Source organism: Asticcacaulis sp. P2_C5, assembly GCF_056404555.1.
Map to the genome: position 1 here is coordinate 461,373 of NZ_JBFUDU010000001.1, position 57,671 is coordinate 519,043.

The 57,671-nt window shown below is 62.1% G+C and carries 42 protein-coding genes (2 of these 42 cut by a window edge); 20 read left to right on the forward strand and 22 right to left on the reverse strand.

Annotated elements, in window-relative coordinates; all coding sequences use genetic code 11:
* Window positions 1-2,090 carry the 5' portion of an exonuclease domain-containing protein gene (locus AC1DXO_RS01880; protein ID WP_476976385.1) on the reverse strand. Its footprint begins 43 nt before the window's first position, so 2,090 of the gene's 2,133 nt are visible here — the first part of the coding sequence; its start codon is at window positions 2,088-2,090; its stop codon lies off the left edge, out of view.
* Between the two features lie 342 nt (window positions 2,091-2,432).
* Between AC1DXO_RS01880 and AC1DXO_RS01885 the strand changes: the two genes are divergently transcribed.
* A complete protein-coding gene (locus AC1DXO_RS01885) occupies window positions 2,433-2,993 on the forward strand; it encodes a hypothetical protein (protein WP_476976386.1) in 561 nt (186 codons plus the stop codon).
* Window positions 2,994-2,999: 6 nt separating this feature from the next.
* Here AC1DXO_RS01885 and AC1DXO_RS01890 read toward each other — a convergent pair whose 3' ends face one another.
* The 3 genes from AC1DXO_RS01890 to AC1DXO_RS01900 all read right to left on the reverse strand — a co-directional run bounded on the left by AC1DXO_RS01890 (window position 3,000) and on the right by AC1DXO_RS01900 (window position 9,027).
* A complete protein-coding gene (locus AC1DXO_RS01890; protein WP_476976387.1) occupies window positions 3,000-4,379 on the reverse strand; it encodes an efflux transporter outer membrane subunit in 1,380 nt (459 codons plus the stop codon).
* The gene (locus AC1DXO_RS01895) at window positions 4,379-7,624 is read right to left on the reverse strand and encodes an efflux RND transporter permease subunit (RefSeq protein WP_476976388.1); all 3,246 of its coding nucleotides are present in this window, start codon (window positions 7,622-7,624) and stop codon (window positions 4,379-4,381) included. The genes AC1DXO_RS01890 and AC1DXO_RS01895 overlap by 1 nt, the downstream gene beginning before the upstream one ends.
* 215 nt (window positions 7,625-7,839) lie before the next feature.
* Window positions 7,840-9,027 (reverse strand): efflux RND transporter periplasmic adaptor subunit, encoded by a 1,188-nt coding sequence (locus AC1DXO_RS01900; protein WP_476976389.1) that lies wholly within the window; start codon window positions 9,025-9,027, stop codon window positions 7,840-7,842.
* A 299-nt stretch (window positions 9,028-9,326) separates the two neighbouring features.
* On the opposite strand from AC1DXO_RS01900, the gene AC1DXO_RS01905 reads away from it, so the two are divergent.
* The 10 genes from AC1DXO_RS01905 to AC1DXO_RS01950 all read left to right on the forward strand — a co-directional run bounded on the left by AC1DXO_RS01905 (window position 9,327) and on the right by AC1DXO_RS01950 (window position 17,014).
* Complete coding sequence (locus AC1DXO_RS01905) at window positions 9,327-10,040, forward strand: TetR/AcrR family transcriptional regulator (RefSeq protein ID WP_476976390.1); 714 nt, start codon at window positions 9,327-9,329, stop codon at window positions 10,038-10,040.
* Between the two features lie 63 nt (window positions 10,041-10,103).
* A complete protein-coding gene (locus AC1DXO_RS01910) occupies window positions 10,104-10,379 on the forward strand; it encodes a type II toxin-antitoxin system ParD family antitoxin (RefSeq protein ID WP_476976391.1) in 276 nt (91 codons plus the stop codon).
* Window positions 10,380-10,688, forward strand: coding sequence for a type II toxin-antitoxin system RelE/ParE family toxin (locus AC1DXO_RS01915; protein WP_476976392.1), 309 nt, complete (start codon window positions 10,380-10,382; stop codon window positions 10,686-10,688). It begins immediately after the preceding gene.
* A gap of 152 nt (window positions 10,689-10,840) precedes the next feature.
* Window positions 10,841-11,671, forward strand: coding sequence for a helix-turn-helix transcriptional regulator (locus AC1DXO_RS01920; protein ID WP_476976393.1), 831 nt, complete (start codon window positions 10,841-10,843; stop codon window positions 11,669-11,671).
* Between the two features lie 82 nt (window positions 11,672-11,753).
* Entirely contained in the window at window positions 11,754-11,909 is a 156-nt protein-coding gene (locus AC1DXO_RS01925; RefSeq protein ID WP_476976394.1) for a hypothetical protein, read from the forward strand.
* 3 nt (window positions 11,910-11,912) lie between these two features.
* A complete protein-coding gene (locus tag AC1DXO_RS01930; protein ID WP_476976395.1) occupies window positions 11,913-12,782 on the forward strand; it encodes an alpha/beta fold hydrolase in 870 nt (289 codons plus the stop codon).
* Window positions 12,783-12,803: 21 nt separating this feature from the next.
* Entirely contained in the window at window positions 12,804-13,307 is a 504-nt protein-coding gene (locus AC1DXO_RS01935; protein WP_476976396.1) for a methylated-DNA--[protein]-cysteine S-methyltransferase, read from the forward strand.
* Window positions 13,308-13,387: 80 nt separating this feature from the next.
* Window positions 13,388-14,425, forward strand: coding sequence for a bifunctional nicotinamide-nucleotide adenylyltransferase/Nudix hydroxylase (locus tag AC1DXO_RS01940; RefSeq protein WP_476976397.1), 1,038 nt, complete (start codon window positions 13,388-13,390; stop codon window positions 14,423-14,425).
* Window positions 14,426-14,487: 62 nt separating this feature from the next.
* Window positions 14,488-15,888, forward strand: coding sequence for a nicotinate phosphoribosyltransferase (locus AC1DXO_RS01945; protein WP_476976398.1), 1,401 nt, complete (start codon window positions 14,488-14,490; stop codon window positions 15,886-15,888).
* Between the two features lie 73 nt (window positions 15,889-15,961).
* Window positions 15,962-17,014, forward strand: coding sequence for a LacI family DNA-binding transcriptional regulator (locus AC1DXO_RS01950; protein WP_476976399.1), 1,053 nt, complete (start codon window positions 15,962-15,964; stop codon window positions 17,012-17,014).
* Between the two features lie 485 nt (window positions 17,015-17,499).
* Here AC1DXO_RS01950 and AC1DXO_RS01955 read toward each other — a convergent pair whose 3' ends face one another.
* Complete coding sequence (locus AC1DXO_RS01955) at window positions 17,500-19,677, reverse strand: beta-galactosidase (RefSeq protein ID WP_476976400.1); 2,178 nt, start codon at window positions 19,675-19,677, stop codon at window positions 17,500-17,502.
* A gap of 150 nt (window positions 19,678-19,827) precedes the next feature.
* Here AC1DXO_RS01955 and AC1DXO_RS01960 point away from each other — a divergent pair, with 150 nt between their 5' ends.
* Window positions 19,828-21,171, forward strand: coding sequence for a ThuA domain-containing protein (locus AC1DXO_RS01960; protein WP_476976401.1), 1,344 nt, complete (start codon window positions 19,828-19,830; stop codon window positions 21,169-21,171).
* A 432-nt stretch (window positions 21,172-21,603) separates the two neighbouring features.
* Here AC1DXO_RS01960 and AC1DXO_RS01965 read toward each other — a convergent pair whose 3' ends face one another.
* Window positions 21,604-23,532: an NPCBM/NEW2 domain-containing protein gene (locus tag AC1DXO_RS01965; protein ID WP_476976402.1), complete on the reverse strand. Its 1,929-nt coding sequence runs from the start codon at window positions 23,530-23,532 to the stop codon at window positions 21,604-21,606.
* Window positions 23,533-23,683: 151 nt separating this feature from the next.
* Window positions 23,684-24,991 carry an SEL1-like repeat protein gene (locus AC1DXO_RS01970; protein ID WP_476976403.1) on the reverse strand — a complete coding sequence of 436 codons (1,308 nt, stop codon included), beginning with the start codon at window positions 24,989-24,991 and terminating at the stop codon, window positions 23,684-23,686.
* 345 nt (window positions 24,992-25,336) lie between these two features.
* Here AC1DXO_RS01970 and AC1DXO_RS01975 point away from each other — a divergent pair, with 345 nt between their 5' ends.
* The 6 genes from AC1DXO_RS01975 (at window position 25,337) to AC1DXO_RS02000 (ending at window position 33,181) form a co-directional block, all read left to right on the forward strand.
* Window positions 25,337-28,267, forward strand: coding sequence for a TonB-dependent receptor (locus AC1DXO_RS01975; protein WP_476976404.1), 2,931 nt, complete (start codon window positions 25,337-25,339; stop codon window positions 28,265-28,267).
* Window positions 28,268-28,620: 353 nt separating this feature from the next.
* Window positions 28,621-30,141, forward strand: coding sequence for a tryptophan halogenase family protein (locus AC1DXO_RS01980; protein ID WP_476976405.1), 1,521 nt, complete (start codon window positions 28,621-28,623; stop codon window positions 30,139-30,141).
* Window positions 30,142-30,172: 31 nt separating this feature from the next.
* Window positions 30,173-31,684 carry a glycoside hydrolase family 30 protein gene (locus AC1DXO_RS01985; protein WP_476976406.1) on the forward strand — a complete coding sequence of 504 codons (1,512 nt, stop codon included), beginning with the start codon at window positions 30,173-30,175 and terminating at the stop codon, window positions 31,682-31,684.
* 248 nt (window positions 31,685-31,932) lie between these two features.
* Window positions 31,933-32,292, forward strand: a complete 360-nt coding sequence (locus AC1DXO_RS01990; protein WP_476976407.1) for an ArsR/SmtB family transcription factor — start codon at window positions 31,933-31,935, stop codon at window positions 32,290-32,292.
* Window positions 32,289-32,753, forward strand: a complete 465-nt coding sequence (locus AC1DXO_RS01995; RefSeq protein WP_476976408.1) for an SRPBCC family protein — start codon at window positions 32,289-32,291, stop codon at window positions 32,751-32,753. Before AC1DXO_RS01990 ends, AC1DXO_RS01995 begins: the two co-directional genes overlap by 4 nt.
* Window positions 32,754-32,764: 11 nt before the next feature.
* Window positions 32,765-33,181: a GFA family protein gene (locus tag AC1DXO_RS02000; RefSeq protein WP_476976409.1), complete on the forward strand. Its 417-nt coding sequence runs from the start codon at window positions 32,765-32,767 to the stop codon at window positions 33,179-33,181.
* A 110-nt stretch (window positions 33,182-33,291) separates the two neighbouring features.
* On the opposite strand, the gene AC1DXO_RS02005 is transcribed toward AC1DXO_RS02000, so the two are convergent.
* From AC1DXO_RS02005 to AC1DXO_RS02015, 3 genes are all read right to left on the reverse strand, one after another.
* Window positions 33,292-35,514 carry a beta-glucosidase gene (locus tag AC1DXO_RS02005; protein ID WP_476976410.1) on the reverse strand — a complete coding sequence of 741 codons (2,223 nt, stop codon included), beginning with the start codon at window positions 35,512-35,514 and terminating at the stop codon, window positions 33,292-33,294.
* A 219-nt stretch (window positions 35,515-35,733) separates the two neighbouring features.
* A complete protein-coding gene (locus AC1DXO_RS02010; RefSeq protein WP_476976411.1) occupies window positions 35,734-36,729 on the reverse strand; it encodes a hypothetical protein in 996 nt (331 codons plus the stop codon).
* A gap of 197 nt (window positions 36,730-36,926) precedes the next feature.
* Window positions 36,927-39,938, reverse strand: a complete 3,012-nt coding sequence (locus AC1DXO_RS02015; RefSeq protein WP_476976412.1) for a TonB-dependent receptor — start codon at window positions 39,936-39,938, stop codon at window positions 36,927-36,929.
* Window positions 39,939-40,208: 270 nt separating this feature from the next.
* Between AC1DXO_RS02015 and AC1DXO_RS02020 the strand changes: the two genes are divergently transcribed.
* Complete coding sequence (locus AC1DXO_RS02020; RefSeq protein WP_476976413.1) at window positions 40,209-41,309, forward strand: GDSL-type esterase/lipase family protein; 1,101 nt, start codon at window positions 40,209-40,211, stop codon at window positions 41,307-41,309.
* A gap of 178 nt (window positions 41,310-41,487) precedes the next feature.
* Window positions 41,488-42,036 (forward strand): response regulator, encoded by a 549-nt coding sequence (locus tag AC1DXO_RS02025; RefSeq protein WP_476976414.1) that lies wholly within the window; start codon window positions 41,488-41,490, stop codon window positions 42,034-42,036.
* A 40-nt stretch (window positions 42,037-42,076) separates the two neighbouring features.
* On the opposite strand, the gene AC1DXO_RS02030 is transcribed toward AC1DXO_RS02025, so the two are convergent.
* The 12 genes from AC1DXO_RS02030 to AC1DXO_RS02085 all read right to left on the reverse strand — a co-directional run.
* Complete coding sequence (locus tag AC1DXO_RS02030) at window positions 42,077-43,003, reverse strand: substrate-binding domain-containing protein (protein WP_476976415.1); 927 nt, start codon at window positions 43,001-43,003, stop codon at window positions 42,077-42,079.
* A gap of 116 nt (window positions 43,004-43,119) precedes the next feature.
* On the reverse strand, window positions 43,120-45,336 hold the full coding sequence (locus tag AC1DXO_RS02035) for a hypothetical protein (RefSeq protein ID WP_476976416.1): 2,217 nt from the start codon (window positions 45,334-45,336) through the stop codon (window positions 43,120-43,122).
* Window positions 45,333-48,011: a hypothetical protein gene (locus AC1DXO_RS02040; RefSeq protein ID WP_476976417.1), complete on the reverse strand. Its 2,679-nt coding sequence runs from the start codon at window positions 48,009-48,011 to the stop codon at window positions 45,333-45,335. Before AC1DXO_RS02040 ends, AC1DXO_RS02035 begins: the two co-directional genes overlap by 4 nt.
* Before the next feature lie 4 nt (window positions 48,012-48,015).
* Window positions 48,016-48,648, reverse strand: coding sequence for a hypothetical protein (locus AC1DXO_RS02045; RefSeq protein ID WP_476976418.1), 633 nt, complete (start codon window positions 48,646-48,648; stop codon window positions 48,016-48,018).
* Entirely contained in the window at window positions 48,648-50,318 is a 1,671-nt protein-coding gene (locus AC1DXO_RS02050) for a hypothetical protein (protein WP_476976419.1), read from the reverse strand. Before AC1DXO_RS02050 ends, AC1DXO_RS02045 begins: the two co-directional genes overlap by 1 nt.
* On the reverse strand, window positions 50,311-51,765 hold the full coding sequence (locus tag AC1DXO_RS02055) for a hypothetical protein (RefSeq protein WP_476976420.1): 1,455 nt from the start codon (window positions 51,763-51,765) through the stop codon (window positions 50,311-50,313). Before AC1DXO_RS02055 ends, AC1DXO_RS02050 begins: the two co-directional genes overlap by 8 nt.
* Before the next feature lie 26 nt (window positions 51,766-51,791).
* Window positions 51,792-52,247 (reverse strand): hypothetical protein, encoded by a 456-nt coding sequence (locus AC1DXO_RS02060; RefSeq protein ID WP_476976421.1) that lies wholly within the window; start codon window positions 52,245-52,247, stop codon window positions 51,792-51,794.
* A 25-nt stretch (window positions 52,248-52,272) separates the two neighbouring features.
* Entirely contained in the window at window positions 52,273-54,309 is a 2,037-nt protein-coding gene (locus AC1DXO_RS02065; protein ID WP_476976422.1) for a hypothetical protein, read from the reverse strand.
* 677 nt (window positions 54,310-54,986) lie between these two features.
* The gene (locus tag AC1DXO_RS02070) at window positions 54,987-56,045 is read right to left on the reverse strand and encodes a serine hydrolase domain-containing protein (protein ID WP_476976423.1); all 1,059 of its coding nucleotides are present in this window, start codon (window positions 56,043-56,045) and stop codon (window positions 54,987-54,989) included.
* A gap of 1 nt (window position 56,046) precedes the next feature.
* Window positions 56,047-56,895 (reverse strand): carcinine hydrolase/isopenicillin-N N-acyltransferase family protein, encoded by an 849-nt coding sequence (locus AC1DXO_RS02075; RefSeq protein WP_476976424.1) that lies wholly within the window; start codon window positions 56,893-56,895, stop codon window positions 56,047-56,049.
* A 44-nt stretch (window positions 56,896-56,939) separates the two neighbouring features.
* Window positions 56,940-57,629 (reverse strand): hypothetical protein, encoded by a 690-nt coding sequence (locus AC1DXO_RS02080; protein ID WP_476976425.1) that lies wholly within the window; start codon window positions 57,627-57,629, stop codon window positions 56,940-56,942.
* Window positions 57,626-57,671, reverse strand: partial view of an ABC transporter ATP-binding protein gene (locus AC1DXO_RS02085; protein WP_476976426.1) — the end only. It continues 866 nt past the right edge of the window; only the last 46 of its 912 coding nucleotides appear in the window; its start codon lies off the right edge, out of view; its stop codon occupies window positions 57,626-57,628. Before AC1DXO_RS02085 ends, AC1DXO_RS02080 begins: the two co-directional genes overlap by 4 nt.

Sequence of the window (57,671 nt, forward strand, 5' to 3'; positions counted from 1 at the left end):
GCCGCCGCCCGGGCGTCGTCGAGCGCGCGGTGATGGTTCTCCAGCCGGATGCCGTATTCACGCGACAACGGCCCCAGCCCATAAGACCCATGTCCCGGGTAGTATTTGCGCATGCTGGCGCAGGTACACAGCTTCGGCGCATGAAAACGGCGCTCCAGCCGGCGGAATTCGCCGGCGATGAAGCTGTGATCGAAATTGACATTGTGCGCCACGAAGACCGCACCGCTCAGAAATTGGGCCAGATCGTCGGCAATCTCGGCAAAACGCGGTGCATCGGCGACCATGGCGTTGGTGATGCCGGTCAATGAAGTAATCATGGCCGGGATGCGCCGTTCCGGATTGATCAGGCTGTGCCATTCAGCGATCGTCTTGCCGCCCCTGACCTTGACGGCGCCGATCTCGGTGACCCGGTCATTGACGGCGCGGCCGCCGGTGGTTTCGACATCGACCACGACATAGGTCTGATCGGGATCGACGCGGTAGGCGACGCGCAGCACGCCGGCGTCGAAGCCCGCCTCCTGCAGCAGTTTCAGGCGCGCCAGCTGGTGACGGCGGATCTGGTCACCCTCGGCCTTGATTTCGATAAATTTGATCTCGCTGCCGCGCGTCAGCAGCAGATCCGGAAAGCCGTCGCGCAGGGCATAGAAGTCGCGCGTCATCTCGCTCAAGATCCGGTGCAGGGCCTGGGCAGGCGCGGCCGCGACGAACTGCGTCATGCGCGTGCGCAGGCCGGCATCCCAATAGAACAGCCCGTTGCCGACACCTTCGTGACGGCGGAAGGTCCGCAGCACCAGATCCATCGTCCAGCCGTCGGCCACGCCGTGCAGCTTGCGCGCAATCGCCTCGGCAAACTTCGCATGGAAGGTCCGATCCTTCAGGGCCTGCGGCACGGCATCGAAACCGCATGACAGGGCGCCCGGCCCTTCGAACAGCTCATCCCAGAAGACGAGCCCGAACAAGGCCGGCCACAGGCCGTTTTCGCAGTGGTGACAGGCCCAGCCTTCGGCCTCGAAATGATGCATGGCCGCGGCTTCGGGAAAGCCGCGGTACAGTTCGTCGACCACGATTTCGCTGCCGCCGCGCAACAGGTCGGTAAACAGGCTGGTCCGGCGCTTGTTGAACTTGCGCGCCAGGAAGTCCTGGGCAAACAGGCATTCCTCGTCGTGGTCGGGCGCGTCCAGCATGGCCTCGAGGCGCGCCTTCACCTCGTCATGGCGACCAGCGGCATAGAGGATGCGCACGCTACGTTCGTGGCTGTCGAAGGCGGTCGAGCGTTCGTACAGGTCGAGCGCCCGCTCCATTTCGCCACGCTTCTCGAACGCCTGGCCCAACTGGAACAGCAGGTCGTTGCGCAGGCCTTGGCTGAAATCGCTCGTGGCTTCGGGCAGGTCGCCCAGCTCCGCCGCTATGGCGTCCGCCCCAGCGCCATGGCGTAGGCGGCGTAAGGCTTGGCTGTACAGGAAGCCCGCGCGCGCTTCGCCAATACTGTCGAACCGCGCCTGGTAGGCTTCGCGCGTCCGGACCGCGACGACACCCAGGTCGCGCAGGGTAAAACTCAGCAGATTGTCGTTGAGGCGGCCAAAATAGAGATAGAGCAGGAATCCCAGGGTTTCCTTGTGGCACGGCACGACCAAAGCCGACAGGTTGAAGACGGCGTCCAGTTCGTCGGCTTCGAGGGTCTCGACGAGCCAGGCCACCAGTTCCGGCTTCGGCGCCGCCGCCTTGAAACCTTCGACCCCGCCGGCCCGGGCTCTGGCGACCAAATCGCTCTTGCTCAGTTCGTTAAGGCAGCCAGCGTAGTCACTGGCCGCGGCCTGGCGGATAAAGCCAGCCGCCTGCAGAGCAGCCAGGCCGCTCTCGACGCCGCCGATCTCGCTATAGCTCAGGTCGGCAGGGGAAAAGGCCTGTTTCTTGCGATTGCACATGCGCACATACAGGCACTGCGCATCGTCATCGAAGGCGGAAAATTGCTGCAGGAACCGCGTCTCCGCCTCGCCAAGCACGTCACCGTACAGGCGTGCGACAAAGCCTGTCATTTCGACGAAATGATCGCGGTAATAGGTCGGGGGCAGGACAAGCGTACGGGACATGGCGGCAAATGTTCTACCTTCGTTCCAGTATAAACGCAAGGTGCGATGCAGGCTGGAAAATCGGCCCTTCAGGTAAAAACAGCGACATGCCATGACCGCCAGTCACCGCGACACCGTGAAATCCTTCGGCCGCTGACCCGACAGTTTTGCGCGCGATGATCGGCGTACAACCGCATGGATTATGAGTCGCTTACCTTTATCGACAAAAGTCATACCGTGTTCGGATGGCCGGGGCGTCAAGGGCCACTGAATCCTTATGTTGCGTGGCGCATGATGGAGATCACTGAAGTGTGGCCGCAAATCCGGGACGGGTTGTTGCCGTTATGTCATCGAGTGCCTGCCATGTCCTATATGACCTCCGATCTGACCTTCCCGCACTATACCGCGCCTTTTCTTCGCGATCCCATCCGTCGTCCCAATGCGCTGGTGATCAGCCTGATCGCCGGGCTCCTCACCGTCGGTCCGGGTATCGGCTTTATTGTCCATCAGATCGGGCAGTTGCCCAGGGTCGATCCGAATGAAACCCCGCACCTAGTCGCGACCTATGACGCGCCACAGGGGCCGGTCACCAAACTCGAAGTGATGAGCACCGATGACAACGCGCCCATTATCAACGCGGCCTATGCCTATGCGCCGACGGTCACAGCACAGCAACTGAGCGCCGAAATCGGCTCCGATGATGCATGGGACCTGATCGCGACCCTGGAAGAGCATCCCAATGCCGACACGGTCAACCCGTCCGCAGCAGACGCGGTTGCGACCGCTCAGACAGTGTCAGGTCCTGGTCAGGTCATTGAGGTCGCGACGGCTGAACAGCAACCGTCGCCGGACGAAGTCTTTCCGGCCTATTCGCCGGAAGGCCGCCTTGTCGCGGTTCCCGACGAGGAGCTGCAAACGCCCTGATGTGGATCAGCCCTGCCAGGTCCCGCCCAGGGCGCGGATAAGCCCGATCGTTGACTGATACTGCGCAGCACGGACACGCAGGGCCTGGCGGCGGATGGCCAGCAATTGCCGCTGGGCGTCGAGAACCTCCAACTGAGACGATGAACCATTGATATAGCGCGACTGCGACATGGCCAGGGCTCGGGTTGCGGCCTGGACGCCATCGTCCTGCGCGACCTGTTGTTGTTGCAGGAAGGCAATATCCGACAGCTGGTCCTCGACATCGGCCAGCGCCGTCAGGACGCTTTGCTGATATCCGGCAAAGGCGGCGTCAAGACCACCCTCGGCATAGTCCGTGGCAGCCCGCCGCTTGCCGCCGTCGAAAATCGCCTGGGCGAGGATGCCAGTCAGCGACCAGGATTGCGAGCCGCTATTAAACAGAGTGTCGAGATCACCCGAAGCATAGCCGCCCGACGCGGTCAGGCTGATATGGGGCAGCCACGCCGCCTTGGCGATCCCCACCCGGCGCTGCGCGGCGTAAAGCGAGGCTTGCGCAGCATTGACGTCAGGCCTGCGTTCCAGCACATCGGACGGTATACCGGCGGGAATGGCCGGTACCGCTCCGGCCCAGGGCTGGGCCGACCAGGCAGCCGCGGTAACGTCGAAACCGCTGGCCGGCTCACCCAGCAGGACGGCCAGGGCATGGACCAGTTGTGCACGCTGCTGGTCCAGGGCGATGCCCTCGGCCTGGGTCGAGGCGACAGCGGTCTGCAGGCGCGCGACATCCAGTTCGGCGACATCGCCTTCGCGGAAGCGCTTTTGCGTCACGTCGAGGCTGCCGCGATAGGCGTCCAGCGTATCGGCGACGATGGCGCGGTCTTCATCGATGGCGCGCAAGGCAAAATAGCTCTGGGCGACGCGCGACTGGATCAGAAGTTGCGTATCGCGCAACAGGGCGGCGCTGCCCTGGGCATCGAAATCCGCCGCCTGAGCCGCTTTCGACAGGCGGCCGAACAGGTCGACCTCATAGGACAGGTCGGCGCCCAGGGCATGACCGGTCGATGGCTTGCCCTGGCCGGGCGTGGCGCCGTGGCTGGCCTGATAAGCGATACCAGCCTGGGGCCACAGATCGGCCTTTGATGAGCCCAGCAGGGCGCGCGCCTGTTCGAGATGGGCGGCAGCCAGGCGGATGTCGTTGTTCTTCTCGGTCGCCCGCGCCATCAGATTGTTGAGCGTATCGTCATTGAAGACCAGCCACCAGGCGCCAGCCGCCGGCATCGGCTGGGCCGACGGTGTCGCCGTGGATCCGGCAAAGGCCGTTGGCGCCTGAAAGGACGCCTGTTGCAGGGGCGGTGTGGCGCAGCCGGTCAGCAGGGCGGCCATAAGGCTTATGGAGATAAGGCGCATCAGAAGGCCTCCGGCTTGAGTTGTGCGGGCTGCGCGTCAGACGGGTCGGATAGTTGCGGCGCGCTGTCGTCGTGGTCGTCGTCGGCACCGAGTGTTGACGGATGTGACTTCAGCGGCCGGTTACCCGACAGGGCGCGCAGCAGGATGTAGAAGAAGGGCGTCATGAACAGGCCGATCAGGGTGGCGCCGATCATGCCGCCGAAGACGGCAATCCCCATGGCGCGGCGCATTTCGGCCCCAGCCCCCTGGCTCAGCACCAGCGGCAGGACACCCATGACAAAGGCGATGGAGGTCATCAGGATCGGACGCAGACGCAGGCGACTGGCGCGGATGGCGGCTTCGAGCGGGTTGAGGCCGCTGAGCTCCAGTTCGCGGGCGAACTCGACGATCAGGATGGCATTCTTGGCCGACAGCCCGACCAGGACGAACAGGCCGATCTGGGTGAAGATGTTGTTGTCGCCGTGGCTGAGGAAGACGCCGACCATGGCCGACAGCAGGCCCATCGGCACGATCAGGATGATCGACAGCGGCAGGACGACGCTTTCATACTGTGCGGCGAGCACCAGGAAGACCAGAAGTATGACCAGGGGGAAGACGAGGCTGGACGAATCGCCGGCCAGGATCTGCTGATAGGTCAGTTCGGTCCATTCGTACTCGATGCCCGGCGGCAAGGTTTCGGCGGCGATGCGCTTGATCGCGGCTTCGGCCTGGCCTTCGGAGAAGCCCGGGGCGGGGCCACCGCTGATATCGGCCGCCAGATAGCCGTTATAGCGGCTGGCGGTGACGGGGCCCGAGATAGGCTCGACCTTGAGGACGGCAGCCAGGGGCACCATTTCACCGGTGCTGCTGCGGACCTTCAGCTTGCCGATGTCTTCCGGCATGGCGCGATAGGGGGCGTCGGCCTGTACCCGGACGCTGTAGGTGCGGCCGAAACGGTTGAAGTCGTTGACATATTGCGAGCCGAGATAGATCTGCATGGTCTGGAAGATATCGCTGACCGAGACGCCGAGCTGGCGAGCGCGGGTGCGGTCGATATCGGCGAACAGTTGTGGCGTATTGATCTGGTAGCCCGAGAAGACACCGGCCAGTTCCTTGGTCTGATAGGCCTTGGCGATAAAGGCCTTGGTGGCTTCATCGAGCTTGGCGTAACCGAGGCCGGCGCGGTCTTCCAACTGCAGCTTGAAGCCGCCGGTGGTGCCCAGGCCGAGCAGGGGCGGGGGCGGGAACATGACCGAATAGCCTTCCTGGATACCGGCCAGCTTGCCGTTCAGCTGACCGGCGATGGCGCCGGCCGACAGGGCCGCACCGTGGCGTTCGGCGAAGGGCTTCAGCGGCATGAAGACGACGGCCTGGTTCGACGCGATGGTAAAGCCGTTGATCGACAGGCCGGGGAAGGCGATGGCGTGGGCGACGCCCGGCTGCTGCATGGCGATTTCGGACACCTTGCGCGTCACCGCTTCCGTACGGTCCAGGGTCGCGCCGTCGGGCAGTTGCACCATACCGACCAGATAGGCCTTGTCCTGTTGCGGGATAAAACCGCCTGGGACGACCTGGAACATGACAAAGGCCAGGGCGGCGAGACCGCCATAGATGCCCAGCATCAGGACCTTGCGCTTGCCCGACTTGCCGACGCTCTTGCCGTAGGCATCGGACGAACGCTTGAACAGGCGGTTGAAGGCGCCGAAGAAGCCGCCCAGCCAGCGGTCCATGAACCGCGTCAGGCCGTCTTTCGGGGCGTTGTGGCCCTTGAGCAGCAGGGCGGCCAGGGCGGGCGACAGGGTCAGGGAGTTGATCGCCGAGATCACCGTCGAAATGGCGATGGTCAGCGAGAACTGGCGATAGAATTGACCCGACAGGCCTGTGATGAAGGCCAGGGGTACGAAAACCGCGACCAGGACGAGGGCGATGGCGATGATCGGACCCGACACTTCGCGCATGGCCTGATAGGTGGCCTGGCGTGGGGTCTTGCCGGCTTCGATATTGCGCTCGACGTTTTCGACCACGACGATGGCGTCGTCGACGACGATGCCGATGGCCAGGACGAGGCCGAACAGGGTCAGGGCGTTGATGGTGAAGCCGAAGATATGCATGATCGCGAAGGTGCCGATGATCGACACGGGCACGGACAACAGCGGGATCAGCGAGGCGCGCCAGGTCTGCAGGAACAGGATGACGACCAGCACGACCAGGGCGATGGCTTCGAGCAGGGTGTGGATGACCGAGTCGATCGATTCGTGGACATATTCCGACGTGTCGTAGGCGATGTCGTAGCTGACACCTTCGGGCATCGTCTTTTGCAGTTGCGCCATCGTCTCATGGACGTCCTTCGACAGCTGCAGAGAATTGGCGCCGGCGGTCTCGAAGATGGGGATGCCGACGGCGTTCTTGTTGTCGAGCAGGCTGCGCAGGGCATAGTCCGACGCGCCCATCTCGATGCGGGCGATGTCGCCCAGGCGGGTGACCGCGCCGTCGGCGCCCGTCTTGACGATGATGTTGCGGAAATCGTCCTCGGTCGACAGGCGGCCCTGGGCATTGACCGACATCTGCAGGGTCAGGTTGGGAATGGCGGGAGATCCGCCGATGACGCCGGCGGCAGCCTGGACGTTTTCCGAGCGGATGGCGTCGGCGACGGCCGAGGGTGACAGGCCGCGTTCAGCGACCTTTTGCGGATCGAGCCAGACGCGCATGGCGTAGTCGCCGCCGCCGAACATCTGGATCGGGCCGACACCCTTGATGCCTTGCAGGCGATCCTTGATGTGCAACAGGGCGTAGTTGCGCAGATAGTTGACGTCGTAGCGGCCATTGGGCGAGGTGATGTGGACGACCATCGGCAGGGACGATTGGCTCTTTTGCGTGGTGACGCCCAGTGCGCGGACGTCGCCGGGCAGACGGGCCTCGGCCTGCGACACGCGGTTCTGCACCATCTGCTGCGCCAGGTCGGCATTGGTGCCGAGCTTGAAGGTGACCGTCAGGGTCATCTGGCCATCGGCCGTCGCCTGGCTGCTCATATACAGCATGTTTTCGACGCCGTTGACCGCCTCTTCGATGGGCGAGGCGACGGTTTCGGCGATGACCGCCGGGCTGGCGCCGGGATACATGGCATGGACCACGATCTGCGGCGGCACCACTTCAGGATATTCGGACACCGGCAGGACGCGCAGGGACAGCAGGCCGGCGACCAGGATGAGCAGGGACAGGACACCGGCGAAGATCGGCCTGTCTATAAAGAATTTGGAGAGGTTCATGGCGAAGGCCTTCGGGGCGCAATGGGCGACACCGCAAACGCAAATGCGACATCATTCCCCCTCTACCCGCTTGAGGGGAGAGGGTTGGGGTGAGGGGTAATTCCACAGGCCGGAGAGGTTGCCTCAGTCGGCAGAACCCCTCATCCGGCCTGTCGGCCACCTTCTCCCCTCAGGTGGGGAGAAGAGAATAGTTCGAAACTTTCAGAAGTCGTTGATCAGGCGTTCGGTGCGCCGGCGGTCATGGCGACAACCTTTTCGGCGACGACCGAGCCAGGACCGACGTGCTGGATGCCGCTGACGATGACGCGGTCGCCATCCTTCAGGCCGGTGGTCACGATGCGCAGGCCGTTGGCGACGCCGCCCAGGGTGACTTCGCGGTAGGCGACCTTGTGATCGGCGCCGACGACATAGACGAAGCGCTTGCTCTGGTCCGTACCGATGGCCAGCTCCGACACCAGCAGGGCGGGCTTGGTCTGGGACGAGCCCATATGGACGCGGACAAACTGGCCCGGGATCAGCCGGCCTTCGGCATTGCTGAACACCGCGCGGGCGCGCAACGTGCCGCTGGTGCCGTCGAACTGGTTGTCGATCAGCTGCAGATGGCCTTCGATCGGCGTTTCACCGTTATCTGTGTCGACCGTCACCGGAATGGTTTCCAGCTTGGCCCCGCCCAGATCGGCCAGGGTACGTTCGATAACGGCTTCATCAGCGTCGAAACTTGCGTAGATGGGGCTGACCGAGACCAGGGTGGTGAGCACACTGGATTGTGGTCCGCCGCCAACCAGGTTGCCGGCGGTAACCTCGATGCGGCCAACGCGGCCGGAGACCGGGGCGCGGACCTGGGTGTAGCTGAGGTTCAGGTTGGCCGATTGCAGCGAGGCGCGGGCGGCGGCCAGGCTGGCCTCAGCGGACTTTAAGTCATTGGTCCGCGTTTCCAGTTCGCTTTGCGCGATGGCGTGGTCGTCCCACAGCCGCTGGGCGCGGGCCTGTTCGCTGGTCGCCAGGGTCAGGCGGGCATTGGCGGCGGCGACATCGGCCTGGGCGCGAGCAACTTCCGCCTGGTAAGGTGCGGGATCAATCGTCACCAGCAGATCGCCGGCACTGACCAGGGCGCCTTCGCGGAAATGGATGGCCTTGATGGCGCCGGCGACGCGCGGCCGGATATCGACGCGGTCGACCGCTTCGAGATGGCCGGAAAAGTCGTCCCACTGGGCGACATTTTGCAGCGACACGACCGACACCGTGACCGGCGTGGCGGCGGGGGCTTCAGCCTGCGACGCGGCGTGGCTGGTCAGGGTGGTGCCGATCCCCACGGCGGCCAGAACGGTCACCGAAGCGGCGGTCGCCACCAGGATCTTGCGATAACGCTCGAGCGAGAGCGATGAGATAACAGGGTCGAACATGGGAGAATCCTTTGGGGAGAAAGGAAGAAAGCGGGGCGGGGAGAAAGGAAAAAGCGGGGGATACGCGTACGGGTACTTGTAAAGGCAGCTTTATGTGCCAATTTGCTGCGATGTCGCACATAAATAGTCGCTTCTGACTTTTTGTAAACATATTTTTATGCGACATCGCAAATAAATATGTTATGGCTCGGAAATGTGAGCCACATGTGGCCTTTCTGGCCGGCTTAAACGCTGGTCATGCCAGGCAAAAAACAGTAGTCTTATGTCCGGCGCCATTATGACAGGCGGGAGTCCCGAACATGTCAGCAGGCGCCGAGGGAGTGCAGCGTTCGATGGATGACCTGAAGATTTCCGAATTGACAGCCGGCGTATGTGGCGGCCTGGGCGATATCAACGCCTGCGACACTGTACGGAAGCGTGGCAGGCCGCGCGCTTTCAATCCGGACACGGTGCTGGAAAAGGTGCTGGAGCTGTTCTGGGAGCGCGGCTTTTCGGCCACTTCACTCGATGACCTGGCTGAGGCTACCGGCGTCAGCCGGCCCAGCCTGGCGGCGGCCTTCGGCGACAAAGAGGCCCTCTATATCAAGGCGATCGAGATGTATCATCGCCAGATCTGGGCCCAGTTGGACCGTATCCTGATGTGCAATGGCGGTGACGATTCGCTGCTCAGCATGATCCGGCGCTATTTCGACGTCATGATCGACACCTATACCGGCGAAAGCGACAGTTGCCTGGGCTGTGCCTTCATGAGTTCGGCGATCAATGAGGCGCCGCGCCACGAGTCGATCATGGATATGGTCCAGGCGACCATGGCCAGTTTCGACCAGCGCTTCGAAAGCTTTTTCCGCGACGCCCAGACCTATGGCTGTCTGAAGTCCAGCGCCGATCCGAAGGTGCTGTCGCAGATGGTGGTTGGGCTGACGGCCAATATCGGCATGCGCGCCCGCGCCGGCGCCGGCCGCGAGGAACTGAAGAAGATCATATTCGACACGACGGCGTTTTTGTTCGGGTGAGAAGGTAGTGATTTCGATGGGATTTAATCCTATTCGCTGATATAGTTGGCGTGGGAGAAATTCATGCGCACAACACAACAGTTTAGCATTACCTTGCCGAACGACATGGCCGCTGTCGTCGAGAACAAGATCAGCTCCGGGAGCTATGCTTCGGTAAGCGAGGTCATACGCGATGGTATACGAGCGCTTATGGAGCGCGACGCCGCGTTGGAAAAATGGCTGCGCGAAGAAGTTGTCGCGGGCCATGCCGAATATATGGCCGATCCGTCAAAAGGTGTGCCTGCAGAGCAGATTCTGACCCGCATCAGAGCGCGTCGTGTGAAGTCTGAAAGCTTGTAAGTGCGGGTTGTCTTCACGCCCCGTGCTGAGCGGCAGATCGATAAACTTCACCGTGATATAACGGAACGTTCCGGCTACGAAAGTCGCGCTGACGATTATGTCCAACGCATTGTAGATTACTGCCTCAGCTTTCGGACCATCCCTCTGCGTGGTTCGGTACGCGATGACATCTTGCCAGGACTGCGTGTTATCGGATTCGAACGACGTGTAATGATTGCATTCAAGGTGGAAGAGAACACGGTTTTGATCGAAGGCATTTTTTACGGAGGGCAAGATCTGGCTCGTGCTTTCCATGATCCAGGTCGTTAAATTTCGATTAGGGTGACAAGTCGCTAAAGATTATGATAGCCGCAAAAGCGTGATACGACGACATCTGGCCTTTGCAAAACAGAGGATCAATCGTGTTACGCAGGCAAGTCGTCCAGGAAGCTCGTCGCCTCTGGCAGTCCGCATAGGGTCTAATGTCGCAACTCTCGGTCAGACGCCTGCTCGACACCACGGCGGTCACGCTGAGCGATGTTGTATGCCGCGGAGACTGCAAACACAGAAGCCCCGAAGAGTGCGCCAGTTCGACCCACATGGTCTTCCCCTATCGTGGCGCCTACGTCCGTCATGTCGGTAGTGACCAGTCTGTCGCCGAGGCCAATCAAGTCCTGTTCTTCAATGCTGACGAAGCCTACAGCGTCAGCCATCCGGTCAAGGGCGGCGACGCCTGCCTGTCGCTGTCGGTGCGCGACGACCTGCTGCGCGAACTGACGCCGCGCGACCAGGCGCGTGACGGTGACCGGATGCGCTTCCACCGCCAGCGATTGCGCATCGATCCACGCGCCCAGGCCCTGGTCGCCTTGTTGCGCCACAGCCTGCACAACGGTGCCGCCGAACCGCTGGAGGCCGAAACCCTTACCCTGACCCTGGTGCGTCGCGCCCTGGGTGAGCGCACGTCCCACGCCTCCGCCGGCAGCGCCGGCCGTCAGAAGCTGGTCGACCGCGCCAAACTCGTGCTATCGTCGGACCTGGCGCGGCGCTGGACACTGGCCGAGATTGCGTCCGAGGTCGGCGTGTCGCCGGTCTATCTCACCCAGGTTTTCCAGCAGGTCGAGGCCATCCCGCTCTATCGCTATCAGATGCGTTTGCGTCTGGCCCGCGCGCTCGATCTGCTGGGGGAATACGACGACCTTACCGCGCTTGGGCTTGATCTCGGCTTTTCCAGTCACAGCCATTTCAGCGCGTCGTTCAAACAGGCCTATGGCAAGACACCGGCCGAATTCCAAAGATCGGCTCGGCTGCGTTAAATCGCTAAAGAATCTGACAGCGCCCGCCCTGTCAAAAATGGTTTCCTGATCCTGCCACATACGGCATTCACGGAGACCTGTCATGACTACCAAAACCTGCGCAGCGTGCGACTGCGAACTCGACGCCGACCTGATCGAAGTTACCATCGGCGGCCAGACCGTCGAGGTGTGCTGTGAAGATTGCGCCATCGCGCTGAAAGAAGCCTTTGTCGCCACCTCCACCGTCAAGGAGGCCTGAGCCATGGCTGAGATACTCCATAAGACCGTCGTCACGCCGTCGGGTGTCATCGCTTATCGTGAGGCGGGCCAGGGCCCGGTCGCCCTGTTCGTCCATGGTGTGTTGCTCAACGGCCATTTGTGGCGCCATCAGTTGGCCGGTCTGGCTGGCATGCGGCGTTGCATAGCTGTCGACCTGCTGGCCCACGGCGATACCGAAATCGGCGAAGGCCAGGATGTGTCGGTCAGCGCCAATGCCCAGATGTTGACCCAGTTCCTCGATGCGCTGGGTATCGACCAGGTCGATCTGGTCGGCAACGACAGCGGTGGCGGCATCGCCCAGATCTTTGCCGCCAACAACCCGGATCGCGTGCGCAGCTTGACCCTGACGGACTGCGACGCCCATGACAACTGGCCACCGCAGGCCTTCCAGCCCTTCCTGGACATGGCGGCGGCGGGCGGGTTGCGCGATACATTGGACGCTATGCTGGCCGACAAGGCGATCTTCCGTTCCCCCGGCGCCCTGGGGCCGGCCTATGAACATCCAGAACGGGTAAGTGACGAGACCATCGATATCTATCTGAAACCCCTGCTACGTAATGAAAAACAGCTGGATGACTTCCGGCGGTTCCTGGCGGCCTTCGATTGCCGGCATACCCTGGCGATCGAACCGCAGTTGCGCAGATTACAGGTGCCGACCCTGATCGTATGGGGCACGGACGATGTCTATTTCCCGGTCTCGTGGTCGCAATGGCTGGCCGATGCCATTCCCGGAACCTGCCGGCGGATCGAGCTGGATGGGGCGCGAATCTTCTTCCCCGAAGAACGGCCCGAAGTGTTCAATACCGCCTTGCGGGCGCATTTCGAGGCTGTCAAATTGCCGCTTGCGGTGTGACCTTAGCGCGGTGAGGGTAGGATGATCCTGTTTCAACAGCGTGTGGCGTCGCCGGTCGGCGAGATTTTGCTGGTCAGCGACGATGACGGTGCGGTGCGGGCGCTTGATTTCCACGACTACGAAGATCGCATGCATCGTCTGTTGCGGCGGCACTATGGCGACTATGTCCTGCAAGGTGGCGCCGCACCGCAAGCCGTCAGCGGTGCATTGGACGCCTATTTCGCCGGCGACCACGCAGCCATCGATTCTGTGACCGTGGCCACCGGTGGGACGACGTTCCAGCGCGAAGTCTGGGCGGCTTTACGGGCAATTCCGGGCGGCTCGACCATCACCTACACCACCCTGGCTGAAACCGTTGGCCGGCCTGCCGCCCGGCGCGCCGTCGGCCTGGCCAACGGTGCCAATCCGATCGCCATCATCGTGCCGTGCCACCGCGTGATCGGCGCCGATGGCAGCCTGACGGGCTATGGCGGTGGGCTGGAGCGTAAACGCTGGCTATTGAAACATGAGACGTTAACCCATTAGCAGTCTTGCAGCGATAATCATTGCGGCGTATAACAGACGTGTCCGGGCAGACCGGTCGCCTACAGCACTGAGGGAGCCTCATGCATTACGATTATGTCGCCTATATCGGGCGCTTCGAACCCTTCCATAATGGTCATCTGTCCGTCCTGCGCCGTGCGCTGGAGACGTGCCGTACAGCGATCGTGCTGATCGGCTCGGCCGGATCGCCGCGCTCGACGCGCAACCCGTGGTCGGCCGGCGAACGCGAGATCATGATCCGCGCGGCATTAGGCGCCGATGCCGGCCGCGTCCTGTTCCGCCATGTCGGCGACCACCTCTACCGCGAAGGCGCCTGGCAGGCCGACGTCCAGCAGCATGTCGAGGACGCGATCCTCAACGACGGCCACACGCCATCTGAGGTGAAGATCGGCCTGATCGGCCACCAGAAGGACGCCAGTTCCTACTACCTGCACGCCTTTCCGCAATGGGACCTGATCGATGTGCCGTTTTCCAGCGGTCTGTCGGCGACCGAACTGCGCGATCACCTGTTCAGTGAAGACGAAGGCGCCCGGCGCCTGGTCGAGGCCAATGTTCCCCTGCCGGTCTTCCAGGTCCTCGACGCCTTTCGCAAGACCAAGGCACACGCCGAACTGGTCAGCGAATTCAAACACATCCAGTCGTACAAGGCCGCCTGGGCCGTCGCGCCCTATCCGCCGATCTTCACCACGGTCGATGCGGTCCTGGTCCATTCCGGCCACGTCCTGCTGGTCAAGCGCGGCGGCTATCCCGGCAAGGGGCTGTGGGCCTTTCCGGGAGGCTTTCTCAATCCGGACGAAACGCTGGAAGACGCCGTCATCCGCGAACTGAAGGAAGAGACGCGCATCAAGATTCCGGCGCCTGTGCTGAAGGGCAGCATCAAGGGGCGGCAGGTGTTCGACGACCCCGACCGCTCGCAGCGCGGCCGCACCATCAGCTACGGCTTCTATTTCGAATTCGTCAGCGGTGACCTGCCGTCGGTCCGCGGTTCGGACGATGCGGCGCGTGCCCGCTGGGTGCCGCTGGCCGAGGCGCGGCGCATGCGCGAATTCCTGTTCGAGGACCATTTCTTTATCCTCGAACACTTTCTCGGCGCCGCATAATTTTCAACTACAGCCCGGGGGACAGACCCTCAAGCTGACAACGACATGAAGGAGCTTCTGTCATGCATCTCAATCCCGTTCTCAATACCGACAGCTACAAGGCCAGCCATTTCGCGCAGTATCCCCAGGGGACACAGCAGGTGTTTTCCTATGTCGAGGCGCGCGGCGGACCCTATCCAGAGGCGCTGTTCTTCGGCCTGCAGGCCATATTGAAGGAAGAATTCGCCCGGCCGGTGACGCGCGAAGACATAGAGGAGGCGGGCGAGATTCTGCCGGCCCACGGCCTGCCGTTTCATCGCGCCGGCTGGGAGTTGCTGCTCGACCGCCACGGCGGCCATCTGCCGCTCGAGATCCGCGCCCAGGCCGAGGGGACGATCGCCCCGGTCCATCTGCCGATGATGACGGTGGTCAATACCGACCCGGATTTTCACTGGCTGACCAGCTATGTCGAGACCGCCTTGTTGCGCGTCTGGTATCCGGTGACGGTAGCGACCATCAGCTTCGGCGTTCGCCGGATCATCCGCGAGGCCCTGATCAAGACTGCCGATGTGCCCGACGCCGAACTGCCGTTCAAGCTGCACGATTTCGGCGCGCGCGGGGTGTCTTCGCGCACCTCGGCGGCTCTGGGTGGCATGGCGCACCTGGTTAATTTCAAGGGCAGCGATACCCTGGGTGCCATCATGGCGGCGCGCCACCTGTACGGCGAACCCGTGGCCGGTTTCTCCATCCCGGCGGCCGAGCATTCGACCATCACCAGCTGGGGTCGCGACCATGAAGTCGACGCCTATGCCAATATGGTGGCGCAGTTCGGCAAGCCCGGCGGCATCTACGCCGTCGTGTCGGACAGCTATGATCTTTATAATGCCGTCGAGCACCTGTGGGGCGAGGCCCTGCGCCAGAAGGTGATCGATGCCGGCGCGACCCTGGTGGTGCGGCCCGATAGCGGCGATCCGGTCGAGGTGGTGTCGAAGACCCTGCATCTGCTGGCCGAACGCTTCGGCACGACGCTCAATGGCAAGGGTTACCGCGTGCTGAATACGGTGCGGGTAATCCAAGGCGACGGCGTCAATCCGGTCAGCATCAGGGCCATTCTCGACCGTATGACGGCGGAAGGCTTCAGCGCCTCGAACATCGCCTTTGGCATGGGCGGCGCCCTGTTGCAGAAGTGCGACCGCGACACCCTGGCCTTTGCCTACAAGGCGTCGGCGGCCAAGGTGAACGGGGCATGGCGCGATGTCTATAAGGACCCGGTGACCGATAGTGGTAAGCGGTCGAAGCGAGGTTTGCTGGGCCTGGTGCGCGATTCCGCCGGTTACCGCAGCGTGGCCGTGCGTGACGGCGATTACGCGCCGATCGAGGGTGGGGCGAACCTGCTGCAGCCGGTATGGCGCAATGGCGAGCTGCTGCGCGACGAGACCTTTGCCGCTATTCGTGAACGGGTGGCAGGGTTCGAGGCCGGTTGAGGTGGGGCTTGCCGGATCGGCGGGGAAGCTCCATAAGATTACCTGTGTGAATCGTAACAGGGATGGGTTGCGGGTGAGTTCAGGAAAACCGACCATCGACGATGTCGCCGCCCTGGCTGGGGTGGCGCGGGTGACTGTGTCGCGCGTGCTGAACGGTGGACCCAATGTCAGCGACAAGGTGCGCCAGGCCGTATTGGCGGCTGTCGAGAAGCTGCAATTCAAGATGAATATGCAGGCGCGCTATCTGGCCGGCGGCAAGACCCAGGTGCTCGGGCTGGTCTATACCTCCGACATCGATTCCGAACCCAACTCCTTCTACTATGCCGGCCTGGAGCTGGGAGCGCTGCGGGCCTGCGCCAAGGCCGGGTTCCAGCTCAGCATGCATACGGTCAACCAGCACAGCCTGCGCAAGTCCGAGGCGATCCTGGAACTGATCACGTCGCGGCGCTATGACGGGCTGATCCTGACCCCACCGTTTTCCGACGATGTCGAGCTGTTGCAGGCCATCCGGGCGTCGAACTTTCCGGTGGTCGCCGTCTCGGCCGGCCGCCAGGCGCAGAAGATCGTGCCGGGCGTCGGCATTGATGACGAGGCCGCGGGCTACGAGTTGACGCGGCATCTGCTGGGACTGGGGCATCGCCGCTTCGCCTTTATCCGCGGCTTGGAAGGCCATATCGCCGCCGAGGATCGCTATAATGGCTTTGTCCGGGCGGTCAGCGAAGCGGGGCTGGATGCGTCGCTCATGCGCGTCGAGCGCGGCAACTTCACGTTTCGCTCAGGGATAGACCTGGCGGCGGTGATCCTGGCCGGCAAGAATCGTCCGACCGCCCTGATCTGCGCCAATGACGATATGGCGGTGGGGGCGCTGTTTACGGCGCACAAGTCGGGCCTGTCGGTGCCGCAGGAGCTGTCGGTGGTTGGCTTCGACGACACGCCGGTGTCGGAAATCATCTGGCCGCCGCTTACCACGGTACATCAGCCGCTGAAGACCATGGGCAGCCGCGCTGCTGAGATGCTGTTCGACCGGGTCAATGGCGATCGCACAGCATCGCCAGACCGGTCATTGTTCGAGCTGATCGCCCACAGGCTGGTCGTGCGGGAATCGTCGGTCGCCCCGGCGGGGTGAGTTGGCGATGAGGGACACGATTTGTCTCTGACCCCATTTCTGCGGATGGGATATTCCAGCCGACGGTGCGAAATCCTAAGGTGAGATGATGTTATGCACGTTACCGAAGCTGAACTGCGTGAAATAGAGGCCCGGCTGTCGGAGATTAGCCCTGGCCCTTGGAAATCGTATATCGAAGGACGGGATTTTACGAGCGGATCCAGCTGCATTACTGTGGGAGAAGTGGGGGATAGACGAGATGATATTGAACTCATCGGCGCTACAGTAGCCGATCAAGACTTCATTGCTTCGAGCCGTCAGTACATTCCGAGATTGATTGCGGAAGTTAGGAGACTTCAAGAGACTTTAAAATCTCATATTAAAAGTTAACACCTTCGGCTAGATTTCCTATTTCGGTGACATGGCGAAATCGCTACCGTTGCTTTGCGAAAGATTTCGCACTCGTATTGGCTGCGCAATTTCATGACTCCGTAAACGCCCCTCTACTATCCGCCTTCCTCGACGATCGCCAGATCCCACGGCGCGAGCGTCAGTTTATCGCCGGCCGCGACCTTTCGCCCGCTCAGCAGGTCGCTCCCTGGCTTATGACCATAGGCGATGGTGACTTCGCTGCCCGAATAGTTGAAGTAGTAGCGGAGTTGGCGATTGAAGCCATTGACCCCGGTCTGGGTGTGAATAGACGAAGGTAATTGCTGGTCCGCCCCCGTCATGCCGAGGTCGGTGAGGTAGGTCCGCAACACCTCGGTCTGCAGTTTATCTGAAAGATAGGTGCCTTCATAAATCACCTGGCCGGCGCCGTAGGTGTTGGTCGTGATGGCGGGCCAGCGACCAAAGAAGGGGTGGTCGTACCAGGCGAGCGCCTTGGCCGTGTCGAGTTGCAGGAACTCAGCCCAATACTGCGCCTTGTTCTCGCCGCCCACGTGATAGGGATCGTCCTTCAGGGCCACGGGCTGCGCAAGATTGGAGAATTCCTGGTAGTGGAAGCCGAGCGCTTCGCGCAGCGGTCCCGGCGCCATAGTCCAGCGCACGGCGGTGTTTTCGTTGGTGAAGCCGCTCTTGAACGTCATCAGCACATGGCCGCCCTTCTTGACGTAATCGGAGATACGCTGCAGCAGCGCATCGTCGGCGACGTACAGGGCCGGCACGATCAAGAGCTTGTAGGACGAAAAGTCCTGGGTCTCCGGGAAGACGAAATCCACGCCCGTGTTGAGGTTATACAGCGAGCGGTGGATTTGGCGGACCAGCCCGCCGTAATCGGCCTTGTCCCTGGCGAACGGCATATCGTTGAGGGCGTTGAGCGAATCCCGGCTCCACAGGATGGCGACATCGTTGTGAATCTTGAGATTGACCAGCCTGGGACCGATTTTCTGCAGTTCGTGCGCCGTGCGTGTCATCTCGGCATAGGCGCGGTTGGGCTCGAGATCGTGGGACAGCACGCCCTTCCAATAGGTTTCCTGGTTGGCGTGGGTAGAGGCCCAATGCCAGTATTCGACCATATTGGCGCCGTTGGAAATGTGGGTATAGACGTCCTCGCGGAACTGACCATCATACGGCGGATACTGCGCGGAAGAACTCCAGTCCGTCGTCTGGGCATTGGTCTCGGTGACCAGGAAGTTGCCGCCTTTCAGCGATCGCGTAAAGTCGGCCTGGGCCGCCTGATCGGCGCCATTGTACTGGTCCTGGGTTCCCCAGTGGTAGATGTTGACGGCGGGCATGTCGAGCGAGCGGGCGACAGCTTCCTCATTGACATCAGAATGCATCGAGCCGGCGAAATCGTGCGTCACGAACTGACGCGGCGAGGCGCATTCGCGCACCAGCTCCGCCTGCCAGTGCAGGAAATCGGTCACACGCATCTGGCTCCAGCGCGACCATTCCAGCTTGTAACCCGTGCTTTGGGCGCCGTCGCGCGTGGGTAAGTCTTCCCAGGTATGGATATTCTGGCCCCAGTAGTTGAGAAACCAGGCCTTGCTGAGATTTTCAGGCGTGCCGAATTTCTTTTCAAGATGATGCTGGAAGCCGATGAAGACGTCGTCATTGGCCGCGCCGTAGCTCGACGTCTCGTTGTCGACCTGCCAGCCGATGACGTTGGGATTATCCTTATAGTGGGCGGCGATGTGGCGGATCAGCCGTTCGGCGTAGAAACGGTAAGCCGGCGAGTCGGTATCCATATTCTGGCGCATGCCATAGGTGCCGGGCTGGCCGTTCAATCGGCGGGCGAGGATTTCCGGATGCTGATGCGCCATCCACGCCGGGACGGAATAGGTCGGGGTGCCCATGACGACCTTGATACCCGCCTTGCCCATGGCATCGACCACGCGGTCCATCCACGCGTAGTCGAAAACCCCGTCTTCAGGCTCCCACAGGCTCCAGGTCGATTCACCGAGCCGCACGACGTTAAAGCCGGCGGCCTTCATCATCGCCACGTCCTTGTCGAGTCGCTCATAGGGCATGTATTCGTGGTAATAGGCCGCGCCGTAGAGGATGGTCGGAAAGGCGACGGGCGCGGATTGGGCCTGAACCCTGGGCGTTTCGGCGGCCGAAGGCAGGGCCAGGGCTAGGCCCAAGGCCAGGATGACGCCGGCCAGGATGGCGGCCAGGGCTGTCTGTTGCCCGAATCTGATCCGGCATTCCGTGCCGTTCCGCCCATTCGTCCTGCCCGTCATCTTGCCTCTCACATCATATATAAAATTATATTCCACGTGCAGACATACCGGCACGCCTGAGCAAAGGCAATAGTCAGACAATATTACGAGGGACGCGGAGTCGGTGCGCCGCGCCATATCGCCATCATCCTTGCCGCGAAGGCCGTGCGTTTGAAGGATTCCGTTGCGCTTCTTTGGTTAAAACTATATTTCATTAGGGAAACTACGTCCACGCCGGTCCTTGATGGTGCCGGAGGGATATCTCTGCCAACAATAATAATATCGGAGGAAAGAATGGGCCGTCACAACAGGACTGCGCGTCCCGCAATGCAATTTGCCTGGGCCCTGAGATTAATGGCTCTGGCGAAGACCTATGGGTCGGTAATCAGGGTGAAGATGCGTACAAAACTTATGTTGCTCGCGTTGTCAGCCTTGTTCGTACAGGGTGGTTCCGCCCTGGCACAGCCGGGCATGGATTGTCCGCTGGCCGTCCAGCCCTATTCCGCCGATACAATCGTCGCCGATCTGTTGTTAAATCCCAAAACCCGGGCCGTCATCGAGCGGCAAGCGCCGGTGCTGGTTCACGGGAAACCGGGATTTCCCTCGATGTCCGACATCCCGGGATTTGGGACCATCGTCAATCTGCGGGGAGTCGCGGGATGGGCGGGCATACCCGATGATGTCGTCTCCCAAATAGACCGGGAGATTCGTTTGATCGAGGTCACGCCGGCCGATACAATAGCGCGTTGCGCCCGCTATGACCAGGTGCCCCCAGAATTGTCGGCGATCACACGTCGACCCGCCCTGCTGGTCTTCGGAAAAATCGTTGGATTCAGGGACGTGCCTTCCGTTAACGCGGCAAAGGCCGCGCTCGAAGCCATGGCTGCCCGCCGCGGCTGGACCCTGGTGGAGACCGACAATGCCGCCGTGTTCAACGCGGAGGACCTCAGGAAATTTGACGCCGTGATCTGGAACAATGTCAGCGGCGACGTCCTGACAGTACCACAGGAAAAGGCCTTTCAGGACTACATCGCAAACGGCGGCGGGTTTGCCGGATTTCATGGTTCCGGCGGCGATCCCTTTTATGTTTGGGATTGGTACACCGACACACTGATCGGCGCACGTTTTATTGGCCATCCGCATGCCCCTCAATTCCAGCAGGCCAAGGTCGTTGTCGATGACCCGAGCGATGCCATAGTCAGGGGGCTCGGCAGCGAATGGACCATGACGGAGGAGTGGTATTCCTTCAAGTCGTCACCCCGGAGCCGGGGCGCGCACATATTGGCCAGGCTGGATGAGGCGACTTACAATCCGGGCGCGAAACTGGTTATGGGCGACCATCCGATCGCCTGGACACAGTGCCTGGGCAACGGACGGTCCTTCTATTCGGCCATCGGGCATATGCCGGAAAACTATGCCGAAATCCACAGCGTAGCGCTGTTGGAGGCCGGCATTGCCTGGGCGGCCGGCGAAGGTGAAACGACCTGTCGTGCGGGCCAGGAGGTCGCAAAATAGCGGCGCGACTCTGTCGGAATTGTGTAAATATTCGTTTTATAAGAGGCGGGCACAATTTTTTCGTAACTCCCAAGTGTGGCGAGAAGCCTATGATCAGGTCATACTTGAGGTTACATAAAGCAGTTCGTGCAACGCGGTGACGGCACGTCTCCGTTTGTGGAATCTTGGATCACGAAAAGCACCAAAAGCAGAAAAGCACGAATGGAGTGGGCTGATCCTATATCGCCCGAAGGGCATTCAATAGAGTTCTTGGCCTCAGGCGTAAAATGAAGGCGCTTCGCGCGGGAGAATTTCCATCCTGAATATTCGTGCTTTTCTGCTTTTCGTGCTTTTCGTGATCCAAAATTCCACTGTAAAAAGACGTGCCGTCACCGCGTTGCACGAACCATTGTACCTGCCTGGTAGTTAGAAATTTTCGATCTCCGTTCGACCCTATCGAAACAGGGCTGCGTCACCCCACGTCACCGTCGCCGGCTGCGGGCTCTCGGCGTCGGCGCGGGCCACCAGTTCCAGGATTTTCACACCCTGTACATCAACGCTTAGGCGTTCAGGCGCCTGTCCGAACTGCATCCGTCCTGACGTTTTCAGAAGCTTACCGTCGCCATAGACATAGAAGGTGACGGCTTGCGACGGGTTCAATGTGGAATCGTCGACGCCCACGCTGGCTTCAAATCGGCGCTCATTGGCCACACGGACTTCCAGGCGTGAACCGGCCAGAATGCCGATACCGTTTGAGAAGAGCTTTCCGTCGATTTGCAATAAACGGCCATAGGGCGTGGCGTCGGCCGCAGCGCCGCCCCACCCGGAATACATCGGCAGATCGCCACGGCCTTGGGTACCAGCCCACGGGCTGACCATGCGGTGAATAAACGGATCCGCCTGAGGCACGACGACGCCGTCAACCGCCGGATTTACGCGGCCGGGCAGCTCCGACAGGTAAACGCCGTCCGCCAGGGCATGCGTGCCGTGGGCGTCGAAGATCAGTGTCTGGTGGGGTTCGACGCGTAATTTGACCTCACCCTTGAAAGCCGGAAGCAGGACCTTGGTCCACAGGTCCTTGAGCTGAACATTATCCGCCGTCGCGTATTTGAGATGGTCGGCGGTGAGGTTGATCTCACGTGGCGTGTCCGAGCGATTGAAAATCGCAACGGCCTTGTGCGACGGATCGGTGCCCAGGGTCTTGACGAAGATCTGCACGTCGTCGGTGTCATAGGCCAGGACTGCCTGGTTGCCGGCGGGGTCCTGGTCGATGGCGATGATGTCGCTATTGCCGAATATCTCCATCAGCTCCGGCGGCGCCTTGCGCAGGTCATAGCCGATAATCAGGGGCGCATTGATCATGGCCCACAGCGCAAAGTGCGATTTGGCTTCCGTCAGATGATGTTCGTCGAAGTCGCCGTGGCCGACGAACAGCATATCGGGGTCGTTCCAGGTACCCGGATGGGCGTACAGGGCGCGGGTGGCGGCGCTGTCGAAATTGGTCAGCATGCGTCCCCAGGTTGGCGACAGATCGTCGCTGGTCCGCGACAGGTTTCCGACCGACTTGGCCCACGCGCGTACATCGGCGGAGCCCCAGGCGCAGATCGAAAAGACAAAGTCGCCGTCCGGATTGTCGCGTTGCAGGGTTTCGCCGATCTCGCTGTACAGGCGTTTGATTTCCGAAACATCGGTACGGTTGACGGATTGAAAATTGATCAGGGGGCCCAGGACACGGTATTGGCCGCTCTTGACCCTGTCAGAGTCGGGTGTGAAGGCCCGGACGCCGCAGCCATCCACCTTGATAAAGTCGAAGCCCCAGTCATCAAAATAGAGCTTTATGTCCTGTGCGACATGGCCGTACAGCCCGACCTCGCGCTCAGCGACCGTGCCTTCGGGCAGGTTCGGCGTGCCCGGGCCGCCATAGGCCTGCGAGCACGAATTGCGGCCAAGGTCGGAATAGATGCCCGCCTTCAATCCCATGCCGTGAATCCGGTCGGTAAAGGGCTTGAAACTGGTCTCGTCCGGTCCGCCGACCGCCGCCGACGGGAATATCTGGCTGCGAACCTGCATGCGGTTGTCGGACTGGCGACGCTTGAGCCACCAGCCATCATCGATATTGATATAGCGATAACCCTTGGCGGCCAGACCGCTGTCGACAATGGTCGTGGCCGAATCCAGCACTCGCGCCTCGTTCACATCTGTACCGAAGGCATTCCATGAGCTCCAGCCCATGGGCGGTGTGGCGGCACGCCCGGCTGTGTAGGCGCTCCAGCGGCCTGTCGGCGCCAAAGGATCGGGGCTCGCCTGGGCCTGTACGGAGAGGGCTGACAGGGCTACGGCCATGACGGCCAGGCTGCTGCCAAGCAAATGCAGAGGTTTCATCGAGCCGGACCTTTCCGTTGTGGGGGCTGGCGCGCCGCCAAATCAGGTGAAAGGTTAGCCTATGCAGGCCGCGGGAAACAACTGCAACCTTTTGTCCGACAAATTTTTCGAACGCAGAAACCCCGCGCCATCGCCTGGACTTCATTTTTGACTACAGTTGCTTGGCAGCCTCGACCAGGTCGGGCAGTTGCAATTGTTCCTTGGCGCCGGGCATGCCGCCGTCGGCGGCGCGGCGGAACCACCGGACGGCCTCGACGTCGTCCTTGTCGGTGCCTTCGCCGTTGTAATAGAACAGGCCGGTATAGAACTGCGCCTGAGGGTTGCCGTGATCGGCAGACCGGCGGATGATACGACGGCCCTGTTCCATGTCCTTTTCGACGCGGACGCCAAGATAGGTATAGAGGCCAAGCACCAGTTCGGCTTCGGCGTCCGGGTTGCTGCCGGCAGCGCCGGCCCGGGCATATTTCAGCGCCTTCTCTTCGTCGTAGCGGCCGCCGTTCTGGTCGTTATAGATATTGGCCAGGTTGCCGCAGGCCCCTTCGTTGCCGGCGTCGGCGGCGCGGGTCAGCATGGCCAGGCCGGCATCCTGATCGGCCGTTATTCCGGCGTAGCCGTAATAGGTGATTTCGCCCAACATGCCGGTGCACATGGCGAGGCCCTTGGCGTCGCACATGCGCAGGTATTTGAGGGCGCGCGGCAGATCCTGGGTCGGGCCGGAAAAGTACAGGATGGTCGAGCCGAGAATGCCTTGGGCTACCATTTCGCCATGATCGGCGGCGTCGACCAGATAGGCGACGGTCTGGGCGTCGGCCGTCATGTTGCCGGCGCGGACACCATCCTGGTAGGTGAAGAAACCGTACAGGGCCTCGCCGTAGGGATCGCCCTTTTGCGCCGCGTCCTTGAGATAGGTCATGGCCAGGGCCTTGTCTTCCGGGCCGCCCTGGCCGTTATACAGCATGGCGGCGCATTGCGACTTGGCGATCGGGTGGTCCTGTTTGGCCGCCTCGCAGAACCAGTGCCGCGCCTGGGCGTCGTCCTGGGTGACGCCGTAGCCGGTATAGTAGATGCGGCCCAGGTTATATTGCGACTGGGCGTTGCCGGCCCTGGCCTCGGTGGTGATGCGGGCGATCGTCTGGGCTTCGGTTTCCTGGACGAAGACCTTGAATTCGTAGGTGGCAACGACGCTGTGCGGGCCTTCGGGGACGTATTCGTACGGCTTGGCGTAGGTCGCGGGTGAGCTATCGTCGTGGGTGCCGGTGCCCGAGCCCGAACTGGTCGTGCTGCGGTAGGTGCTGGGGCCAGGCGTATTGTTGCGTTGGTCGTTTTTGTAGTCGTTGGCGCGCATCTCGTTCATCATGTTCTGACGGCGGGCTTCATCAGCGGCCTGGTTTTGTGCATGACCGATAGCCGGCAGCAGGGCGCAGGCGAGCGCGATAAGCGAGATGGTTTTTCTGAACATGGAACGGCTCCCGGATAATGCTGGCGACGGTAAGCGCTGGGCGCGGGATGACCTACTTACAAATGCTGACAGGTTAGCCTCCCCGGTGGAATCGGGCTGGCCGTACGCATTGGAAGCGCATATCAATTGTAACGGACGCAGAGGCGGGTATTATGGTCAAAGCGTGACGTTTTTAACGCAGAGCGGCCGCGAAATAGCCCATTATAGCGGTAACATCGCTATTTCAATGCCATTTGACTTGACGGGAGCCTTGTTCTTTGACGTACATTGGAAGCGCTTCCAATAGCGGCATGGATGAGCTCCTACAACAGCCGCAATATTCAGGTCTCCCAGGGAGGACAAAACATGAAGAATGTATCGCACCGCGCGCACCGCGGGCGTCAAACCTATCTCTATATGACGACCGCCGCCTGCGCCGTTTTGCTGGCCGCAGGGGCAGGTGTTGCCCATGCTCAAGATGCTGCCACAAATGCCGCCGCAAGCGAAGCGGCGCAGGCCGAAGAAACCGTCGTTGTCGTCACCGGCCTGCGCAAGGGCCTGGCCGACTCGCTGACCATCAAGCGCAAGAGCACGTCGATCGTCGAAGCCGTCTCGGCCGAAGATATCGGCAAGCTGCCCGACGCCTCGATCGCCGAATCCCTGGCGCGCCTGCCGGGCCTGGCGGCCCAGCGCGTCGGCGGCCGTTCGCAGACCATCTCGATCCGCGGCCTGTCGCCCGACTTTTCGACCACCTTGCTGAACGGCCGTTTGCAGGTGTCGTCCGGCGATAACCGCGCCGCCGAATTCGACCAGTATCCGTCGGAAATGGTTTCGTCGGCCATTGTCTACAAGACGCCCGACGCCTCCCTGACCGGCCAGGGCCTGTCGGGTACCGTCGTGCTCAACACGGTACGCCCGCTCGACTACAAGAAGCGCGTCATTTCGGTGAATGTACGCGGGTCTTACAATAATAACGGCGTGCTCAATCCGGGCACCAGCGCCAACGGCAACCGTCTCAGCTTCGCCTATATCGACCAGTTCATGGATGGCAAGCTGGGTGTCGCCCTGTCCTATGCCCACCTCGATGATCCGTCGCAATTGCAGCATTCCAAGTCGTGGTGGTGGGATCGCCAGGGCGACGACTCGGTCACCCACCAGCCGCGTTACGGTGCCGGCAATGGTGACGCCATGGGCCTGCAGGGCGTCGAAGTCTGGGCGACATCGCGCAACCAGGTCCGCGACGGCTACATGGCCGTTATCGATTTCAAGCCGGGCGATAATTTCCGCAGCGTCAACGACTTCTACTATTCGGTCTTCGACCAGAACGAAGTCACCCACGGCGCCCAGTGGTACCAGACCCAGTGGACCGACGACATCCACATCAGCAACCCGGAACTCGTCGACATCCACGGCTCGAAGGTCGCCCTGGGCCAGACGGTCAGCGGCATCGCGCCGATTGTCCGCAATGACAACAACCTGCGCCGCGACGAGATGTTCTCGTTCGGCTCGAACAATCGCTTCGACATCGGGCCGTGGCGCTCGGTCGTCGACCTCGGCTATTCGCGCTCTGTCCGCAAGGAAAGCATCAGCGAAACCTATGCCGGCTACGGCACGTCGCCGACGCCTTTGACGCGGACCTTCGACACGATCGTCGAGAAGATTCCGTTCGGCGGCTTCCCGCAACTGGATCCCGGCTTCGACTATGCCGACGCCAGCAAGGTCTATCTCGGCGATGCGGCCCCCTGGGGCGGCTGGTCGCACGACGGCACCATGCGCGACCCGAAGGTCACCGACCAGTTGACGACGGTTCGCCTGAGCGGCGCCCGCGACATCGAATGGGGCGGTTTCAAGGGCCTCGACATGGGCATCGATTACTCACACCGCATCAAGAACCGCTCCGTCCAGGAGTGGGACCTGTGCCTGAAGGGCTGGAACCAGGCTGCATTCGACTGCCACGGCACACGCGTCCGCGTCGCCGCTGCCGACCTGCTGGAACCGACCAATCTCGATTGGGCCGGGTTCGGTGGTGTGCTGTCCTATTACCTGCCGGACATCATCAACACCTATTACGACAAGCGGCCGATCCTCAACGAAGATAACCTGAACAAGTACTGGCAGGTCGACGAAGAACTGGTCACCCTGTTCGCTAAGCTGACCATCGACAGCACGATCGGCGGTCACGGCCTGCGCGGTAATCTGGGCGTGCAATATGTCTCGGCCAAGCAGACCTCGTCCGGCAATGAAATCATCACCCATGCCGGTGCCTATGGCGACAACAGCCACCCGGCGGTCGGCCAGTGGGTATCGCAGAGCACCTCCTATGGCGATTTCCTGCCCAGCCTGAACCTGATCTACGATATCGACGACAATTCGGCCTTCCGCTTTGCCATGAGCCGCGCCATGGCGCGGCCACGCATGGACGATCTGCGCGCCAGCCGCAATGCCGGCGTCAGTCAGGTCGGTCACCACTGGGGCGGGGGCGGCGGCAATCCGAACCTGAAGCCGTGGATCGCCGACGGTATCGACTTCTCGTACGAGCACTATTTCAGCAAGACGAGCTATTTCGGCATAGCCTCCTTCCAGAAGGTCCTGCGGTCGTACATTCGTGGCGAAACCAACGACTTCTTCGACTTCAGCGGTTTCGCCAATTCGAGCAATATCACGCCTGAGCGCTGGCTGAGCTCTGCCGAGCTTACGGCTCTGGGACAACCGGTGCCGAGCGGTTATATCTATCCGAACGGCGCGCCGGCCAATATCGGCAGCTTCTCGCAGCCGATCAACGGCCATGGCGGCAATGTCAGCGGCGTCGAACTGAGCGGTGCCCTTGACGGCAAACTGTTGTGGAGTGCGCTGGACGGCTTCGGCCTGATCGCCAGTGTGTCGCGTGGCTGGACGAACATCCATGCCGGCGATCCGACCGATCCGGCCAAGCTGCCGGGCTTCTCGGGCGATATCTTCAACACCACCGCCTATTATGAAAAGGCGGGCTTCTCGGCACGGGTCAACTACCGCTACCGTTCGGCCTTCCTGGGCGAGACCTACCAGCTGTTCGCCAACCGGGGTGCGACCCGCATCCTGGCTGACAAGCAGGTCGACGGCCAGCTCAGCTACCAGATGCAGGACGGGCCGCTGAAGGGCCTGACCTGGATGCTGCAGGGCTACAACCTGACCAACTCGAACTACCAGACGCAGTTGAAGGTCAGTGAGAACAAGACGGCGGACGGCACGGCCTTCCCCGAAAACTACGAGGAATACGGCCAGACCATCCTGTTCGGAGTGAGCTACCGGTTCCAGTAACGCTGGAGGCAGGAAAATGCGGCGGGCCGAAAGGTCCGCCGCATGATCCGTTGGCTTCGCGGGAATGTAGCTGCAAAGGAAGCAAGAAACCCCACCACCACCCATCGCCAAAACTACGCTACGCTGCGTAATGGCTCGGGCGGTCCCCCTCCCCACGCTTCGCAAGCGCGTCGCGCAGGGATGTATAGGAAGTTCCATGCTTTTCTTATATCTCCCTGCGCGAAGCGTGGGGAGGGGGACCGCACAAGGTCAAGCGAAAACGAAGTGACGCGTAGACCGAAGTGCGGTGGTGGGGTTTCTTACTTCCTTAAACTGCGTCAAATCGCAGACTAAGGAACCATAAGGAAATACACGTGAGTCTTAATCCAATACGATCGGTCGTTATTGTCGGCGGAGGCACCGCCGGCTGGATGTCGGCCGCCCTGCTGGCCAAGCTGATGCCGGCAGGCGCACCGTATCGGCCCCGTATCACCCTGATCGAATCCGACGATATCGGCACGATCGGTGTCGGCGAAGCCACCATCCCGGCGATCAAGCGCTTCAACGAACTGCTGGAGCTGAACGAAGTCGAGTTCATGAAGGCGACGAAAGCCACCTTCAAGCTGGGGATCGAATTCCGCGACTGGGGCTGGACCGGCAATTCCTATATGCATGGCTTCGGCAAGATCGGCCAGGACCTGGGCTGGCTGCGCATGCATCAGTACTGGCTGAAGATGCGCGGCACCGGCCAGGTGTCGGATAATTTCGCCGACTATTCGATCAATACGGCCGCCGCCTATGGCAACCGCTTTACCAAGCCGCAAGGCGAGATGAAGAAGTCGCCGCTGAGCGAAATCGCCTATGCCTATCATTTCGATGCCGGCCTGTTCGCGCGGTTTCTGCGCGAATTTTCGCAGGCGCGCGGCGTCGTGCGCATTGAAGGCAAGATCACCCATCCCGACCTCGATGCCGAGACCGGTTTTGTCGAAGCGGTAACCCTGGAGAACGGCGCCCGCATCGAGGGCGACCTGTTTATCGACTGTTCCGGCTTTCGCGGCCTGCTGATCGAGCAGGCCCTGCGCAGCGGCTATGACGACTGGAGCCAGTGGCTGCCCTGCGACCGCGCCGTGGCCGTGCCCTGCGCGAACGCTCCCGATTTGCTGCCCTATACGCGCTCGACCGCCACAATGGCAGGGTGGCGCTGGCGCATTCCGCTGCAACACCGCATCGGCAACGGCCACGTCTATTCCAGCCGCTTTATCAGCGACGACGAGGCGACGGCCAAGCTGATGCAGGGGCTCGAGGGCGAAGCCCTGGCCGAGCCGCGCATCATCCGTTTCGAAACCGGCAAGCGCCGCCAGATATGGAAGCGCAATGTCGTCGCCATCGGCCTGTCGAGCGGCTTTATCGAGCCGCTGGAATCGACCAGCATCCAGCTGATCCAGTCCGGCATATTGCGCCTGATCAATCTGTGGCCGGACCGCGGCTTTGCGCCCTCGACGGTCGCCGAATTCAACACCCAGACCGATTTCGACGTCGAGCGCATCCGCGACTTTATCATCGCCCACTACAAGGTCAGCCGGCGCGACGACAGCGCCATGTGGCGCTACTGCCGCGACATGGAGATCCCCGACAGCCTGAAGCGCAAGCTCGACGAATTTGCCGTCATGGGCCGGGTCTACAAGGACAAGGAAGAGCTGTTCGCCGAGGAAAGCTGGATCCAGGTGCTGATCGGCCAGGGGCTGATCCCGGCGGCCTACGACCCCTTTGTCGACGTCCAGCCCGAGGCAAAGATCACAGCCTATCTCAACAATATCGCCGGCGTGGTCAGGAAGTGCGTCGACTACCTGCCGCGCCACGGCGATTTCGTCGCCAACTATTGCCCCGCGCAATAACGAAAGCTCAATAATCAGAAGGAGACCAGGGATGACCAACAGGATCAGGAAACGGCTGTACATGTCGGCCGCCGTCATCGTGGCGGGCGCCACCATGGTGCTGGCCGGCTGCGGCGGCGCCAGCGCCGGCAGTGGCGGAGGCGGTGGCGGTGGATCATCTTCTTCTTCGTCCTCGTCGTCCTCGAGCACCCCGGCGGCCTCGGGCATTGTCGCCAAGGTTTGGGAAACCGACGCCGACCAGAGCAAGCTGCTGGCTGCCCAGACCGACGTCACCTTCAACCTGACCTCGGCCAGCGGCACGGTGATTAATGTCGATGCCACCCAGACCTTCCAGACCATGGTCGGCTTCGGCGCCGCCATGACCGATGCCTCGGCCTTCGTCATCAACCACAATATGACCTCGACCCAGCGCGATGCCCTGATGAGCGACCTGTTCGGGACAACGGGTCTGGGCTTGAGCTTCGTGCGCCTGACCATCGGGGCATCGGACTTCTCGTCGACCCACTATACCTATGACGACATGGCGGCGGGCGCGACAGATCCGACCCTGGCGCATTTCTCGATCGCGGCTGCCAGGACCGATGTCATCCCGCTGATGAAGCAGGCCCAGACGCTGAACAGCCATATGACCATCATGGCCTCGCCGTGGAGCGCGCCGGCATGGATGAAGTCGACCGACAGCCTGTACAAGGGTACGTTGAATGCCTCGGCCTATCCGGCCTTTGCCGACTACCTGTCGAAATACGTCAAGGCCATGGGGACGGAGGGTGTGCCGATCTCGCTGCTCACCCTGCAGAACGAGCCAGGCTACGAGCCCAACGACTATCCCGGCATGAGCGTGCCGCCGGCCTCGCGCGCCGCCTTTATCGGCGGTCATCTCGGGCCGAAGTTCCTCGCCGACGGCGTGACGACCAAGATCCTCGACTACGACCATAACTGGGATCTGCCAAGTTCGCCGACCACGGTCCTGGCCGACTCTGTGGCCAATCCCTATGTCAGCGGCATCGCCTGGCACTGCTATGCCGGCGACGTCTCGGCCCAGACGACGGTGCACAACGCCTATCCGACCAAGGACGCCTATTTCACCGAATGTTCGGGCGGCACCTGGGCGGCCGACTTCGGGCCCAACTTCGGCTGGAACATGAAGAACCTGATCATCGGTGCGCCGCGCAACTGGGCCAGGGGCGTGCTGGAATGGAACCTGGCGCTGGATGAGACCGGCGGACCGCACAAAGGCGGCTGCAATGGCTGCCGCGGCGTGGTGACGGTCAATTCGGCGACCGGCGCGGTGACGAAGAACCTCGAATACTACGCCCTGGCCCATGCCAGCAAGTTCGTCCGGCCGGGCGCGGTGCGCATTGCCTCGGACAGCACAGGCGGTATCGACACCGTGGCCTACAAGAACAGTGACGATAGCTCGGTCGTGCTGATCGTGCTCAATTCGAACACGGTGACCTCGACCTTTGCCGTCAAGTTCTCGGGCTCGGCCTTTAGTTACACCCTGCCGGCGGGCGCCGCGGCGACCTATGTCTGGAACCCGTAGGACGATCGATTTTCCCCGAATTCCGATTGACTTCCGCCGCGGTTGGGAGGATAAGTAGAGTGTAATTGGAAGCGCTTCCATTTGGCTCTTGTTACACCTTCTTCCCCCGGTGTCCGTAGTTCGGACCCAAAAACTCAGGCCGGAGCGCGTTGGCGTTCCGGCCTTTTTTCGGTCGGTTCAGAAATTAATTAGTGTGTGCTAATTATTTAGTATTGACTAATTAGTTAGCGATGGCTAATGAATGCGTCATGACTGAGCACATGGCCATAGACACCGTCCTGAAGGCGATATCGGACCCCACCCGTCGCGCCATCTATGAACGGCTGAGCGAAGCAGACGAGATCACTGTGGTGGATCTGACGCGCGACAGCGGCGTCACTCAGGGGGCGATTTCCCAGCACCTCAAGACGCTGAAACAGGCCGGACTGGTCGGGGAGCGGCCCGAGGGTCGCAAGGTCTATTACCACGCCCGCCCCGAGGGGTTTGCCCCCGTATTCAGCTGGATGCAGCACTACGGCATATTCTGGCGCGAACGGTTCAGCGACCTTCGAGCCCTCCTGCAGGACATCGATCCACAAGACATCGACTCTAAGGACACCGACTTATGACAAACACAATGCAGCAAGACGACCTCAAGAACATTGTCGTCGCCGAGGTCTTCCCGCACACGCCGCAGACCATCTGGAAGGCGCTGACCGACGGCGAACTGATGGCGCGCTGGCTGATGCCACCCACCGGTTTTGCGCCGGTCGTCGGCCAGGAATTTACCTTCCACACCACGCCGGCCGGCAAATGGGACGGCACGATTGCCTGCAAGGTCCTCGAAGTCGTGACGCATCAGCGTCTCGCCTTTTCCTGGCGCGCCGGGGACGATGACAATGTCGGCTATGGTTCGAAACTCGATACGATCGCCAGCTTTACCCTGACACCGGTGGACGGTGGCACGCGGGTGTCGATCGTCCATGCCGGCTTCGTCATGCCCAGAAACGCCTCGGCGTTCGAGAAAATGGGTGAGGGCTGGAAGGTCGTGGTCGGCCGCCTGGGCGAAGCCGCCGGCACGATCCATTGAAGGATATGTCGATGATGCGGACCTTTACCGGCGGCTGCGCCTGCGGCGCAATCCGCTATGAAACAAGCCATGAACCCATTTTCGAGAACCACTGCCAGTGCCTGGATTGCCAGAAACGCAGCGGAACCGGGCATGGCTCCTATCTCACCTTCCCACGGCGCGCCGAGGTCAGGGTGACCGGCGATGCGTCACAGTGGAGCGTGGCGGGGGATAGTGGAAATGCCAAGACCCACGCCTTTTGCCCGACCTGCGGCAGCCCGGTCTATCTGACATTCTCCGCCATGCCGGATTTTATAGCCGTCCACGCGACCAGCCTCGACGATCCGGGCATGTTCAATCCTCAGGTCCTGACCTACAGCGTCCGCGGTCACGCCTGGGATATGATGGACCCGGCCTTGCCGGCTTTTGAGCGCATGCCGACCGGGTGATATGAAGTAAGTATTTGACCACGAACCTCACGAACGGACACGAACGGTTGGTAATAATCCTGACGTTCGTGTGGGTTCGTGAAGTTCGTGGTCAATTTCTTGCTCTGTGCTTACTGCCCGCGATAGGTGGCCGGGAGCTTCACCGCGTCGAGCGTGAACATGACCGTCTGCTGGATATCGCGCGAAGACGCCGCCAGCGACGCCGTATAGTCGCCGGCGCGGATGTTCCAGCCGTCGTGATAGACCGCCAGCAGGCGCGGATCGACCGTCACGGTGACATGCTTCACGGCACCGGGCGCCAGTTCGACCTTGGAGAAACCGGCCAGGCGCCGGGGCGCTTCCCAGCCGGCATCGCTGTTGGGTCCGATATAGATCTGCGGCGTCGCCTTGCCCGTGCGCGCGCCGGTATTCTTGACATCGAAGCCGATCATGACCGTGCCCTTATCGCGTTTGACCGTCAGGCCGGAATAGCTGAACGACGTGTAGCTGAGCCCGTGGCCGAAGGGAAACAGCGGTGTCAGGCCTTGCTTGTCGAACCATTTGTAGCCGACGGCGGCGCCTTCGCTATAGGCCATGTCGAACGGTTCGTGCGGCTTGCCGTTGTTGTCGGCCAGGACCGGATGCGGCAATTGGTCGAGCGAGGCCGGGAAGGTGGCGGGCAGGCGGCCCGAGGCGTCGACCTCGCCGAACAGGACGCGAGCAATGGCTTCGCCGCCGCGATTGCCGGGATACCAGGCTTCCACAATGGCGGGGACCTTGTCGACCCACGGCATCAGCACCGGACCGCCGGTTTCCAGCACGACGACGGTTTTTGGGTTGGCCGCAGCGACGGCCGCGATCACTGCGTCTTGGTTGTCGGGCAGGGTGATCGAAAAATCGATATCCTCGCCCGTCCACTGGTTGGCGAAGACGATGACCATATCGCTTTGCGCCGCCAGGGCCGCGGCGGCGACAGGATCGGTGCCATCGTTATAGGTCACCTGCGCTCCGGGCAGGCGGGCAGCGATGGCCTGCATCGGTGAAGACGCGTGATACAGCACCGGCCCGGGGAAGCCCGGATCGCCGAGGCCGGGCACGACATTGCCGCCGACGCTATGGACCTGGGATGAACCGCCGCCCGACAGGACGCCGACATCGGCGTGGCTGCCGATAATGGCGACCTTCCTGGCGGTCTTGATCAGCGGCAGAATATTGCCGTCGTTCTTCAGCACGACCATGGCAGCTTCGGCATCGGCCTGGGTGACGGCAGCGTGGGCCTCCAGATCGATCGGCTTGTCCTCAACCATCGGCGCATCCATGACCCCGGTGGTGTAGAGGCTGCGCACGATGCGCAGTACCATGTCGTCGAGGCGCGCTCCGCTGACCGCTCCGCTGTCGAGGGCAGCGGCCAAAGGTTCCTTGAAGAAGGGCTGGCTGTCGAAGGAGTGGCCGGCCGATTCCTGGTCGAGACCGTTATTGGCGGCCTTGGCGGTCGAATAGACGGCGCCCCAGTCGGACATGACATAACCCTTATAGCCCCAGTCGCCCTTCAGGACGTCGTTGAGCAACCAGGCGTTTTCGCAGGCATAGTCGCCGTCGATGCGGTTGTAGGCGCACATCACCGAGCCGGCGCGAGATTGTTCCAGCGCGATCTGGAAGGCCAGCAGGTCCGACATATGGGCCTGGTCGTGATCGATGTTCGAGCTGACGTAGTGGCGGCCCGTTTCCTGGGCGTTGAACGCGTAATGCTTGATGGTCGAGATGATGTGGTTGGACTGGATGCCGCTGACCTGGGCGCCGACGATACGGCCGGCCAACAGGGGATCTTCGCCGCCATATTCGAAATTGCGCCCGTTGCGCGGTTCGCGCAGCAGGTTGACGCCACCGGCCAGCATGACGTTGAAGCCGGAATCGCGCGCTTCGGAGCCGATCATGGCGCCGCCCTTATAGGCCAGGTCGAGATCCCAGGTCGCTGCCGTCGCCAAACCCGAAGGCAGGGAGGTGCGCTCGCGCCAATGGTCGGCATCGTGCTGGGTGGCGACACCGATGCCGGCGTCGGTCTGGTACTGAGGCGGGATACCGAGCCGTGCAATGCCCGGAACATAACCGGCCGAGGACCAGCGCGATTCCGCCGGCCGCGTATATTTGCCCGGCATGTCGGCGCCGAAATAGCCGAAGACCAGCAGCAGCTTTTCGTCGCGCGTCATCTTCTTGAGCAGCGCACGCGCCCGGGCATCCGGCGTATAGGTGACCGAGGCGTGGGTCTTTGCGATCGCCGGCGCGTAATTGAAAGCGCTTCCAATAGCGATTGCGACTAAGGCAGCGCATCCATTCAGACGCAGTTTCCTGTTCATTCCTGCTTCCTGTAACTGTTCCGAGCCTGGGGGGATCGGCTTTATTGGGGCATCACGCCCGCTGTATGGGACCCGCCGGCCCGAAGGCAGAGGTCATTTGATTATGATTGCTAACACGATTGGAAGCGGTGTCAATATTTATCACCTTTTTCACACAGCGACACCTGTCGTGGCCACAGGCGCCAGCAGTGACTCAGGCGGGAGGAATGCATCGCCTGTTCAGGCCGCCACGCCGTAGCCGCCCGGCTGGTCGAGAAGCTGGATCGACGACGCCGTGCCGAGGTCGGGCGCATGCCATGATTTCAGCGCCCAGACGACCTTTTTGGCGGGTGTGACTTCCAGAACCTGGACCGTCTCCGGCCAATTTGCCGTGTCCTTCACGTCACCGGCGCACCAGTTGCAGATGATGGTGTGGCCGTTCTTCAGCCGCTTGACGCCCTGAAACTGGTAGCAGGCGATATCCGGCACATCGGATTGCGAAAAGCGCCAGACCGTCTCGCCGGCCGGATTGACCTCGATCACCTGGGTCTTGACGTCCTCGCTGTAGCAACTGATCAGGGTATTGCCGTTGTCGAGGCGCTGCAGGCTCCATGGCCGCAGAATAGGGAAGGTCCAGATCGCCTTGCCGTCGCCGTCGTATTCAACGACCTTGCGATCGTCGAGATGGCCAGCAATGAAGGTACCTGTAGGCGTCATGCGGACGCGGCGGAACTGGATATGCGGCTTGTCGGGATGCGGCACCGGCAGGTGCAGTTCCTTTTCGATCGCGCCGGTCGTTGGGTTGATGATCATCAGGCGGGCGGGATCGCCGTTTTCGACCACCAGGATACGGCCGTTATCGATCGGCTGCAGGGTGTGGATCTCGGCATTAGGACGCGCGACCAACTGCCAGACAAGGCGATGGTCGGGCGTCACCTCGGCGGCGCCGGTCTTGTAGGCGAACAGGACATTGCCGTTGGCCAGCAGGGACGCGTCGCCCAGTTCATTCCCGCTGCCGTCGGGATTGGTCATCGGGACCGCGTGGCTCCACACGACCTTACCGCCGCGTACCAGGAAGAGAGTCTGGGTGTCCTTGCGATGGTCCCATTCGCCACTCAGGAGGAAGGGATGACGGTGCAGGCTGGCTGACGGTCGGTTCGACGCTCGGGCGAAGGCCGGAATGGCCATCAGGCCAGTCAGGAGGAGGCTGATAGCGCGGCGTGACGGCAGGGGCATGGCGAGGTCCGTGAGGCGTTTAGGTTGTCATCCTACCACGACGAATCGGCGATGCATAATGATCGGCTATGCACAAACTCTTTGCCCACTGCCCATGATGTATAGAAAAGGCGCGCGACCAAGGAAGCCGCGCGCCAGGTAAGCCCCACGGAGGGCAACAGGAAAGTCAGGGGCGCACGTGCGGCGGCGCTTGAGCCCTAATATGTGTACTGAACGCCGAAGAAGAACTGACGGCCGGTGGTCGAATAAACCCGTTGCGCCCGGCGGGTCTTGCCGCTCCACTGATCGGCCTTCTGGTCGGTCAGGTTGAGTGCGTCGAACTTCAGCGTCACATGCGGTGTCAGCTTGTACGAGGCCGAGGCATCGACATTGGTTGTCGCATAGGAGCCGAAAGCATCGTTGACGCCCGCCTTGAACGGAAAGGCGACGATATATTCGTCACGATAGGCAATCGAGACCCGCGCCGACAGCTTGCTGTTGTCGTAGTACAGCGTGGCGTTGACCGAGTTCGGCGACACGTTCTGGAACTGGTCGTGCGCCACGACCGGCGTCGTGCCCGAGGTCAGGTAATAGGTCTGCGACGAGCGGACGTGGGTGTAGTTGACCAGGCCGCCGAACTTGTCGAACGGCGCCGGCAGGAAGGTAAAGTCCTGCTGCCAGTTCAGTTCCAGGCCCTGGATGAAGCCGCCCGGCGTGTTGAGCTGGGTCGTCACAGTGAAGTTGTCCGACGACGTGGTCGGCGGGGTCAGCAGGCTGTCGGGCAGGCCAGTGGCGCTATAGGGCTCGATCACCGTATAGGTCTGGATATTGGTGCCGACGTCCTTGTAGAACAGGGTCGCGCTGAGGATGGCGCCGGCTTGCGGGTACCATTCCAGGCTGAGGTCGTAGTTCTGGGCGCGGAAGGGATTGAGCAGCGGGTTGCCGATCGTGGCCGTCTGGGCGCCGAAGGTCGAGTTGACCGAACCGCCCGGCGTCAGGTTGAGCAGGTAGGGACGCGCCATGACCTTGGCATAGGCGAAGCGGGCCACCAGGTTGTCCTTGACGTCCAGCGCCAGGTTCAGCGACGGCAGCAGGTCGTTATATTTGTGGCTGGCCGAGACATAGGAGGTAGCAGAGGTGTAGCCCTGGGCCGTCATGTCGGTTTCGACATAGCGCACACCGGCATTACCGCGCAGGCGGCGGCCCATCACCGAGGTATCGAAGTCGGCCTGGACATAGACGGCGCTGTCCTTTTCCATGACCGAGCGGTTATTGCCCAGGGCCGTGGTGTAGCTGAGGGTAAAGTCGCCGTAGTCGTTGGCGCAGTTGCACAGCAGTCCGACCTTGTCGATATAGGCCTGGACATTGGGCACGACCCAGCCCGTGACGGAGCCCGACGGCCTGTCGAGGCCTTCGCCCCAGTTGGTGATGGTCTCGCTGAGCGGCGCGCTGCCGGGGAAGTCGGTGGCGAACCTGGCGAAGTGGAAGGGCTCATAGGTGCCGGGCGGGCACGGTGTGGCCGGGGTCAGCGACGCCGGGTTGGTCGAGCTGACCGTACAGCGCGGGCCGTTGTTCTGGAACAGACGCTGTTGCTGCATCGACTTGGTGTAGTAGCGCTTCAGCATGATGCCGGTCTTGAAGGTGAGGCCGCCATTGACATCGAATTTCAGGTTGCCTTCGAACGAGCCGACATTGTTGAACAGTCGCACCTGGGTGATGCGGATGTCGGGCGTCAGGCCGGTGCCGGCATTGGTGAAGGTGACATTGGCCGGGTCGTTTACATTATAGCCGTAGTTGACGAACGGCGTCTGCACGCTCTTGCGCGAATCCCAGACATAGCCGTCCTTGTTGAAGGCGTCATAGGACATCAGGACGTCCCATGGCTGGTCGAAGTCCGAACCGGCGTGGCCGATTTTCAGATTGCCGCTGAGGCGGTCGCTGAAGCGATGTTCCCAGCTGAAGCCCAGGCTGTGGGTCTTGGTCGAGGTGACGCTCTTTTCCTCGATGTGTTTGATATCGACGTGGTTGAGCTTCATGTAGTCGACCTGGCCGTTGGCATCGACATTGACGTCCATGATCTGCGAGTCGACGCGGCCGGCGAACAACGGGAAGGCGGCCGTGGCGCCGTTGACATTGCGGTTGTTCGAGGCGTTTGACAGGGCATAGTCGAGGCGGTTCTGGTCGAACTGCGAATAGACGATGTCAAGCGTCAGCCTGTCATCGTCGGACGGGCGCCACTGGTACGAATTGGTGATGCCGAGACGCTTCTGGTCCAGCGTAAAGCGACCGAGGCCCGGGTTGCGCGGCAGGAAGACGTTGGGCTGGTTGATCTTGGCATAGGCGACCGGATCGGATGGCAGGCCCGAGAAACACTGGTTGGCCGGGCGGTTGCCGGTGCCGGCCAGCGGGTTGACATAGGGGATAGGCGTGTTGACAACCTGGCTGCCCGACTGGTTCGGATCGTCGACGGCGACGCCGCAGAAGCCGTTATTGATGTCGGAGAAGTCGGACTGCGAGGTGTCGGAATAGCCGTCTTCCTGCGCCGTGCGGGTGCTGTAGGCCACCGACAGCAGGGCGCCGAACTTGCCCATGCCGGTGTCCCAGGTGTTGCTGATCAGGCCGGCGAGACGCGGCGAGGTCGATTTGTTGCTGTCGTAATAGGCAGCCTGGGCCGAACCCGCCATGCGGAAGCCGGGCTTGTCGAACGGGCGGCCGGTCTGCAGGTCGATCGAGGCGGCCAGTGAGCCTTCCTGCATCTCGGCCGATTGCGACTTGGACACTGTCACGCTGTTGAACAGTTCCGACGCGAAGGTAGAGAAGTCGAAGCCGCGCGACCGGTTGATGCCGGCGACGACGCCCAGCGTCGAACCGGTGGTGGCCGAATAGGCGTCGATGCCGTTCAGCGTGGTACGGACGAAGTCGCCGCCCAGGCCGCGAACGGTGATGCTGCGGCCTTCACCGCCGTCGCGGGTGACGGACACGCCGGGCACGCGCTGGATCGATTCGGCCAAGTTGGCGTCGGGGAAGCTGGCCATATCGTCGGCCTTGATAATGTCGACAATGTTGTCGGATTTGCGCTTGGCCGTGACGGCGCTTTGCACCGCCTGGCGATAGCCCTTGACGATGACGACGGTCTCGTCGGCCGTCGTCGTGCCCGCTGCATCCTGGGCCTGGGCCTGGCTGGTTAGGGCGGCGCAGGCCGCGACAGTACCCAGCAAAACTGTACGCATTGAAACTCTACACCTGGTCATGAGCGTCTCCTGCTAGCCTGTTATGGTTTTGGCGTCACGTGCGTCGTGAGGATCAATTATGCGCGCATGTGATTGTTATCGCAAGGTGATGATTGATTCATCTTCAAAAAGCCAATTATTTAAACTATTATGCTATGAAATGCTCGATACAGTGCCGGATTTGCCACAGGCTGCCGTGGCGTCATATGGACAAGTCGCATGTACTAAATTAAACAAATTCAAAATAGTAATGCCGGGCAGGAGAATGCCATGATGATCGATCGCCGGGCCCTTGGCCTGTCTACCCTGGCCGCCGGCCTGGCCTTTTCCGCGTCGGTTAGGGCAAAGCCCAAGGCATTCGTCTCTGAGCCATTGTCGCTAAAGGCGCGCAGTCCCTATCTGCAGTGGGAAGGCCGTGGGGCCGACATCAAGGATGGCACTGTACGCGCCGGGTTTCCTGGCGTCGTGCTGCGCATCCGCTTCAATGCCAGCAAGCTGGTGCTGAAGACCGCTGCGTCCAGCGACAATGTCTATCTCGATATCGCCATCGATGGCGCCGCACCGCAGATGATCCACCTGGCGCCGGGCACGCAGGATCTGACGGTGTTTACAGGCGCTTCAGGCGAACACAGCGTCGAGATCACGCGGCGCAACGAGAGCTGGCAGGGTGTCTGGGACGTGTCCGATGCGACGATCGACTCTGGCCGGTTCCTGACGCCGGCGCCCCTGCCGGCCAAAAAGATCATGTTGATCGGCGACTCGATCACTTGCGGCGAAGCCTGCGACGTCGCCCGCGACGATACCCGCAACGACATCGCTTTCGCCGACGCACACAAGAGTTATGGCATGGTCCTGGCCCGGCGTCTGGGAACTCAGTGTCATCTGGTGGCGTGCGGCGGGCGCGGCCTGACGCGCGACTGGCAGGGCATCCGCAGCGGTGTCAACGCCCCTCAATTCTACGAGCGTGCGGCGCCGGATGAGGCGTCGCCCTTGTGGGACCACAACAGCTATGTTCCCGACGCCATCGGCATTTGCCTCGGCACCAACGATTTCAGCCAGGGCATTCCCGATCAGACCGATTTCGTCTCAACCTATGTCGAATTCGTCGAAAAGATCCACCGCGACGCGGCATCGGCCCATATCTTCCTGATGGATTCGCCCATTGTCACCGATGGCGACCAGCCGAAACGCACCGTGCTCGGGTCCTATATCGGCGAGGTGGTGAAGCGTCTGGGATCACCCCTGGTCAGCCATGCGCCTGTTGGCCACTATCCCGGTCGCCCGGCCAACGGCCATCCAATCGCCGAGGAACATATCGCCATTGCCGGCGAACTGGAGCCGCTGTTCCGTGCCGCGCTGGAAAAGTCTTAAGGCTTCGTTAATCCAATCCCTTTATGGTTGAGCCTTGACCCGCTCTACGGCAACCGTGGATTAAGTCGTCAGAACGTCGAACCACAGCGCCTTGTATCGCGAGTCTGCCTGGCTCCCCGCCGCCACTCGGTTCGATTGTCGGACCGCGGTGTGACGGCCTGCACGAAAGGCCGGAGAGATGAAGGCCAATCTCCTGTTCTCGTCGTTTCTGCCCAACGGCGGTAAGCGCCCTATCACCTACCAGCCGGATCCGCGAAACATCACCGAAAGCATGGCCGTACCGGCGCGTGTCCTGCTGGTCGATGACGCGCGTGGCGATATTATCCTGGCGCAGCGGCGTCTGCTGGGGGCCGGCGGCATGGGGTGTGACCTGAGTATTGCGACGTCGGCGCCGGAAGCCATGGAGACCCTCATCACCGCCGCCAGCCTGCGCCGGCCGATCGATCTGGTCCTGCTCGATATCAGCCTGCCTGGTGAAAACGGCTTTGCCTTGCTCGACAGGATTCGCGCCCATCCGCGCCTGACCCGTACGCCCGTGATCATGTGCACGGGTTCGGATCACGAGGCCGACCGTCACCATGCCCGGCTTCTCGGTATTGTCGGCTATATGGTCAAGCCTGCGTCGCTGGAGCAACTTAAGTCCCTCGCAGAGCTGTTGCCACGACTGGACGTTGTCGAGGACGCGCTCGGTCTGCGCCTGACCGTGACGCGGGCCATGGCGAACTGATAAGGGCAGGGCGATAAAACCTTAGTCGAGTGGCGCCGCCCTACGGCTTGAACGTCGTCACATTAGACGGAAGGACGATCTCGTACGGCACCCATTCGTACTGTTGGGCGTAACCGCCCGCCGCCATGGTCTTGGCGCCGGCCAGCGACATATGCGCCATGGCCGTTGTGTTTTGGCGCAGGGTCACCGCCAGATTACCGGCGATGATCCCGTTTACCCCATTGGACGTTCCGTCCGTACCGCCGACAAAAACCTGGCCGGCCGGAATGCCGTGCTTGCGCAGGGCTGTGGCGGCGCCCAGGGCCATCTCGTCGCTGTTGGCGGCGATGGCGTTGATCTCGATCCCCTGGTTCAGCCATTGGGTGACAATCTTCTCCGCCTCGTCACGGCTCCAGTGGGCATTGGCTTCGCCGGCGACCTTGACGCCTGGGTGGGTTGCCAGGATTTCCTTGATGCCGCTCGTCCGGTCCGTGGTTGCCGCGCTGTCTCCGCCGCGAATGATGACGACATTGCCCTCGCCCTTCATGGCATTGGACAACAGCCGCATCTGCAGGCGGCCGGCAACAATGTCATTGCAGGCGACGATCGAAACCTTGCCGCGGATGTCGGCGACGGGCGGCGGTGTGTTGACGAAGACCAGCGGAATACCGGCCTTGGTGGCGGCGTCGAAGGCGTATTGGCCGACTTCATTGTCGACCGACAGGACGATAATGGCGTCGTACTTCTGCTTAATGGCGTCGTCGATCTGCCGGATCTGGGTGGCGCGATCATTATTGGCCAGGTCGAGCTTGACGTCGACCTCGTTGTCGGCCGCGTCCTCGCTGAGGATGGCGTCGCGGATGCCGTCGATAAATTTTTCCGAACGTGACAGGGTGACATAGACCCGGCTGGCGGCCTGGGCGGCGGTGGTCATCGCTATCAGGGCCAGTGCCGACACGACAGCCGCCGTCATAAAGCTGGATTTCATGACTCATCTTCCCTGGGTTTTTATAAGTTACCCACGACTATCTGTGTAATCGGTTGCAGAAGTGTCAACGAACCTTGAACAAAAGTATTATTTGATACAAGTTTGACGGGTGCTTATTATCTGGTGCATGGCCGGTCCAGCCAGCGCCGGACTTCGGCATCTTTCAGTAGAGAAATCGCATAGGTGATGGCCGGGGTGGCGTCCGCCCGGCGGTACTGGATATTGATGGCGAAGACACTGCGCGTGCACAGCCCGCCCGCTGTGGCCGACTTCTCGACGATCAGGGCCAGGCTGTGGACCTGCTCCTTTTCGTTGATACGCCCCGTCCCAGTCTTGGCGTAGCAGGTATAGATGTAGTTGCTGTCTGGTGTCTTCGTATTGCACAAGGTGCCTTCGCTGATCAGGCGCCCGCCCGTGCCGCCCGATTGCTGCAGGCCGCTATCGGAACTGCGGCGCGGCTCGGTCAGGGTGCCTTTCAACCCGGTCAGCAGGTCGGCGTGCACGGCGGGGTCTATGCCCAGGCCGGGGAAGCCGGCGCGGCGATGACCGTCGCGGAAACGGTCGCGCGCCAAGAGGGTCGCCTCGATCTTCTGGTTGCTCACGATACGGGCATAGGACTGAGCCAGCATCAGGGTCGACCACAGAGACCGGCTGCCGCCCAGGGTCGCCATGTAGTAGTCGGGCGTGACATTGTCGACCTGGGTCAGGCACAGGGGTGGTGCGTTCAGCTCATAGGCCTGGCCCAGCCGGCGTTCGCCCCACAGGGTCAGGGAGCCGGGCTTGGGCGATTTCAGGCAATTGGCCGGGTCGATATCGAAGAAGCTCTGCAGATTGCCGCTCCATTCGCCACCGACGTGCGGATTCTTCATATCGGGGGGACGGACGGCGGTGATGCGGCGGTCACCCAGCCACACGCCCTGTTCGCCGCTGATCGGACGGCAACCGTGGGCGCAGTCGAACGGATCGCCTTTGCGCAGGCCTGCGGCCATCAGTGTCATGGCGTAGCGATTGCTCGATTCGGAAATGAATCGCGTGAAGTCGACCGGCGCGCCGTGGACATGGGATTCGAACGTGCCGGGATAGCCCAGCACCTTGCCGACCGTGGCATCATTGTCGGCGACCTTCATGGCGCGCAGTGCCGGCCAGCGCGAAACAATGGCCGTGGCGAACGGCACCTTGGCCGCCGAACCGATCGACAGGTTCATGAAATTGACATTGCGATCGAGGCGCGGATCGTCGCCCGGTTGCGAATCGAGCAGGTCGTCGCGCACGAAGGGGAAGGTCGGCAGGGCCGCGACCTCACCGGTCACCCCGTCCATCAGGACCGCGCCGGCCAGGATATTGTGGTGGGCCTCGGACAGCAGCGGGCGCATCTGGCCCTGCAGCAGGCCGGCCGCACGCAGGTTCAGCGACCGGTGCAGGGACAGGGCGATGACATTGGGGCTGTCCAGCTCGGGCAGCAATTGCGGCGCCGAACGTTCCAGATAACGCGCCAGATCTGTGAATCCATGGTCGTAATAGCGCACGCCCAGGCTGTCGCTTGCAGCGATGGTGTCGGACATGCCGGTGATCATCAGCCGTTGCGGCCGCGCCTGGGCCGATCCGCCTTCGATGCGGATCAAGGTGCCGGTGGTGATCGGCGCGTGGTCCGTCGGCCCCGTGCCATCGGCATAGAGGAGGGCGCAGCCCTGCGGCGCCAGAGAGACGGCAAACGACTGGTAGCCACCGGCCGTCAGGGTGGTCAGGGTCAGGTTGCAGCCGGACGGAACAGGCGTTCCGCACACGCCGTCCTGGACCGCACGCGTTTCGCCGGGGGCGAGATCGCAACTGCGCCCGCGATCAAGGTCGACCAACTGGACGCGGTTATAGTCGGCGGCGTCGGGACTGTAGCCAGCCTGGGCATAGACGATACGCGGCGGCACGACGGCATGATCGGAATCGTTATCGTAATAGATACGCGTAAAGGCTTGCAGTGCCGTGATTTTCCGCCCGCGAGATGCCCAGGCATCACCGTCGGCGCGTTTCATGTCGTCCTTTAAGTAGGACTGCAGCGCGAAGGCGCGCACGACTCGCAGGCAGTCGGCGGAAGCGTGGCAGGCCGGGGTGATGCCGACCTTGTTGGCGCCGTGCCGATCGAGGCTGCCTTCAAGATAGCCGGCGTCGAACAGGGCATTGACCGTCGAGGTATAGGCCGTGTCCTTGTCGGGCAGCGGGCCGGATTGGGGGCGCGGCGCCACGATCAGGGCGGCTACGACAGCCAGGAACACGACGGGGCTCAGTTGCCATGCGGTCCATTGGGGAAGGGTAAACTTCGGAAATGCGGGCAGTTTCATGACGCCTGCCTCCGCAGTTTCAGGCCGATTGTCGCCATGGCCAGCAGCATGAAGCCTTCGGCGATGTCGCTGCCCGACGACACCGCCAGCAGATAGATGTTGCGGCCGGTAAACGGCACCCAGCCGAGATTGGCGAGGATCATATAGGCGGCGACGAAGATCACCGTCCACAGGGCCAGTCGCGCCGTCAGCCAGCCACCCTCCGAGGCGGTTGCGTCGCGGTTACCCAGGGCCGGGCTGAGGCTATATACCAGGGCGGCCAGGAACAAAGCCGCGCCGATGCGGCCGAACGGATGCATCAGATGAACGGCCGACAGGTTGTCGGAAAAATGCAGGGCCTGATAGCCAAAGGCGCCGAGCGTCTGGTCGGTCAAATAGCCCTGGCCGGTCAGGGTGGCGGTAAAGGTGCCGAGATCGAGCCAGAACTGTGTATTGGACACGGCGGCGCGGGTGCCGAAGCCGGTCACCAGGTCACCGTGGAACTGATGCAGCATGCGGATATCGTTGCTGTCGAATTTCAGCGCGTAGTCGATGCCGGACAACAGGGTGCCCTCGCCGGGCGGCAGGCCGTGGGCATAGTTGAAGACGGCCAAAAGCGCGGTGAAGGCGACCACGGCGCCGGGCAGGCCGGCCATCCACAGGGGCTTGACCCATTTCGGCGTCAGGCGCCAGCGCGCCGCTTCGACAAAGGCGAGCGCCAGGATCGGGAAGGTCTGGATGATGGCGAAGCCGTGGTCGCGCGTCAGGGACGGCACGATCACCACGGCCGCGATGACCAGTCCGCCAAACACGATGGCCTGGAGCAGGAATTTGACGGCGGATTTGCCGACATGGGCGAGATAGAGGGCAAAGCCCGGCAGGATCAGGGCCAGATAGGGCAGGCTCATGGCGATGCCGGCGCGTTCCTGGATGCCGAACAGCCAGAAGGCGGCCAGGCGCAGCCCCATGGCGGTTGTGATCAGGCCTATGGCGAGGACGGGCAGGTCATGGCGCTTTAGGGCATTCGTGACCCGTGAGATATGCGGCAGCGGATTAAAGCCTTGCAGGGCGGTGACGACGGGTTTGACCGGAAAGGCCGGCCAGGCCAGGGCGGCGAAGGTGATGACCATGACGGCGAGGAAAGGCCGGTCGAGCGAACCGGTCCACAGGAAGATCAGAGCGAACGCCGCCGTCGTGGCGCCGGCCAGGATCAACCGCGGTTTGACGGGCAGGTCGGCCAGGGAGCGCAGGGCGATCAGCGCCACTGGCAAACCGATAAAGGCCGAAGCGACGTCGCTGAAGACATCGGAGGGCACGATCTGCGGGTCCATCAGCGTGCCGCGCACCCCGATCAGCAGGCGCAGGGCGAGCAGATATTGCAGCAGTCCGATCAGCACATATTCGGAGCGCCGGCCATCATCTCCCCTCGCCCCGAAGCGTTCCGTGAGCACCAGGCCAAAGACCGCGAAGGCCAGCAGGACCCACGGAATGCGCATGCCCTGGACGGAAAAGGTCAGGGCGGCGTCATCGCGTGCGCTGGCCTTGATCACGGTCAGCCTCTGGCCGGTGATGCTGAAATCACGGCCCTTGAAATCACACAGGGACGCTGCCCCGCCCAAAAGCGGACCGTCATCGGCCCGGTTCATCGGCGATGTCGCGCGATAGCTGCCGTCGTCGCGCAGGCTGCCGTTACCCAGGGTGGCGAAGGTGAGGATCTTGTCCGGCGTGCCGTAGTCGGTCGTCCGGCTGGTCGCCGACAACCGGGCCAGGGTCAGGCGTGGGTGAACGCAGGTTCCGGCCGCCGCGACCAGGGCTGACCGCGGCTTGAGGAAGACGCCGTGGCCGCTGTCGCTGACTGTCAGGGTCTGGCGCGATACCATACGGACGGGTGCGTTCAGGTCGCTATCCGGCACATCGAGGCGGAAAATCGACAGGCTGATCGGACGGCCAGGCGCCAGATCGGCCGTGGAACCCGTTTTGACGGCCAACCCTTCTGTTACATGTCCTCCCGCGACATGGACACCAGGATCGAGCGGCAGCAGGTACCAGCGGCCATCGGCCGAAAAGACGGCCGATTGCTTGCCTTCGAAGCCGCGCGGGCGAAAGACGCGCTGATAATAGGCTGGGCGGTGGCCCGACAGGGTTTCGCCCGTTGCAGCCAGGCTTTCCCGCCAATGGGCGGCGTCGAAGGGAACGGGCGTCTTGCAGGCGGCGTCCGGGCACAGGCTTGCCGTCTGGCCCAGGGCTATGGCGCCGTCGAAGCGCAACGCCTTTCCCTTCTCGCGCCAGGCGACAACCATGGCCGGGCGGCCGCTTGCCGGATCGCCCGGCGCCGTGCGCAAGGTCACCTTGTGCGCCAGGGTCGAGACGACGACGAAGTCGTGATGCGCATCCGTCGCCGGCTTGACCGGCGCGTCGGCGGCATAGGGGGTGACGACGAAATCGGCATAGTCGTGATGATCGCCGACGATCAGGGCGTCTTCCGCAGGAACCTTCGGATCGGCGCCGAGCGCCGTCAGGTGGACGGACAGGGCTTCGCGGAACGGGCTGAGCGCGCCCAGCCCGAACAGGCCGGCCATCATCAGGAACAGGGTGACCGATCGCACCCACAGGGCCAGGCGATGCCGCTGGCGCTGGGCCCAGATAAAGGCCGCCGTGCACAGGGCAAAGATCACAAAGGCCGGCCCGATCATCATTTGGTCAGGGCCTTAACTGGCGGAAGGCGCGGGCGGCGACAAAGATGGGCGAAAAGACAAACGCGACCAGGCCGCTGAGCAGAAAGACCAGCCAGGCTTGCAGCCCGGCTTCGCGCAGGTCCGGCCGGGCGGCCAGGTCGGCGCCACCGCCGCATGGCATGGCCGTGGCCCTGCCGACGACCAGCCGGCGGATGACACCTATCTCGGGCCGCGACCAGATCTTTTCGGAGGCCGGGCAGACGGTCTTCTTGTACCAAAGCGCCTTGTCCTCGCTGCACCCGCCATTGCCGGCGCAGGGTGCCGGGCGGATCAGCGGATCCTTTTCGGGCGCTGTCGAGGGACATTGCACCGCGATCTGACAGGCCCCGACGCGCACCGCCATGTCGCGGCGCTGGCTGTCCAGTTCGCCCAGCCAACCGTAGCAGGTTTCGGTGGCGAAGCCGGCGCAGGCATGGTGGGCGGGTTCACGATCGAAGGCCGCCGCATTGATATCGGCATGGACCCAGCGGTCCTGGGCCAGCAGGCCCCACCATATCAACAGCAGGACCAGCAGATACCAGGCCAGTAACAGGCCGGCATTGTTGCGGTCCTGGTAAATCTCGCGATAGAAAATCGCCACGGAGCGGAGCTTGGGCATTATTTCGACTTCTTCGGCGGTGAGATCGGCTTGGTGGCGGCCTTGCCCTTCAGGTTCATGATAAACCTGTACAGCTTGCTGTCGCGGTCGTAGCGGCTGTGCAGGTCCAGGCTCTCGAATATCCATTCGATGACATTATAGACGCCGTGCTGCGGCAGGTTGTAGTTGATACGCGTCTTGTCCAGCCCTTCGAAGGCGGTGACAAATCCGTATTTGCGGCTGGAGAACTTATTGGCCAGGGGGCGCAGCGCCTTGACCTCCTTCTCCATCAACTGGTCCTGGCCGGCGGCCATCCGACGGTCCTGAAGCTGCAGCTTGTCGCGCGCCATCTGGCTGACGCCTTTCGACGTCAGCATCAGGCCCAGTTCCAGCCGCCGCGCCTGGTCGGCCCACTGCCGTTCGGCGGCCCGACTGGAAATGGGCGTGTCAGCCGGCAGTGACACTGGATCGGCTTCAGTTTCGGCCAGGGCTTCGGGGGGCGCAACCGTTGCCTTGGCCTCGCCGACCCGCGTCTCCAGCCGGTCGGCCTTGGACAGGGCGACATAGACCGGCGGCGAATTCGTCTTGGTGTAGGGCAGGCCGACGATGTTGGAGATAAAGGTGTGGATCTCGCGGTCGGCGCGGCAGTGATCGGTCAGGGAGCGGATCAGCCAGGCCAGGGTGCGACGGGCCTCGAACGGCGCCTGGTCGAGCAAATCACGGTCGAATTCTTCGCTGTCGGCCAGACTGTGCTGCTCGAGATAACGGGCGAGCAGGACGTAGAAATCCTCCTCGGCGATATCGGGATTGGCCTTGCCGTCGATAATCGATTCACTGGTGAATCGAGCCAGATAATCGAGAACCGCCTGGGGCACATCCAGATCGGGCAGGTCATGGGCACGCAGGACCGTGCCATAGTGATCGCTCAGCCACGGAAGCAGGCCGTCGGCGGCGATATAGTCGTTGTACAGGTCGCTGGAAAAAGCCAGTTCCTCGGCAGGGATCAGGACCACCAGTCCTTTTGATTTGTTGAAAATGTCGTCTAGCGCAGCCTTGACTTCCGGGCGCGCCGTGCCGCCGGTCTGTTCGAGATATTCGCGGAAATATTCGCCGGGGATATCGACAATGGCGAACTTTTCGAACTCGTCATCGAACTCGAAGACGTGGACGCTGGGATAGGTGGTGCTGGCGATAAAGGTGCCGTTGCGCACAAAGCCGGGCGTGCAGCCGTATGAGGACTCGTTGTGCAGGATTTCGTACTTGAACCGATTGAGGAAGAAGGTCTTGCCCGCGGTCGGAAAGCCCAGAAGGGTGATGATTTTCATATCGGCGCGACGGCACATTTCCAGGTCGCTGAGAAAACGCGCGACCTGGGCGTCCAGCGGTGGCGCGGCCGGCGCTGGGGGCGGAATGGGCGTGGCGGGCACTTCGGAGACAGGTGGCGGCGATTCCGCCGGCGGGGCTTCGTCGACCGATGTTTCCGCGGGTGGCGCCGTAACCTGGGGGGCATCGCCGGCGGGGCGCAGCGGAATGACGTTCGACACCGGCGGCGTCACCAGAGGCTGTGCGGCCGCCCGGGTCTTGGCCACCGGCACCCCGATCTCGTCGGCGCTTTCACATATGGCGCAGCGCGCCAGGCCGGGGGGCATGTCGCGGCCACAATTGCTGCATTGGAATTCGGTATCAGCCATGATGTGTCCCCGCTCGAAGTGTGGCCCTGCCAAGCCTATGGGTCGGCCCGTCGGATTGATAGATCAGCAGGACCAGCTCTGTCAGAAGCCGGGTCCTCGCCAATGATGCCGGTGTCGCAAGATGATGGCGCAGCAGGGTGGCAAATCCGCCATTTAGCGGACCGGTAAACAGGCTGCGCGCCGCCGCGGTCACGCCCTGGGCTGCTGGCGCGGACAGGTCGGGGCCGGACAGCAAAGCGTCGAACAGTTTCAAGGTCACGGCGGGCCGCGTCGCCCGCAGGATATCGGCCAGGTCGCGTCGCGCCGTCAGCACCGCCAGCAGATCATGGCTGCGGATAAGGCGCGCCAGTATCTCCTCGCTGATCTCGCCGCACAGGGCCGGGCTGTCCAGCACGGCTGAAGCCAGCGATCCGACATTGGCCAGCAGGGCGCGGCTGGACTCGTTTTCGGCAAAGGCGAGGACGCGACCGAGATGGCCGGTATTGTGTTCGAGCTCGATGAACCAGCGGAACAACCGCCGCGCCAGGACGGTAAAAAAGCCGTCGAATTCGGCCGCCGGAATGGCCGCGAAGCGCAAGGCCTGGGCCAGGCCGGTTTCATAGTCGAGCGGGGCGATGACCTCGCACGCCGCCATGAACAGGCGTTCTGTCAGCGATCCGTCGGCGGCGTCACCGCCCAGCCGCTGCGCCGCCCGGGCGCGCAGGCCGGGTTCGAGCTGCGCCAGGAAGCGCGCCTTGATGCGCACAGGCAAGGGCGTATCAAAGCGGGCGCCGTCGAAACCCTGGGGTGTCAGGCGCGCCATCTCATAGCCCGGCGCACCTTGAGCCGCCAGTTTCGGCGGCACAACCACCAGGCCAGGGGCGCTGTCGCCGGACAGGGCTTGCGCCCAGGTCAGGGACGTCGCCCAGCCCAGCGGCGCAGCCGGACCGGGGGGAGGCGCCGTGGCGGCCAGAATCGAGACCAGGACGGCCTCGGGTGACGTGACGTCGTCGGTCACGACGCAGCGCCGGTGCCAGCGCGCGTCGAGACCGTTCCAGTCGTGCGTCGCGGCGGGCGTATCGCGCAGCGCCCCGGCCGACAGGGGCTGACGGGCGAAGCGGTCGCTGCCGTCAGGGTCGGGAACGGCGGCCAGAACGGCGCGGCAGACGGCGTCGAGGTCGGTACCCAGGCTGGCCGGCACGATGACGGCATTGGCGCTGCAATCATAACCGCTGTCACGCCTGCCGAGGTTACGGGCGCGCAGGACCAGGGCATCGCCGCCCGGCAGAGGCAGGCAGGCGCACAGGGCCGCTTCACCCGATTCCGCCCAGCGCGCCAGGACCAGCGGCACGCTGCGCGCCTGATCGGAAGGGGGGGTCGCTGCGCCGGACGCACGCGCTTCCCCCCGGACGCGGAAGTCGCGGCCGCGGCCGTCAGGGCCGATAAAGAGGGTGGAGAAGTCCATCATGATCCGACTTTTGGTGTCGTTGGGTGTTAGTGGCTTTGATTTAGCGGCGATGTGCTGTCGGTCGCGTCAAAGGCCGCGTCGCCGCCGACGATCTGGGCCGTTGTGTCGGCCGGGTCCTGGCCGGCCGGCTGGCCGGGTTTCAGGACATAGAGGGCGGCCAGGGCGATATAGCCGGCCACCAGCACGGCGATGACACCGAGCAAAAGCTTGCCATAGCGCCCGAACAACGAGTCGACCTCGGCGCTCTGCGTTCGTCCGCCCGTCGCCGCCTGTTGCAGCATGGCGGGCAGGGCCTGGTCGAGATATTGCGGCAGCAACTCGGCGACCTGGCGGCGCGTGTCGCGGCTGACCTTTTCGGCCAGGGCCGCGGACAGGGACGGCAGGGCCTTGTCCGGCAGCTGACCGGCGGCGCCATCCACCAGGAAGTGCAGGAAGCCCTGCGCCAGTTCCCGCTTTTGCGCTTCCTCGTCGTTCGAAAACATGGCTGTGCTCCTTGGGTTCGGGCGTCTAGTTGTCGGCGCGCTTGCGCACGCCATCGGCGATCCATTTGCTGCAGTCCAGGCCGTTGTAAAGTGTCTGGTCGAAGCGCGACGATTGTAACGTCGACAGTGTGTCCATATAGGGGCCGGCCCGGTCACGGTCTTCGTTGTACGGGAAACCCAGATAATACATGGCCGCCACGCAATGCAGCGCGTCGATATTCTTGTCGGCGGCGGCCGAGTTGACCAGGTCGAGCGCGTCGGCCTCGCTCAGCGACGTGACGTCGCCGGCGAAAAACAGTTCCGCCGCCTTGAAGCTCGAGTCAGCGCTGCCCAGCCGTGCGGCATTGCGGTAGGCCGTCAGGGCCGCTTCATACTGTTGCGCGTCCTTTTCCATGTCGCCCCGGCGCGCATAGAGGTCGAGCAGGTGGCTGTCGGCGTCGACACCGTAGTTCTTGGCGGTCTCAAGACGGTTGATGGCGCTGATGACGGCGATCTTCTGCGGGCTGCGTGCAGAACCGGGCGCCAGCCGTTTGGCCTCTTCCGGGTCGAGGCTATCCTTGTGGCTCCAGTTTTCGAAGATCAGGCCGATCTGGTAATTGGCGTCGCCATAGACGTCCTTGTTGGCGGCGATAAAGGACTTGTCCGGTTTTTTCAGCTGGCCGGCGGCATGGGCGTAATAGTCGAGCTGTTCGCCCGGGCTGAGGCTGGGTGTCAGCTTGGCAAACTTATAATTGGCGAGCTTGCCCTGGTCGCTGGTCTTGTCATTGGCCGCCACGCGGTAATAGTCGCGCGCCGCCTTGCCGGGCGCGCAGTCGTGGCGCGTCTCGCACAGGACGGCGAGATTGTAATTGACGTCGTAAAAGTCCTGCGAAGCCTTGTCACTGACCTTGTTAAGCGCCTTGAGGCAGACGTCCTGCGCCGTGCCGGGCGAGGATGACATGGCGGTCTTGCACTGGGTGATGGCCTGGTGGGCGGCACGTTCCTCACCGGCCGCCAGGGCCTCTTTCAGGTGGCTGACCCCTGCGCCCAGCCCCCACAGCCCGACCAACCCTGCGACCACTACGCCGGCGATTACGAGGAGGCGGTTGTGCGGTTTCTTGGGTACGGGCGCCGACGACGGCCTGGGCGCCACGGGTGCAGGATCAGGCGTTGGGCTTACGGCTGCAGTCTCGGGCTTTGGCGGCGCATTTTGGATTGGGGGCGGTTTTAACTGCTCGAACCATGCCGCCATGCCGTCGCCGCGCGCCCGGCGCGACAGGACCAGGCCCAGCTTCAGCGCCTCGCGGATGCGTTGCGGCAGCTTTGGTGTTTCAGCCAGGAAACCGTCGATATCGGCCGCCAGGTTCTGGCTGCGCACATCGACGGGCGCGCGGCCACTGTAAAGGCGGAAAATCAGCGCCGTGGCGGCAAACAGGTCGGCTTCCTGGCCGACCGGCTGGCGTTTGCGTGCGTCATAGACTTCCGGGGCGGCATAACCCGCCAATCCGGAATCGCCGTCTCCGTTGACCACGCCGGGCAGGTCGCGTCCGTCCGGGGAGGGACCGGCAAAAACCACCTGCCCATTGCGCAGGAAGAGGGTTTGCGGACAGATATTGCCGACGGTTTCGCCAGCGGCAAAGACCGCGGCCAGGGCCGAGGCCAGGTTCGCAGAGACCGTAGCCGGATCACCCAGGGGCAGGTCCGTCAGCCGTCGGCTGAGATACTCCGTCACCAGCCAGGCGCCTTGCGTCAAAGACCCCGGTCGCATGGCGACGATCTCCGCCATGGGACCCGTCTTGCCGAAGGCCTCGGCGGCCGTCCGCCAGGCCTGCGCCTTGGCGACGAACTGCTGACGCGCCGTCGTGTACTGTGGTTCACTGTCCGCGTCGATCGGGCCCAACTCGCCGTCTGGCTGTCGCGCCACCCATCCGTACGGGGCGTATTCGTGCACCAGGACGGGGCGGCCGTCATAGACACCGGCATAGAGAAAACGATCGAAAAGGCGGTCATTGACGGCGGTCAGGCGCAAACGGCCGTCGAAGGCCGTAACGCTGTCCAAGTCATGCGGGGGGCAGTCGGTCATGTGCACCTGGTCTTGGGCCGGTTGGCCACCGTCGTCGTGGATTCAAATGGCACGTGTTGACCGTCCATTGTCCTGGCTAACCTGTCCCCTTTAATCCCAGCAAGCATAGCGACGCTCTACCCCGAATCGCAAAGCAATTCACCCCTGCCATTTGATGGCTGGCATCTTGTCGATTTCGTGGCGACAGCTACCAGCCCTTGGCGTGATAGTTCGGATTGGCGGAAAATTCGGCCGCGCGCTTATAGTGGGCTATTCGGGAGGGGAACGATCGGCTTGCCGTCTGGAGTTGTGTCGGTAGCGAAGTATTGGAACACGGATCACCCTTAGCCAAAGCTTCGGGTGACACGGATGCCGCTTTGCGGACGCGGATAAGGCACGGATATCTGAGTCTTGTCCGGAAAATGTGCGGTGCGAGTCAAAGGATGGAATCGCTTTGCACTTCGTGAAGCTTGGCTCGGCAGTGGCCGGATGTGCAACCTAAACACGGCCGCTATCCGTGCCTTATCCGCGTCCGCAAAGCGGCATCCGCGTCACTCTGAGCGACAGCGAAGGGTGATCCGTGGTCAAATCTTCCTTGCACGAGGCCCTATGATGCCGCCGACGGTTGATTTTGACTCTTACATAAAATGCCCCGCCGCCCAGCCTGAGCGTCAGGCAAATTGGGTGGGCAAAGAAAGTCATGGTTTAACGCCGTTGGTATTACGCTGGATCCGGACGACGCGGTCATAAACGATTTCCGATTTTATCCATGAATTTCCGCCGCTCGTGTTCGTAAACTGGATGACCACGGTATCGATGTCTTTGTGATAGCGCGCGATGCTCTGGTAGCCCGGCAGCAGACCGGTATGCTCGTATACGGAGATGGACGAATAGATGGCCTGTTCGTCGTCGTTCAGCAGCGAGCCATCGTTCAGCGCCCGCAGGAAGATACCGACATCCTGCGCCGTCGCCACCATGGAACCGCCGGGTATGACGTAGTCGAGCGGCTTCATATCCCCGTCATAACCCACGGCGTAGCCGCTGACGACGTCGGCAGGATTCACCTCGCTGAGTTGGCCATAGGTATGGGTCAGCCCAAGCGGTGCCAGTATCTCCGCCTCTATATAGTCCTGGTGGCTGTATCCCAATGTCTTGTCGAGAATCCGGCCGATCAGCAGGTAGTTGGTGTTGGAATAGCGGTATCGGCTGTCGGGTTTGAAATCGGCAGGTTCATCCAGGGCCAGGTTCAGCACGTCTGTCGGACTTGTAGCCTTGTCCCACCTGAAGTCGCGATCGTCGGTGAAGTTGGGAATGCCGCTGCGATGCGTCAGCATCATTCCAACGGTAATCTTATCGGCATTCTCAATGTGTCCGGCCAGTTCCGGCAGAAGATGGGCCAATGTGTCGTTCAGCGACAAACGCTTGGCGCTGACCAGTTTGGCGGTGGCGGCGGCAATATAAAGCTTGCTGATGCTGGCGATCTTGAACAGGGCGTGCGGATCGGCGGGCACCCTGGCCTGCCTGTCCTTCCAGCCGGCGGCGTAAAAGGCCGGCGCGTGGCCCGCCTGATCGACATAGACAATGATGCCGTCCATGCCGCGACGGGGCATGTCGTCGACCTGTGCCTGCACCGTGCCGGGCAAGGGCGCGAAATAGGCTAAGGCTGCGTCCCACGGTACGAAGACCGCGCCGATGCTGATGGTAACCACAGCCGCGACGAGTCTGAGAAGCCAGACCAGGCGTTTCGGTACGTGCATCTTATGTGTCCATGGAGGCTATCACCTCGGTCAGGGGGACTATTCGCTTTCCGGATGTTTTTGAAAGCTCCGACCGGACATTCAGCAGGTACGACTTATTGAAGTTGCTGTCGTAATACAGGTGAATGTCCAGGCTGTTCAGATTGACGACCGTCGAATAGATCGTCTTTTGCGGATTGATAAGGTTCGGCGTCTGATGGGTCGCCTTCAGGATCGACGCCATATAGTTTTCGGAAAGTTCAGTTCCTGAGGTGAGCTTTTTCAGGCTGTTGTCAGCGGTCAGATAGCGCGACGAAACCATGGACATGAAGCCTGCGTCCCGCACATTGAAATTTGTGGAAATGAGATAGCCCCTGGCCTTGTCGATGCGCGTGAAGGTCAGTTTGCCGTCCTTGCCAGGATGGATGACGGCCGCATCGCCAAAGCGGTCGGCGACGTGAATCTGGTAGGCGATCGACGTCCCCCAATCGTACTTGAAGAAGCCGGTCAGCAGTTCCTTGACGGAGCCGGACTCCCGCATCAGGGTCACCAGCGCCCATTCCTTCTGCTTCAAGGCCTTCGGCGTGGGGACCAGTTTCTCGCTGCCTATGGTGTTGATATCGTAGACCAGTCCCTGGTCGTTGACCCCCATCTGCATGACCAGGCCCTGGGCCGGCATCGGAGTCGCCAAAAAGACGACACCGTATTTTCCGGTTTTGTCGACGACCAGGTAGGACGGGTTGGGAGTCTGGTCCTCGTTACCGGCAAACAGGACCGTCTTGTCCTGCCATGCCGTGAAAATGGTGCAGGGGGAGGCCTCTCCCGGAAGAAGCATCGCCGCCAGCAAGATTATGCAGAACCATTTTTTCATGCCAGCCTCCGGTTTTGTTGTTCGATGGTCGGAAACCTTCCCGGTCAGATGAAATCCCGCTTCCTGCTTTGCACAAACACGGTTGCCAGCAGGACCGTCGCGGCCACCAAAGCCTGCGCCGTCAGGATGGCGATGGCGGTCGGGTTCCACACGGGCACCGCCCCCCAGATATGCTCGGCAATGGGGCTGATAAAGGCGACCGTCCACAGATAGGCCGAGGTCGCCAACTCGAACAGGGTGATTGCCAGCACCGTAACGCCCAGGGATTGGGTCAGCAGGCTGGTGCTGAGGATGCAGGCATAGGCGACAAACACCCCCAAAAACACCATGGTGACGAAGGGTATCGCGCCCAGCGGAAACAGGCCGCGTCCGAAAGCGAAGTAGAAGGCCGCCGCGCTGACAATCAGCCAGAATATCCCGAAGACCGGCAGGTTCAGCCACAGCTTGGCCCGGGTGAACTCCTTCACCGTCAATGGCAGGCTCATGATGAAGGACTGGGTCGATTTTTCTTTCTCGAAGACGTTCGATTTGATCAGCACCACGATGCCGCACGTCCCGGCGGGGCCGATCAACATGATGAAGCCGATATTGAACACGATCCAGTTCGGTATGCGTCCGATGAGAAAGCTGAGGGCAGCGATCAGGACGAGGCTGACCAGGGCAAAGCTCACTATGGTCCCGCGCATCAGCCGGAGATCTTTTGTGACAAGTTGGGAAACGATCGAGGCGCTCATTGGGCAAGCTCCGTTTGGCTGTTCGCCTTGGCGTTCAGGACG

Coding starts and splice junctions, on each gene's coding strand:
- AC1DXO_RS01885 (WP_476976386.1), top strand. CDS start 2,433: ATGTCCTATATGACCTCCGATCTGACCTTCCCGCACTATACCGCGCCT.
- AC1DXO_RS01890 (WP_476976387.1), bottom strand. CDS start 4,379: ATGCGCCTTATCTCCATAAGCCTTATGGCCGCCCTGCTGACCGGCTGC.
- AC1DXO_RS01895 (WP_476976388.1), bottom strand. CDS start 7,624: ATGAACCTCTCCAAATTCTTTATAGACAGGCCGATCTTCGCCGGTGTC.
- AC1DXO_RS01900 (WP_476976389.1), bottom strand. CDS start 9,027: ATGTTCGACCCTGTTATCTCATCGCTCTCGCTCGAGCGTTATCGCAAG.
- AC1DXO_RS01905 (WP_476976390.1), top strand. CDS start 9,327: ATGTCAGCAGGCGCCGAGGGAGTGCAGCGTTCGATGGATGACCTGAAG.
- AC1DXO_RS01910 (WP_476976391.1), top strand. CDS start 10,104: ATGCGCACAACACAACAGTTTAGCATTACCTTGCCGAACGACATGGCC.
- AC1DXO_RS01920 (WP_476976393.1), top strand. CDS start 10,841: ATGTCGCAACTCTCGGTCAGACGCCTGCTCGACACCACGGCGGTCACG.
- AC1DXO_RS01925 (WP_476976394.1), top strand. CDS start 11,754: ATGACTACCAAAACCTGCGCAGCGTGCGACTGCGAACTCGACGCCGAC.
- AC1DXO_RS01930 (WP_476976395.1), top strand. CDS start 11,913: ATGGCTGAGATACTCCATAAGACCGTCGTCACGCCGTCGGGTGTCATC.
- AC1DXO_RS01935 (WP_476976396.1), top strand. CDS start 12,804: ATGATCCTGTTTCAACAGCGTGTGGCGTCGCCGGTCGGCGAGATTTTG.
- AC1DXO_RS01940 (WP_476976397.1), top strand. CDS start 13,388: ATGCATTACGATTATGTCGCCTATATCGGGCGCTTCGAACCCTTCCAT.
- AC1DXO_RS01945 (WP_476976398.1), top strand. CDS start 14,488: ATGCATCTCAATCCCGTTCTCAATACCGACAGCTACAAGGCCAGCCAT.
- AC1DXO_RS01955 (WP_476976400.1), bottom strand. CDS start 19,677: ATGACGGGCAGGACGAATGGGCGGAACGGCACGGAATGCCGGATCAGA.
- AC1DXO_RS01965 (WP_476976402.1), bottom strand. CDS start 23,532: ATGAAACCTCTGCATTTGCTTGGCAGCAGCCTGGCCGTCATGGCCGTA.
- AC1DXO_RS01970 (WP_476976403.1), bottom strand. CDS start 24,991: ATGTTCAGAAAAACCATCTCGCTTATCGCGCTCGCCTGCGCCCTGCTG.
- AC1DXO_RS01975 (WP_476976404.1), top strand. CDS start 25,337: ATGAAGAATGTATCGCACCGCGCGCACCGCGGGCGTCAAACCTATCTC.
- AC1DXO_RS01985 (WP_476976406.1), top strand. CDS start 30,173: ATGACCAACAGGATCAGGAAACGGCTGTACATGTCGGCCGCCGTCATC.
- AC1DXO_RS01990 (WP_476976407.1), top strand. CDS start 31,933: ATGACTGAGCACATGGCCATAGACACCGTCCTGAAGGCGATATCGGAC.
- AC1DXO_RS01995 (WP_476976408.1), top strand. CDS start 32,289: ATGACAAACACAATGCAGCAAGACGACCTCAAGAACATTGTCGTCGCC.
- AC1DXO_RS02000 (WP_476976409.1), top strand. CDS start 32,765: ATGATGCGGACCTTTACCGGCGGCTGCGCCTGCGGCGCAATCCGCTAT.
- AC1DXO_RS02005 (WP_476976410.1), bottom strand. CDS start 35,514: ATGAACAGGAAACTGCGTCTGAATGGATGCGCTGCCTTAGTCGCAATC.
- AC1DXO_RS02010 (WP_476976411.1), bottom strand. CDS start 36,729: ATGCCCCTGCCGTCACGCCGCGCTATCAGCCTCCTCCTGACTGGCCTG.
- AC1DXO_RS02015 (WP_476976412.1), bottom strand. CDS start 39,938: ATGCGTACAGTTTTGCTGGGTACTGTCGCGGCCTGCGCCGCCCTAACC.
- AC1DXO_RS02020 (WP_476976413.1), top strand. CDS start 40,209: ATGATGATCGATCGCCGGGCCCTTGGCCTGTCTACCCTGGCCGCCGGC.
- AC1DXO_RS02025 (WP_476976414.1), top strand. CDS start 41,488: ATGAAGGCCAATCTCCTGTTCTCGTCGTTTCTGCCCAACGGCGGTAAG.
- AC1DXO_RS02030 (WP_476976415.1), bottom strand. CDS start 43,003: ATGAAATCCAGCTTTATGACGGCGGCTGTCGTGTCGGCACTGGCCCTG.
- AC1DXO_RS02035 (WP_476976416.1), bottom strand. CDS start 45,336: ATGAAACTGCCCGCATTTCCGAAGTTTACCCTTCCCCAATGGACCGCA.
- AC1DXO_RS02040 (WP_476976417.1), bottom strand. CDS start 48,011: ATGATGATCGGGCCGGCCTTTGTGATCTTTGCCCTGTGCACGGCGGCC.
- AC1DXO_RS02045 (WP_476976418.1), bottom strand. CDS start 48,648: ATGCCCAAGCTCCGCTCCGTGGCGATTTTCTATCGCGAGATTTACCAG.
- AC1DXO_RS02050 (WP_476976419.1), bottom strand. CDS start 50,318: ATGGCTGATACCGAATTCCAATGCAGCAATTGTGGCCGCGACATGCCC.
- AC1DXO_RS02055 (WP_476976420.1), bottom strand. CDS start 51,765: ATGATGGACTTCTCCACCCTCTTTATCGGCCCTGACGGCCGCGGCCGC.
- AC1DXO_RS02060 (WP_476976421.1), bottom strand. CDS start 52,247: ATGTTTTCGAACGACGAGGAAGCGCAAAAGCGGGAACTGGCGCAGGGC.
- AC1DXO_RS02065 (WP_476976422.1), bottom strand. CDS start 54,309: ATGACCGACTGCCCCCCGCATGACTTGGACAGCGTTACGGCCTTCGAC.
- AC1DXO_RS02070 (WP_476976423.1), bottom strand. CDS start 56,045: ATGCACGTACCGAAACGCCTGGTCTGGCTTCTCAGACTCGTCGCGGCT.
- AC1DXO_RS02075 (WP_476976424.1), bottom strand. CDS start 56,895: ATGAAAAAATGGTTCTGCATAATCTTGCTGGCGGCGATGCTTCTTCCG.
- AC1DXO_RS02080 (WP_476976425.1), bottom strand. CDS start 57,629: ATGAGCGCCTCGATCGTTTCCCAACTTGTCACAAAAGATCTCCGGCTG.